The 57,165-nt window shown below is 31.4% G+C and carries 66 protein-coding genes and 1 pseudogene (2 of these 67 running past the window's edge); 37 read left to right on the plus strand and 30 right to left on the minus strand.

The window, feature by feature from the left end; translation table 11 throughout:
* From PF022_RS00340 to PF022_RS00360, 5 genes are all read left to right on the plus strand, one after another.
* On the plus strand, positions 1–310 hold the 3' portion of the coding sequence (locus PF022_RS00340; protein WP_271021269.1) for an NAD(P)-binding domain-containing protein. Its footprint begins 653 nt before the window's first position; only the last 310 of its 963 coding nucleotides appear in the window; its start codon lies beyond the left edge, outside the window; the stop codon is at positions 308–310.
* 64 nt (positions 311–374) lie between these two features.
* Positions 375–563 (plus strand): 50S ribosomal protein L28, encoded by a 189-nt coding sequence (gene rpmB / locus PF022_RS00345; protein WP_271021268.1) that lies wholly within the window; start codon positions 375–377, stop codon positions 561–563.
* A 15-nt stretch (positions 564–578) separates the two neighbouring features.
* Positions 579–1,709, plus strand: coding sequence for a potassium channel family protein (locus PF022_RS00350; protein ID WP_271022400.1), 1,131 nt, complete (start codon positions 579–581; stop codon positions 1,707–1,709).
* Positions 1,702–2,904, plus strand: a complete 1,203-nt coding sequence (argJ, locus tag PF022_RS00355) for a bifunctional glutamate N-acetyltransferase/amino-acid acetyltransferase ArgJ (RefSeq protein ID WP_271021265.1) — start codon at positions 1,702–1,704, stop codon at positions 2,902–2,904. Before PF022_RS00350 ends, argJ begins: the two co-directional genes overlap by 8 nt.
* A gap of 51 nt (positions 2,905–2,955) precedes the next feature.
* A complete protein-coding gene (locus tag PF022_RS00360; RefSeq protein ID WP_271021264.1) occupies positions 2,956–3,177 on the plus strand; it encodes a YdcH family protein in 222 nt (73 codons plus the stop codon).
* Here PF022_RS00360 and cutA read toward each other — a convergent pair.
* From cutA to PF022_RS00415, 11 genes are read right to left on the minus strand one after another with little or no spacing between them, the layout of a single operon-like run.
* Entirely contained in the window at positions 3,174–3,506 is a 333-nt protein-coding gene (cutA, locus tag PF022_RS00365; RefSeq protein WP_271021263.1) for a divalent cation tolerance protein CutA, read from the minus strand. The two genes, PF022_RS00360 and cutA, sit on opposite strands and share 4 nt — an antisense overlap.
* 2 nt (positions 3,507–3,508) lie before the next feature.
* On the minus strand, positions 3,509–3,790 hold the full coding sequence (locus PF022_RS00370; RefSeq protein ID WP_271021262.1) for a hypothetical protein: 282 nt from the start codon (positions 3,788–3,790) through the stop codon (positions 3,509–3,511).
* 9 nt (positions 3,791–3,799) lie between these two features.
* Positions 3,800–4,621, minus strand: coding sequence for an HdrB C-terminal domain-containing protein (locus PF022_RS00375; RefSeq protein WP_271021261.1), 822 nt, complete (start codon positions 4,619–4,621; stop codon positions 3,800–3,802).
* Positions 4,622–4,637: 16 nt separating this feature from the next.
* Positions 4,638–5,297 (minus strand): DUF5644 domain-containing protein, encoded by a 660-nt coding sequence (locus tag PF022_RS00380; protein WP_271021260.1) that lies wholly within the window; start codon positions 5,295–5,297, stop codon positions 4,638–4,640.
* Positions 5,298–5,336: 39 nt separating this feature from the next.
* Complete coding sequence (locus PF022_RS00385) at positions 5,337–5,801, minus strand: hypothetical protein (RefSeq protein ID WP_271021259.1); 465 nt, start codon at positions 5,799–5,801, stop codon at positions 5,337–5,339.
* Entirely contained in the window at positions 5,795–7,540 is a 1,746-nt protein-coding gene (locus PF022_RS00390) for a M3 family oligoendopeptidase (protein ID WP_271022402.1), read from the minus strand. Before PF022_RS00390 ends, PF022_RS00385 begins: the two co-directional genes overlap by 7 nt.
* Before the next feature lie 49 nt (positions 7,541–7,589).
* Positions 7,590–7,955 (minus strand): methionine-R-sulfoxide reductase, encoded by a 366-nt coding sequence (locus PF022_RS00395; RefSeq protein WP_271021257.1) that lies wholly within the window; start codon positions 7,953–7,955, stop codon positions 7,590–7,592.
* A 7-nt stretch (positions 7,956–7,962) separates the two neighbouring features.
* The gene (locus PF022_RS00400) at positions 7,963–8,520 is read right to left on the minus strand and encodes a DedA family protein (RefSeq protein ID WP_271021255.1); all 558 of its coding nucleotides are present in this window, start codon (positions 8,518–8,520) and stop codon (positions 7,963–7,965) included.
* A 49-nt stretch (positions 8,521–8,569) separates the two neighbouring features.
* On the minus strand, positions 8,570–9,292 hold the full coding sequence (gene truA / locus PF022_RS00405; protein ID WP_271022404.1) for a tRNA pseudouridine(38-40) synthase TruA: 723 nt from the start codon (positions 9,290–9,292) through the stop codon (positions 8,570–8,572).
* Positions 9,293–10,321, minus strand: coding sequence for an LptF/LptG family permease (locus tag PF022_RS00410; RefSeq protein WP_271021253.1), 1,029 nt, complete (start codon positions 10,319–10,321; stop codon positions 9,293–9,295).
* On the minus strand, positions 10,318–11,028 hold the full coding sequence (locus PF022_RS00415; protein WP_271022407.1) for a prepilin peptidase: 711 nt from the start codon (positions 11,026–11,028) through the stop codon (positions 10,318–10,320). Before PF022_RS00415 ends, PF022_RS00410 begins: the two co-directional genes overlap by 4 nt.
* A 60-nt stretch (positions 11,029–11,088) precedes the next feature.
* Here PF022_RS00415 and nadD point away from each other — a divergent pair, with 60 nt between their 5' ends.
* Positions 11,089–11,637, plus strand: coding sequence for a nicotinate (nicotinamide) nucleotide adenylyltransferase (nadD, locus tag PF022_RS00420; RefSeq protein WP_271021251.1), 549 nt, complete (start codon positions 11,089–11,091; stop codon positions 11,635–11,637).
* Positions 11,630–11,968 (plus strand): ribosome silencing factor, encoded by a 339-nt coding sequence (gene rsfS, locus PF022_RS00425; RefSeq protein WP_271021249.1) that lies wholly within the window; start codon positions 11,630–11,632, stop codon positions 11,966–11,968. The genes nadD and rsfS overlap by 8 nt, the downstream gene beginning before the upstream one ends.
* A gap of 43 nt (positions 11,969–12,011) precedes the next feature.
* Here the strand turns inward: rsfS and PF022_RS00430 are convergent, their stop codons facing one another.
* The 3 genes from PF022_RS00430 to PF022_RS00440 form a co-directional block, all read right to left on the minus strand.
* Positions 12,012–12,206, minus strand: coding sequence for a YqaE/Pmp3 family membrane protein (locus PF022_RS00430; RefSeq protein ID WP_271022409.1), 195 nt, complete (start codon positions 12,204–12,206; stop codon positions 12,012–12,014).
* Positions 12,207–12,286: 80 nt separating this feature from the next.
* Positions 12,287–13,534: a diaminopimelate decarboxylase gene (lysA, locus tag PF022_RS00435; protein ID WP_271021246.1), complete on the minus strand. Its 1,248-nt coding sequence runs from the start codon at positions 13,532–13,534 to the stop codon at positions 12,287–12,289.
* Complete coding sequence (locus tag PF022_RS00440) at positions 13,535–14,701, minus strand: peptidoglycan glycosyltransferase FtsW (protein WP_271021245.1); 1,167 nt, start codon at positions 14,699–14,701, stop codon at positions 13,535–13,537. It lies immediately after the preceding gene.
* A gap of 102 nt (positions 14,702–14,803) precedes the next feature.
* Here PF022_RS00440 and PF022_RS00445 point away from each other — a divergent pair, with 102 nt between their 5' ends.
* Positions 14,804–16,042 (plus strand): aromatic amino acid transport family protein, encoded by a 1,239-nt coding sequence (locus PF022_RS00445; protein ID WP_271022410.1) that lies wholly within the window; start codon positions 14,804–14,806, stop codon positions 16,040–16,042.
* Entirely contained in the window at positions 16,042–17,640 is a 1,599-nt protein-coding gene (locus PF022_RS00450; RefSeq protein ID WP_271022413.1) for an N-6 DNA methylase, read from the plus strand. The genes PF022_RS00445 and PF022_RS00450 overlap by 1 nt, the downstream gene beginning before the upstream one ends.
* Positions 17,641–17,646: 6 nt before the next feature.
* On the opposite strand, the gene feoB is transcribed toward PF022_RS00450, so the two are convergent.
* Together feoB and PF022_RS00460 are read right to left on the minus strand one after the other, a co-directional pair.
* Positions 17,647–19,761, minus strand: coding sequence for a ferrous iron transport protein B (gene feoB, locus PF022_RS00455; RefSeq protein WP_271022414.1), 2,115 nt, complete (start codon positions 19,759–19,761; stop codon positions 17,647–17,649).
* Positions 19,754–19,984 (minus strand): FeoA family protein, encoded by a 231-nt coding sequence (locus tag PF022_RS00460; protein ID WP_271021240.1) that lies wholly within the window; start codon positions 19,982–19,984, stop codon positions 19,754–19,756. The genes feoB and PF022_RS00460 overlap by 8 nt, the downstream gene beginning before the upstream one ends.
* Positions 19,985–20,123: 139 nt before the next feature.
* Between PF022_RS00460 and hemL the strand changes: the two genes are divergently transcribed.
* The 3 genes from hemL to PF022_RS00475 are packed head-to-tail and all read left to right on the plus strand — an operon-like array spanning position 20,124 to position 22,183.
* Positions 20,124–21,434, plus strand: a complete 1,311-nt coding sequence (hemL, locus tag PF022_RS00465) for a glutamate-1-semialdehyde 2,1-aminomutase (RefSeq protein ID WP_271021239.1) — start codon at positions 20,124–20,126, stop codon at positions 21,432–21,434.
* Positions 21,424–21,723: an AtpZ/AtpI family protein gene (locus PF022_RS00470; RefSeq protein ID WP_271021238.1), complete on the plus strand. Its 300-nt coding sequence runs from the start codon at positions 21,424–21,426 to the stop codon at positions 21,721–21,723. The genes hemL and PF022_RS00470 overlap by 11 nt, the downstream gene beginning before the upstream one ends.
* Positions 21,724–21,727: 4 nt before the next feature.
* The gene (locus tag PF022_RS00475) at positions 21,728–22,183 is read left to right on the plus strand and encodes a hypothetical protein (protein WP_271022416.1); all 456 of its coding nucleotides are present in this window, start codon (positions 21,728–21,730) and stop codon (positions 22,181–22,183) included.
* A 1-nt stretch (position 22,184) separates the two neighbouring features.
* Here PF022_RS00475 and rpsU read toward each other — a convergent pair whose 3' ends face one another.
* Positions 22,185–22,397 carry a 30S ribosomal protein S21 gene (rpsU, locus tag PF022_RS00480; RefSeq protein ID WP_271021235.1) on the minus strand — a complete coding sequence of 71 codons (213 nt, stop codon included), beginning with the start codon at positions 22,395–22,397 and terminating at the stop codon, positions 22,185–22,187.
* Between the two features lie 116 nt (positions 22,398–22,513).
* On the opposite strand from rpsU, the gene PF022_RS00485 reads away from it, so the two are divergent.
* From PF022_RS00485 to PF022_RS00525, 9 genes are all read left to right on the plus strand, one after another.
* Positions 22,514–23,950, plus strand: a complete 1,437-nt coding sequence (locus PF022_RS00485) for a hypothetical protein (protein ID WP_271022419.1) — start codon at positions 22,514–22,516, stop codon at positions 23,948–23,950.
* Positions 23,951–24,029: 79 nt separating this feature from the next.
* Positions 24,030–25,133 (plus strand): histidinol-phosphate transaminase, encoded by a 1,104-nt coding sequence (hisC, locus tag PF022_RS00490; protein ID WP_271021233.1) that lies wholly within the window; start codon positions 24,030–24,032, stop codon positions 25,131–25,133.
* A gap of 9 nt (positions 25,134–25,142) precedes the next feature.
* Positions 25,143–26,864 (plus strand): flagellar basal-body MS-ring/collar protein FliF, encoded by a 1,722-nt coding sequence (gene fliF, locus PF022_RS00495; protein ID WP_271021232.1) that lies wholly within the window; start codon positions 25,143–25,145, stop codon positions 26,862–26,864.
* Positions 26,864–27,898 (plus strand): flagellar motor switch protein FliG, encoded by a 1,035-nt coding sequence (gene fliG, locus PF022_RS00500; protein ID WP_271021231.1) that lies wholly within the window; start codon positions 26,864–26,866, stop codon positions 27,896–27,898. The genes fliF and fliG overlap by 1 nt, the downstream gene beginning before the upstream one ends.
* Positions 27,891–28,745 (plus strand): flagellar assembly protein FliH, encoded by an 855-nt coding sequence (gene fliH / locus PF022_RS00505; RefSeq protein WP_271021230.1) that lies wholly within the window; start codon positions 27,891–27,893, stop codon positions 28,743–28,745. Before fliG ends, fliH begins: the two co-directional genes overlap by 8 nt.
* A gap of 2 nt (positions 28,746–28,747) precedes the next feature.
* Complete coding sequence (dxs, locus tag PF022_RS00510) at positions 28,748–30,607, plus strand: 1-deoxy-D-xylulose-5-phosphate synthase (protein ID WP_271021229.1); 1,860 nt, start codon at positions 28,748–28,750, stop codon at positions 30,605–30,607.
* The gene (locus PF022_RS00515; protein WP_271022420.1) at positions 30,604–31,305 is read left to right on the plus strand and encodes an MlaA family lipoprotein; all 702 of its coding nucleotides are present in this window, start codon (positions 30,604–30,606) and stop codon (positions 31,303–31,305) included. The genes dxs and PF022_RS00515 overlap by 4 nt, the downstream gene beginning before the upstream one ends.
* Position 31,306: 1 nt before the next feature.
* Positions 31,307–31,891, plus strand: a complete 585-nt coding sequence (locus tag PF022_RS00520) for a Tgt2/MlaC family protein (protein WP_271022421.1) — start codon at positions 31,307–31,309, stop codon at positions 31,889–31,891.
* Positions 31,878–34,181: an efflux RND transporter permease subunit gene (locus PF022_RS00525; protein WP_442908564.1), complete on the plus strand. Its 2,304-nt coding sequence runs from the start codon at positions 31,878–31,880 to the stop codon at positions 34,179–34,181. Before PF022_RS00520 ends, PF022_RS00525 begins: the two co-directional genes overlap by 14 nt.
* On the opposite strand, the gene mnmE is transcribed toward PF022_RS00525, so the two are convergent.
* From mnmE to PF022_RS00565, 8 genes are read right to left on the minus strand one after another with little or no spacing between them, the layout of a single operon-like run.
* Positions 34,182–35,558 carry a tRNA uridine-5-carboxymethylaminomethyl(34) synthesis GTPase MnmE gene (gene mnmE, locus PF022_RS00530; RefSeq protein WP_271022425.1) on the minus strand — a complete coding sequence of 459 codons (1,377 nt, stop codon included), beginning with the start codon at positions 35,556–35,558 and terminating at the stop codon, positions 34,182–34,184.
* Complete coding sequence (locus PF022_RS00535) at positions 35,539–36,234, minus strand: Jag N-terminal domain-containing protein (protein WP_271022427.1); 696 nt, start codon at positions 36,232–36,234, stop codon at positions 35,539–35,541. The genes mnmE and PF022_RS00535 overlap by 20 nt, the downstream gene beginning before the upstream one ends.
* 14 nt (positions 36,235–36,248) lie before the next feature.
* Positions 36,249–37,844, minus strand: coding sequence for a membrane protein insertase YidC (gene yidC, locus PF022_RS00540; protein WP_271021224.1), 1,596 nt, complete (start codon positions 37,842–37,844; stop codon positions 36,249–36,251).
* Positions 37,838–38,176: a membrane protein insertion efficiency factor YidD gene (yidD, locus tag PF022_RS00545; RefSeq protein WP_271021223.1), complete on the minus strand. Its 339-nt coding sequence runs from the start codon at positions 38,174–38,176 to the stop codon at positions 37,838–37,840. Before yidD ends, yidC begins: the two co-directional genes overlap by 7 nt.
* Positions 38,173–38,493 carry a ribonuclease P protein component gene (gene rnpA / locus PF022_RS00550; RefSeq protein WP_271021222.1) on the minus strand — a complete coding sequence of 107 codons (321 nt, stop codon included), beginning with the start codon at positions 38,491–38,493 and terminating at the stop codon, positions 38,173–38,175. Before rnpA ends, yidD begins: the two co-directional genes overlap by 4 nt.
* 13 nt (positions 38,494–38,506) lie before the next feature.
* Entirely contained in the window at positions 38,507–38,641 is a 135-nt protein-coding gene (rpmH, locus tag PF022_RS00555; RefSeq protein ID WP_026943676.1) for a 50S ribosomal protein L34, read from the minus strand.
* Between the two features lie 47 nt (positions 38,642–38,688).
* Positions 38,689–39,456: a methyltransferase domain-containing protein gene (locus PF022_RS00560; RefSeq protein WP_271022429.1), complete on the minus strand. Its 768-nt coding sequence runs from the start codon at positions 39,454–39,456 to the stop codon at positions 38,689–38,691.
* Positions 39,457–39,466: 10 nt separating this feature from the next.
* Positions 39,467–40,891: an acetyl-CoA carboxylase subunit A gene (locus PF022_RS00565; RefSeq protein ID WP_271022431.1), complete on the minus strand. Its 1,425-nt coding sequence runs from the start codon at positions 40,889–40,891 to the stop codon at positions 39,467–39,469.
* Between the two features lie 104 nt (positions 40,892–40,995).
* Between PF022_RS00565 and PF022_RS00570 the strand changes: the two genes are divergently transcribed.
* Entirely contained in the window at positions 40,996–41,763 is a 768-nt protein-coding gene (locus tag PF022_RS00570) for an undecaprenyl-diphosphate phosphatase (RefSeq protein ID WP_271021219.1), read from the plus strand.
* On the opposite strand, the gene mnmH is transcribed toward PF022_RS00570, so the two are convergent.
* Genes mnmH through PF022_RS00590 form a run of 4 tightly spaced genes read right to left on the minus strand, consistent with a single transcriptional unit; the run spans position 41,746 to position 44,064 of the window.
* On the minus strand, positions 41,746–42,774 hold the full coding sequence (gene mnmH, locus PF022_RS00575; RefSeq protein ID WP_271022433.1) for a tRNA 2-selenouridine(34) synthase MnmH: 1,029 nt from the start codon (positions 42,772–42,774) through the stop codon (positions 41,746–41,748). The two genes, PF022_RS00570 and mnmH, sit on opposite strands and share 18 nt — an antisense overlap.
* Positions 42,710–43,447: a M15 family metallopeptidase gene (locus PF022_RS00580; RefSeq protein ID WP_271021217.1), complete on the minus strand. Its 738-nt coding sequence runs from the start codon at positions 43,445–43,447 to the stop codon at positions 42,710–42,712. Before PF022_RS00580 ends, mnmH begins: the two co-directional genes overlap by 65 nt.
* Complete coding sequence (locus tag PF022_RS00585; protein ID WP_271021216.1) at positions 43,437–43,682, minus strand: HP0495 family protein; 246 nt, start codon at positions 43,680–43,682, stop codon at positions 43,437–43,439. The genes PF022_RS00580 and PF022_RS00585 overlap by 11 nt, the downstream gene beginning before the upstream one ends.
* A gap of 1 nt (position 43,683) precedes the next feature.
* Positions 43,684–44,064 (minus strand): YbgC/FadM family acyl-CoA thioesterase, encoded by a 381-nt coding sequence (locus PF022_RS00590; protein ID WP_271022435.1) that lies wholly within the window; start codon positions 44,062–44,064, stop codon positions 43,684–43,686.
* Positions 44,065–44,262: 198 nt separating this feature from the next.
* Between PF022_RS00590 and PF022_RS00595 the strand changes: the two genes are divergently transcribed.
* The 5 genes from PF022_RS00595 to PF022_RS00615 all read left to right on the plus strand — a co-directional run bounded on the left by PF022_RS00595 (position 44,263) and on the right by PF022_RS00615 (position 49,124).
* Positions 44,263–44,769, plus strand: a complete 507-nt coding sequence (locus tag PF022_RS00595) for a DUF2165 family protein (RefSeq protein WP_271022437.1) — start codon at positions 44,263–44,265, stop codon at positions 44,767–44,769.
* Positions 44,770–44,880: 111 nt separating this feature from the next.
* Positions 44,881–46,530, plus strand: a complete 1,650-nt coding sequence (locus PF022_RS00600; RefSeq protein WP_271022439.1) for a CTP synthase — start codon at positions 44,881–44,883, stop codon at positions 46,528–46,530.
* Entirely contained in the window at positions 46,505–48,052 is a 1,548-nt protein-coding gene (gene recJ / locus PF022_RS00605) for a single-stranded-DNA-specific exonuclease RecJ (RefSeq protein ID WP_271022440.1), read from the plus strand. The genes PF022_RS00600 and recJ overlap by 26 nt, the downstream gene beginning before the upstream one ends.
* The gene (locus tag PF022_RS00610) at positions 48,049–48,492 is read left to right on the plus strand and encodes a low molecular weight protein-tyrosine-phosphatase (RefSeq protein WP_271022441.1); all 444 of its coding nucleotides are present in this window, start codon (positions 48,049–48,051) and stop codon (positions 48,490–48,492) included. Before recJ ends, PF022_RS00610 begins: the two co-directional genes overlap by 4 nt.
* Positions 48,493–48,494: 2 nt before the next feature.
* The gene (locus PF022_RS00615; protein WP_271021208.1) at positions 48,495–49,124 is read left to right on the plus strand and encodes a LysE/ArgO family amino acid transporter; all 630 of its coding nucleotides are present in this window, start codon (positions 48,495–48,497) and stop codon (positions 49,122–49,124) included.
* Here the strand turns inward: PF022_RS00615 and PF022_RS00620 are convergent.
* Positions 49,111–49,422, minus strand: coding sequence for a rhodanese-like domain-containing protein (locus tag PF022_RS00620; protein WP_271021207.1), 312 nt, complete (start codon positions 49,420–49,422; stop codon positions 49,111–49,113). The genes PF022_RS00615 and PF022_RS00620 overlap by 14 nt on opposite strands.
* Positions 49,423–49,464: 42 nt before the next feature.
* Between PF022_RS00620 and PF022_RS00625 the strand changes: the two genes are divergently transcribed.
* The 10 genes and pseudogenes from PF022_RS00625 to PF022_RS00670 form a co-directional block, all read left to right on the plus strand.
* The gene (locus tag PF022_RS00625) at positions 49,465–50,139 is read left to right on the plus strand and encodes a uroporphyrinogen-III synthase (RefSeq protein WP_271022442.1); all 675 of its coding nucleotides are present in this window, start codon (positions 49,465–49,467) and stop codon (positions 50,137–50,139) included.
* A 36-nt stretch (positions 50,140–50,175) separates the two neighbouring features.
* Positions 50,176–51,537: an MATE family efflux transporter gene (locus tag PF022_RS00630; protein WP_271022443.1), complete on the plus strand. Its 1,362-nt coding sequence runs from the start codon at positions 50,176–50,178 to the stop codon at positions 51,535–51,537.
* Positions 51,538–51,638: 101 nt separating this feature from the next.
* Positions 51,639–53,051 (plus strand): aspartate ammonia-lyase, encoded by a 1,413-nt coding sequence (locus PF022_RS00635; protein WP_271021204.1) that lies wholly within the window; start codon positions 51,639–51,641, stop codon positions 53,049–53,051.
* 23 nt (positions 53,052–53,074) lie between these two features.
* Positions 53,075–54,409: an anaerobic C4-dicarboxylate transporter gene (locus PF022_RS00640; RefSeq protein WP_271022445.1), complete on the plus strand. Its 1,335-nt coding sequence runs from the start codon at positions 53,075–53,077 to the stop codon at positions 54,407–54,409.
* Between the two features lie 211 nt (positions 54,410–54,620).
* Positions 54,621–54,800, plus strand: coding sequence for an aldehyde dehydrogenase family protein (locus PF022_RS00645; RefSeq protein ID WP_271021485.1), 180 nt, complete (start codon positions 54,621–54,623; stop codon positions 54,798–54,800).
* Positions 54,797–54,988 (plus strand): aldehyde dehydrogenase family protein, encoded by a 192-nt coding sequence (locus PF022_RS00650; protein ID WP_271021202.1) that lies wholly within the window; start codon positions 54,797–54,799, stop codon positions 54,986–54,988. The genes PF022_RS00645 and PF022_RS00650 overlap by 4 nt, the downstream gene beginning before the upstream one ends.
* A 56-nt stretch (positions 54,989–55,044) precedes the next feature.
* A pseudogene (locus PF022_RS00655) lies at positions 55,045–55,356 on the plus strand (aldehyde dehydrogenase family protein).
* A gap of 75 nt (positions 55,357–55,431) precedes the next feature.
* Positions 55,432–55,914 (plus strand): YqhA family protein, encoded by a 483-nt coding sequence (locus tag PF022_RS00660; protein ID WP_442908567.1) that lies wholly within the window; start codon positions 55,432–55,434, stop codon positions 55,912–55,914.
* Positions 55,911–56,426, plus strand: coding sequence for a LolA-like outer membrane lipoprotein chaperone (gene lolA / locus PF022_RS00665; RefSeq protein ID WP_271021200.1), 516 nt, complete (start codon positions 55,911–55,913; stop codon positions 56,424–56,426). The genes PF022_RS00660 and lolA overlap by 4 nt, the downstream gene beginning before the upstream one ends.
* A gap of 113 nt (positions 56,427–56,539) precedes the next feature.
* Positions 56,540–57,165, plus strand: the 5' portion of a protein-coding gene (locus tag PF022_RS00670) for a citrate synthase (RefSeq protein WP_271021199.1). The gene runs 652 nt beyond the window's last position; only the first 626 of its 1,278 coding nucleotides appear in the window; the start codon lies at positions 56,540–56,542; its stop codon lies beyond the right edge, outside the window.

Below are 57,165 nucleotides of genomic sequence, written 5' to 3' on the forward strand. Positions count from 1 at the left end.
TGGGGTTGATATACAATCATTAGAGGATAGTAATGGTAAGCCAAAAGTTAATTATACAGATGGCACAAGTGATACTTATGACAGAATTATCTATGCTATTGGCGGTATAGCTCCAATTGACTTTTTGAAGAAGTGTGGCTTAAAAATAGATTCTGATGGAATTCCTGTTGTAGATGAAAATCATGAAAGCTCTGTGAAAAATATATATATCGCAGGTGATATTTTGTATAAAAATGGTGGCTCCATTGCGGCGGCACTAAATCATGGTTTTAAGATTGTGCAAGACATTAAAGAGAGGCTAGATTCTTAGTTTAATGTTTATATTATATATATTTTGTTAAAATTAAGGTTATTTTAAAAATTAAGGATATTTGATGGCAAAGAGATGTTTTTTTAGCGGTAAGGGACCTATGGTAGGAAACAATGTAAGTCATGCAAACAATAAAACAAAAAAAAGATCATTACCTAATTTAAGAACTGTTAGAATTAAATTAGAAGATGGGACAACTACTAAAATTAAAATCGCTGCTTCTACTTTAAGAACTATGAAGAAACACTCATAAAAAACAAGAAAAAAAGTGTTTTTTGATAAGTTTAGAAAATTTATCCATTGGGATACTTCTCAAAAACCAGATATTGATTTATCTGGTATGCTATATGAACAATTAAAGCCTTTTAGACTTCCATTTATTTTATTATTTCTAGGAATATTACTTAGTACACTTGGTTATATGGTTGTTACAGACTATACTTTAATAGAAGCATTCTTTCAAAGTTCATACACATTTACAACCACTGGTTTTGGTGCTTTAAAAGAGGATCAATTTGATGCAATGGATGTATTTTATACAGCTATTGTTATGTTATCTGGTTCAGCTGTATTGAGCTTTTGTGTGATTGGTGTGATTGATATTTTAAATCGTGGAAAATTAGTTTTGGTAATAAAGGAGAGGAATATGATATATAAAATTGCAAGACTAAAGAATCATTTTGTAATTTGTTATCACAATGAATACTCTATACAACTAGCACAACAATTTAGAAAGGCACATATACCATTTGTGGTTGTTGATAACAATCCTGCACTAGAAGATATAGCTCTAAAATATAATTATCCATTTTTTATAAATGAAGATCCACATTCAGAAACCGCTATGTTAAAGTGCCATTTATCAAGTGCTAGAGGTGTTATAACCTTATCAAGTAATGTGGCTGATAATATAGCACAAGTTGCTTCTGTTAGGTTGTATGAAAAGGAGCTTGGTAGGAAGCCTTATTTTATAATAGGGAATGCAAATAATATAGAAGAAGAAGAGAAGTTAAAAAAGCTAGGTGCTGATTGTGTTGTATCCCCTTCAAGACTTTTTGCTCAAAGGGTAAATGCTATGGCTACAAACCCAGATATGGAAAATTTGCTTGAGCGTTTTGCATACCAAAAAGATACTCCTTTAGACTTGGAGGAAATAGCAATTCCAAGATATTCTTGGCTTGTGTTTAAAAAGCTAAAAGAAGCACATGTAAGAGAGATTACTCAAACTTCAGTTGTTGGAATCACGCAAAAAGATGGTAAGTTTATTTCAATGCCAAGTGAAGATACAATAATTACAAGTGGTAGTAAATTATTGGTTATAGGGACTTCTCAAGGTGTTAGGCTAACAAAGCAGTTAATATCTAAAAAAGACAAGCCAGAGGAGTTAAAATATGTTTAGTATATTTCCAATTGAAGGTGGAGTGTGTGCGGCTAATGGTTTCTTTGCAGATGGGATTAGTGCTGGGTTAAAGCCAAATTGTGAGGTTGATGTAGCTTTTATTTATTCTACAAGCATGTGTGAAGTTGAATGTTTATTTACAAAAAATAATTTTTATGCTGCACCAATAGCTCATTATAAAATGCAAGAAGAAAAGTTAAAAGATGACTTTAAGACAAATTTTGTGCTTATAAATTCCAAAAATGCAAATGCCTTAACTGGTGATGTTGGAATTATGAATATAGAATCTATCATGTCTAATTTGAGCAAAAGATTCACAGAAATTAAAAATCCATTAATGAGTTCTACTGGTGTAATAGGTGTCCAACTACCAGTAGAAAAAATATGCGAATCTTTAAGTAAGATAAATTTAAATAGTAAGAATAATGACAATGCAAAACATGCAATAATGACTACTGATAGATATCCAAAGAGTATCGCCTTTGAAGTTGTATTAGATGATAATAGAAGCTTTAAAATAGGGGCTATATGCAAGGGTGCGGGCATGATAAATCCATCTTTAGCTACTATGTTATGTTTTATTACAACAGATGCACTTGTGCCAAAGAATAATTTAAAAGAGATTCTGCAAAAAAATGCATATATGACATTTAATGCAATTAGCGTAGATGGCGATACTTCTACAAATGATACTATTATGCTTTTATCAAATGGACAAAGTGGAATCTATGATAAAGAGGCATTTTCTTTTGCTTTGTATAAGATTATGGAGTATTTGTCTTTAGAGGTTGTAAAAGATGGTGAGGGAGCTACTAGAGTAGTTGCATTTGAGGTGCTAGAAGCACATAGTGATGATGAGGCTATGGTTTGTGCTAAGGCTTTGAGTAATTCTTTGCTTGTTAAGACTGCTTTGTTTGGTTGTGATCCAAATTGGGGTAGGATTGCATCTACTATAGGTGCAAGTGGTGTAAAATGCGATGCTAAAAGACTTCAAATCTTCTTTGATAAAGTATGCGTTTATAAAGATGGTGAAATTTATTTTGATAGAGATAATGAAGAGAAGGCTGCAAAAGTCTTGCAAAAAGATTCATATAAAATTACTTGCAAACTTGGAACAGGGAATGGTAGCTTTACTGCTTATGGGTGTGATTTGGGGCATGAGTATGTAAAAATCAATGCCGATTATAGAAGTTAGATTCAGCCTATTTTGTTATAATCTAATCAACTTAAAAACAAAGGAGTTGTGATGTTACATGAATATAGAGATGAGATCAGTGTGTTAAAGCAAGAAAATGCACATTTTGCAAAAATTTTTGATGAGCATAATGAGCTAGATCAAAAGATTCAAAATATTTCAGAAGGCAGAGAACACGCTAGTGATGCAGAATTGGGTGAGTTAAAAAGAAAGAAGCTAGTGCTTAAAGATGAGGCTTATGCGATGATTATGGAGTATAAGAAAACTCACTAAAGAATATTAGCTCTTTTTAGAGCTTCTATTGAATCTTTATACCACTTTTTATACTTTTTTGATACTTTAACTTTTGTGTATATTATTTCTGGGTTTTCATATTCGTGGTTTGCTTTAATTAGAGCTATTAGATTTTCTATTTCTGTTTTTGATGTTTTAAAAATAAGCTTAATTTCATTAGCATTTTCTACCTTATCACCCCAAACATAGACACTTGCTACTTCGATTTTTTGTATGCATGCACTTAGTGCAGACTTAATAACGACAGATTCTAGTTTTTTTGCATTTTCTTTTGTTGTTGTGGTTGTTAGCGTGATTAGGCTTGGCATTTTTATTCCTTTTTTTCTTTTTCGATTCTTTTTTTCTTTTCTTCTAGTGCTTTTTTCTTCTCTTCTCTTCTCATATTTTCTAAGTTTAGCTGTCTTTCTTTTGAACGCCTAAATTTCTCCAAATACTCCTCCCTTTCTGTCGGGCTTTGGTATGTTATTGGACGCATAAATGATATAGCTAGCATAAGAACAAAAAATGCTATTGATATTTCTTGGTTTTCAGTTAGTTTATACCAAGCCATAGCAACAGCAAGAGATATAATTACCTTAAGTGCGATTACCAAATTTATTCCTTATAGCATTTGTGGTGTTATTTTATGTTTGTTAAATAAAAGAGATTCTTTGTTTGAATCTTTAAATAATGCAAGTATGACTTGCGGGATAAAAAGCACTGGTATATTCTCATCATCTCTATGTGTTGCTTTTTTTAATTCTAAAGCATGTGTATCAAATAGTTCAAAATTACCAATATTTACGCTCATTATAAAATCAATCCCACTATCTACCATTTCATAGTATATTTTAGACGCCATTTTATAGGCTAATTCTTCATTAGTGCTTAGTAAATAATCATAGCTTTCGCTAAAGAAAGGAAGTATCTTAAGTCCTGTGGTTAATTCAAGTTGTTCTAGTATTTTTAGCTCTTTTATCAAGCCTTCTAGCTCTCTATCGATGATGAATCCACATTTAAAGCCATTCCACCGACCAATATTAATTGAATCTATGTTTTGATTTAGTGCTTGTAGGATTATTTCTGGTATGAATTTGATTGTATTTTCAAGTGATATAACATCTATGCTTTGCTTGATTGATTGTTCTAAGTCTTCTTTAAAATCAGAATCTTCATATAATTTTTTAAACAATTTTATTATCTCGATTAAACTTTGACTATCATATATAATAAGCTTGTTTCCATCTTTGCTAACCTGTGTTAATAAACTTATCAAATTTATATAATAAGATTCATCTAATGACAATAATTTATTACCAAGTTGTATTGTTTTTATCTCATCTGTTTGTATATTTAGCTTTTTTGTTAGTTGTTGTAGAGTTTGAGTAAGTATTGATGAGCCATTTTTATAAAAATTATTTTGCAATAAGACTAAAGAATCCATAAAACCTCCTTTTAAATTAGTTTGTTAGTAATTTTGATTTGAAAGTTTGCAGTTCTTTAGTGCTATGTTCTTTTAGTATTAATTCTTGAAACTCATGTATATATTTATCAATTTTGGTATCACAAGGATATGTATATGTTTCTATGTTTTGTGCATTAAAGATTCCATTTGACATATTTGATACTATATTTAGTATTTCTTTGTTTCTATTTGTTTGATATAGTGAATATGCAATAGCAAAAAATACTTCTCCTAAATAGCTATCATACTCCAAGCTAAGCGGAGTGGCGTAGGCATATGGTATAAATGAAGCAATAAAATCTCTATCTTCACTTAAGCCATATTGTTCTAGTTTGGATATATTTTCTAAAAACGGCTCTTCATTTATTATTAAATCTTTTGTAACAAGTCTCTGATGTAGGGGATTTATAATGATTCTTTTTCCAAATTTTTTTATTAGCTCGTCTATTGTAATGCTAAAATCAAATACAACTACATCATAGATTTTAAATCCATATTCTTTGTATCCATAATCCCTTATTTTTAGCTTTATTAAGTTTAGTAAATCAAGCAGGTTTTGATTGTCTTGTATGCTTATTTGTAGCTTGGAGTAGTATGGTAGATAGTCTGTTTTTATATCGAATCTAAAGAGTTCCAAGTCTAGTTTTACTTCCATATGCTTCTCCGCTTAAAATGATTTAGTATATCTAAAAAATTATTTTTTAAACTTATGATTTTTTGGATTTGATAATATGGCTTTAATTGAGCTATTTATTCCATCATTTTCTGATTTTATTTCAGGCGCAAAACTTGCCATTATGTTTATAAAAAGGCATACATCAGAGCCATTATCTATATCATTTGGTAGTATTATTTGCACTATAGATTCAAGAGGTGTAGTTACAAAACTACCCAAGTTATCATCGCCAAACCCAGCTTCAAAATATAAATTGTTTGAATCTAACTCTAAACTTTCAAAAGTGTATCCAGCTAGAATAAAAAGAGTTAAGTCATTAAATGAATTCCGTATCGAATCTGGTAGCTGTGGTTCAAACTTCACGCAAGATATATTGCATACGATGGAGAAGTTTATTTTCTTATCCATTAGTGATTTTATAATTTCAAAGCAATGTTTCTTTATTAATGTTTGGAAATTTTTATTATGCATTATGCTTAACATGTTTTTCCTTTATTGATTATTGTCTTTAGCTCATCTAGCATGTCTTTTACTTCTTTTATTCCTATCTTCCAAAAGTCTCTATCTTCAATATCAAAGCCAAATATTTCTACCAACTCTTTTGGTGATTTACTTCCACCTAGACTTAAGAATCTTTCGTATTTTGGAATGAAATCATCTTTGTTTTGTTTATAAAGACCAAAAAGTGCCATAACAAGTAATTGCCCATAGCTATAAGCATAGCAATAAAATGGAGAGTGTATAAAATGAGGTATATAAGACCACCATAATTTATAATTATCACTTAGTTTTAGGCTATCTCCAAACATTTTTTGGTTTTCTTCTTGCCATATATTGCTTATTTCATCACTGCTTAGTTCGCCTTCTTTGTTGTGGATTCTTCTCTCAAAGTTTGTAAAGACATTTTGCCTAAAGAGTGTTGCAAATATATCTTCTAATTTACCTGCATAAAGAGATATTTTTTCATCATCGCTTATTTGGTTTTTTAATTTATCAAAAAGTAGCATTTCAGCAAATACAGATGCAGTCTCTGCGGTAGTTAGTGGAGTATCAGCATTTAGATATCCTACGCTATATGATAGCTTTTGATGAATCGTGTGTCCTAGCTCATGTGCCATTGTAAATATATCTCTTCTTTGGTTTGTGTGGTTTAGCATTAAGTATGGGTGTGCATTTGGAGTTGCTCCATGGCTAAATGCTCCTCCTCTTTTTCTATCTCTTGGGTGGCTATCTATCCAGCCATTTTCAAATGCTTCTTTTGCGATTTTGTAGAATTTATTTGAGAATCCTTGAAAAGTCTCAAGCACTAATGTTTTAGAGGTTATATAATCAAACTCTGTGTTATCTTTTGATGGGATTGGTGCGTATCTGTCGTAATCTTGCAAATTTTTTATTTTTAGTATTTTTGATTTTATTTTGTAATATTCTTCTACTATTTTTACATTTTCATTTATTGTATCAACCATGCAATCAACGCTTTTTTGAGTTGTTTGGTTGCTTATATGGCGAGAGTGCTCTAAAGATTCATAGCCTCTTAACTCTTTTGTAATCTTTAGGTCTTTTCTTATTGCATTTAGTATGTATGTTAGTAAGTCTATGTTGTCTTTTAATGTCTTGCTTAGTGAGATTGAAGCTTTTTTTCTTATTTTTCTATCTTCGCTATAAAGCAAACTTAGCACCTCTTCTTCGCTTAAGAGTTTGTTATCAAATTTAAATTTCAATTTACTAAAATGCTCATCAAATAGTCTGCTAAATAGTTCTGATCCAGCAGGACGGACTTTTAGTAATACCTTTTCTTCTAGCAAACTTAATTGAAATTTAGAATACTGCATAAGTAGTTCTAAATAATATGAATACTTTGGTGATGATTTTATTATTTCTTGCTTTTTTGTATCATCTAGTGAGTTAAATTCTAACTCAAAAAACAAAAGAGATTCTTGGGCTTTGTTGCATTCTAGCTCACATTGTGAATAAAATGCTCCATGTGAAGTATCAGATGCAAATAGCAAAAATGAATATGTCATTATTTGTGAAATTGCTTGATAATTTGCTTCGTATTTTTCAATTACACTTTGAAAGTCTTTGCTATTTATGTTTTGCAGTTTGCCCTTATATGTCTCTTCAAAATCCTTTGAATCTTGTATTGTTTGCTGCATTTGTGCTAATAGGGTTTTTTTATCTTTAAAAAGTGGCTTTAAATCCCAAACATCAACCTTGCTCATAATAATCCTTAATTATTAAATTTTATATTCTATTATAAAAATTCTAAATTTATTTTTCATTTTTTATAAATTTTATAGCTAGAGAATTTACACAATGTCGTGTGTTTGTCTCTGTAAATCCTTCACCGCGAAATACATGTCCTAAATGTCCTTTGCAGTTTGCACATATTATTTCCATTCTTATTTTATCGCTATCTAATGTTTCTATTATTGAATCTTTTATGCAAGATTCAAAGCTAGGCCAACCGCAATTTGAGTGAAACTTAGATTCTGAAGTAAATAATTTGCTATCACATCTTTTGCATACATAAATTCCATCTTCAAAAAAGTTCTCATATTCTCCGCTAAATGGTCTCTCTGTCCCTTTATTAATTATTATGTATTCTTCTTGCGGTGTTAACTTGTTGTATTGCATATAATCCTCACTTTTTGCTAACCTTACTTAACCATAGCCATAATATCCCAAAAATAACAAAAATAAAAATAGGCGCTATGTATGGATAAGCACTTAGCGTATCAACTAAATTTACTATAAATTCACCCAAGAAATATCCCAATAATCCAACGCTAATACCCCATATAATTGCTCCTATTGCATTGTATATGTTAAACTTTATAAAGCTATATTTTGTTAGTGCCACAGCAGCGGGGACTAGAGTTTTTATCCCATATATATATTTTTGTACAATTAGAATTATTGAGCCATATTTTTTCATTAATATATTTATGTAGGCTATTTTTCGTTTGTGCTTTTTTATGTAGCTCAGCATACTTTCTTTTTGGTATCTTGTTAGATAAAATAAAAGCAAATCTCCTAAAAAATTCGCAATTACTGCTACTATTATGCTTAGTGTCAGATCCATTTTTCCAGCCCAACTTAGCACACTTGCACCTATTAATGCTACAAATCCACCTCCAAGTGAGTATAAAAATAATATTACATATCCATATTTAATTATTAAATCAATTGTTTCTTGCATAATTTTTCCTCTTATTAAAATAATTATTATAAGGTATTTTTCTAAACATTTAGTAATACACTTTGTTTAAAAATAGCCCATTTGCTTGTGCTTTTAGTATGCTTTGTTGGCTTTTGTTTAAGAGAGCATCTTTTAGAGATTCTATACTTTTTGTGTTTTTATCAATTTCTAATAAATACCCAACCATAAGTCTAATTTGCGACCTTAAAAATCCATTGCTACAAAAATAAAAAATATAAAAATCTTTATATTTTAAGATTCTCGTTTTATACATAATTCTTGTTTGGTTTAACTCTCCGCTTCCACCTTTTTTCATAAAGCTAGAAAAATCATGAATCCCTTCTAAGAGCTTAATTGAATCTTTTAGTAGTTTTGGATTTTCTAGTTTGTGGTAGTGTGAAAAGTTAGCTAGAAATGGAGAATATTTAGTTGAGATAATATAGCAATATGATCGCTTCTTAGCACTATATCTAGCATGGAAGTTAGAATCTACTTTAAGCATCTTTTTTATTCTTACTTTTGGGTATAGCTTGTTGTTTAATATCTCTTTTAGGGATTCTAGGTTTTTATGAAAAGATGGGATATTAAGTGAGATTACTTGATAGTTTGCATGCACACCTTTATCTGTTCTGCCACTTGCTTGGAATTTATTAAAAATACCAACACTGTTTAGTTTTTCTTGAAGAAAATCATACACACCGCTTTTATCACTTTGTGATTGGAAGCCATTAAAATAGCTTCCATCATAGGATAAAATCATGGCTATGTTCATTTAGTAGAATCTGCCTATGGTTTTTTTGTATGCAATATATCCTGCTACAAACCAAGCAATAGGGAATAAAATCGTGCCAACTATTGGTAGGTAGTTTGATATTGCATATATAAAGCCATAAAAGATTCCTATAATTAGCATTATTTGAGCTGTTGTGTAGTTTTTTTGGTATCTTGGATTCTTAACCCCTAGCAATAAATAAAAATAAAGGCTAATTATTGGAGAAATTGACATAAGTATATAAAGGCTTAGATTTCTTAGCCTTTTTTTTTGCTCCTCTTGTTTACTAAATGCTATATTCCAATATTCAAATATGCTTAAATTCTCATTGTTATTAGAATTTATATTGTTTCGCAAGATTAGTTTGTCAAATGTTATTTTTTCTACTTCATTGTTTGATAAACGATATATCATGCCATCTCTTAGTAATGCTTCTAAGTTTGATTGGTTATTGTATAAATGTGCATCATGTGCCAAAATCAAGCCCCCTTCTTTGCTAAAGGACAACAAAACTATGTCTTTATATTTACCAATATCATCGCCACTACTTTTTACATATACTAGCCATTCTCCAATTCTTTGTCCAAATTCACCTGATTTTAGATTTAAACTAATGCTACTTTTTCTTGAATCAATAAAGCTTCTATATGCCTTATCGCTAAGAGGAGTTAAGATTAAGGATAAAATAAGAAGCGAAAAACTTGCAAGAAATGCTATGGGGGCAAATATTCTAACTATGTGTTGTGGATTTAGCCCTAGTGAGAATAATACAGGTAGTTCATAGTCATAGCACAGCTTTGAGAGTGATAATGTGGAGGCTATAAAAAATGTAATTGGTATGACAAAAAACACCATAAGAGGCATGGTGTAAAAATATAAAGCAAAAAGCTCAAAAAAACTTATCTTCACAACAAATGTAACACTTGAGATTCTAATAAATACTATAACAGAGGCAATAAAAAATAACACTAAAAATATAGGAAAAAATATTTGTGCGAAATTTTGAAAAATGTAGTTTTTTACCCTCAAAACAAGAATCCTAAATTAATTTGAAAAGCGTATTTTACAAAAAATACACTAAAGAATCCCAAAAATAAAAATGGCACAAATGGGATTATTTGTTTTTTATAAAAAATCATAAACAATAACGCATACAATGCACTAATAAATATACATATCATGGCATGCAATGTATCAAAACTAGCTCCTATTGTGCCAAAGATTATAATATCTCCTTCGCCTAAGACTTCCTTTTTTAAGATGCTTTCTAAAAATATTTTTAGAAAGCTTATAAAACCCATAAATAGCAATGAATTAATAATACAATCGTATAAGGACTGATATTGCGTTGCTATGGCCAAGAAAAACACAAGAAAATTTAATACACTTGGAATCTCTAGTAAAATACAATCAATAAATGCCAAACAATAAAAAAATAAGAATAATAAAAAATATAAAAGCCCAAATACTCCGAAGAAATAATAGAGCATTACGCACAATATTCCAGCTAATAGTTCATGGATAAAATAATAAAAAGGAACTTTATACCCACAAGCACATCTGTTGTGAGTGAAATAAGATATTAGAGGAATCTTGGCTAGGAGCTTTAGTGGTGTTTTGCAATTATTGCAATAAGAATTTGGAATTATTATTGATAGGTTTTTTGGGATTCTATAAATTAGCAAGTTTAAAAATGAGCCAAAAGAAATTCCAAGCAAAAATATTAAAATATACACAAGATACCTTATATTATTTATTTTGCTAGAATTTTAGCTAAATTATTATCTTGGAGATTCATGGGAGATTTAGCAGTTTTTGGCGGGAGCTTTGATCCACCACATATAGCACATATAGAGATAGTAAGGAGTGCTATAAAGAACTTAGATATTTCAAAACTTTTGCTCATACCTACATATCTTAATCCTTTTAAGGAATCCTTTTTATTCTCACCACAGCAGAGGTTTGATTGGCTTGTTAGGATTTTTAGAGATGAATCTTTAGTTGAGGTTTTGGATTATGAAATATGCAACAATAAGCCAACGCCAACAATAGACACAATTAGCTTTATAGAGCAAAAATATAATCCACAAAAGATATATTTACTGCTTGGAGATGATAATTTAGAGACTTTAGAGAGATGGTATAGATATGAATCTCTAAAAGAAAAAGTCGAATTTGTTATAATTCCTAGAAATAAAAATGTCTTAAATTATAACAGATTACCTTTTGTGCGTATAAATATTAGTTCTACGCAAATTAAAGAAGCATTAAAGGAAAAAGATAGAGAGATTTTGAGGTATTTGCCAAAAGAGATTTTAAGTGATATAGAGAGGTTGTATGAATAGAGTAGAAATAGTAGAAAAAATAAAGAATTTATTAGATGAAAAAAAGGCAGAAAATGTAGAGGTTTTTGATTTAAAGGATACTGATTATTTTGTGGATTATGTCGTTTTATCCACGGCTTTAGTTGATAAACATGCACTTGCCTTGCTTGATTATTTAAAACAAGAGTTAAAGCCTATGGGTGAGAGTTTTTTTAATATTGATGATGAAAATGCAGATTGGATTGTTGCAGATTTAGGCGACATTATTGTTCATATATTTACAGAAAATCAAAGAAAAAAGTTTAATTTAGAGGAATTTTTAATTAAATTGCAAAATAAAGAGTTATATTAAAATACTTTCAATGATAACTCTTGTATTTTATATATTGTTTAAATTATTGTTTTTCTTTTAATATTTTTTCTATTTTTTTGTCTGTTTTATATTGCCCTAAAGCATATATAGCCCATATAACAGCTGGCAACCAACCTATTAGCGTTATTTGTAAAAATAAGCAGATAATTCCAGCAATAGGACGCCCTATGGTAAAAAATCCAAGCCAAGGCAACAAAATACTAATAACAAGTCTCATGTGATTTTCCTTAATTATTAAAATATGTTTTATATTCTATAATCGAATATTATAAATGTCAAGTAAGTTGTTTGGTAAAATCAAATTTCTTCTAATCTTATTAGATCTTCAAAGTTTTCTCTTTTTCGTATTAGCTTTATTTCTCCATTTTTTACTGCTATTTCAGCACATCTTCCTCTAGTGTTGTAATTGCTTGACATGCTAAAGCCATATGCACCCGCACTTAAGATTGCTAGTATATCCCCATGTTCTAACTTTGGCAATAGCACATTTTTTGCTAGATAGTCGCCACTTTCACACACAGGACCTACTACATCAGTCGCACTTGTTTCTTCTAAATCTTTTAGTGCTACTACTTTATGATAAGCATTGTATAAGCTTGGTCGTATTAGATCATTCATAGCACCATCTACAATGGTAAATCTTTTATTTGAGTTATTTTTTTCATATAAAACTTGTGTTAGAAACACTCCGCTATTGCCAACTATGTACCTACCAGGCTCGCATATTATTGTTACATCTAAGCCCCTTATTGAATCTAGTATCGCTTGGGCATAGTCGTATGGATTAATAGTTTCTTCATCATTATATGTAATTCCTAGCCCACCACCTATATCAAAGAATTTTATGTCAATTTTTAATGCTATTAGACTATGCGTCAGAGAAGCTATTTTTCTAGCAGATTCTTCTATTGGTTGGAGTTTTGTTAGTTGGCTTCCTATATGGAAGTGTATGCCAATTGGTTCCAAACTTTGTGAGTTTTTGGAGTGTATATACATGGCTTTTGCATCTTCAATGCTAACACCAAATTTATTTTCTTGTAGTCCAGTTGATATATATGGGTGAGTTTGTGGATCTATGTTTGGATTTACTCTAATTGAGATTCTTGCAGTTTTGTTTAGTTGTTTTGCTATTAATTCTATTCTTAGTAGCTCTTCAAAACTCTCTACATTTATAAATAAGATTCCTAAGTTTATTGCCTCTTGTATCTCTAAATCTTGTTTGCCAACACCACTATATATTATTTTATAACTTGGAATTCCAGCTTTTAGTGCTCTTTTTATCTCTCCAAGCGATACACAATCAGCACCACTCTCTAAAGAATGTAAATGTTTTAAAATATTCAAATTTGAGTTTGCCTTTAATGCATAGCATATTAGATTTTTTCTACCACCAAATGCTTCTTTTAGTTCGTTGTATCGTTTTGTTATCCTGTCTAAGTCATATACAAAAAGTGGAGTTTTGAATTGCTTTATTGCTTCTTTTAAAATCTGTGGTTCTAAGTTTCCATTTAATCTTGGTAGATTTTTTGCATTTGTATTTTTCATTTATCCTCCTAATTTTGTATTTTTGCTAATTGATAATACTAGTCCTATCATCACGCAACTAGCAAGCATAGAGCTTCCGCCATAGCTAAGAAATGGCACAGCAATACCTTTTATTGGGATTAGCCCTGATATACCAAAGGCATTAATCAAAAAAGAAAATCCTAAAATAACTCCAACGCCAGAGCAAAAAAGGTAATGTATTGTATTTTGACATCTATTTGCTATTTTTAAGATTCTAAAAATTAATCCCAAAAATATCAAACTTATACAAAAAAGTCCAAAGAATCCTATCTCTTCTGTGATACCTGCTAAAATCACATCAGTATGCACTTCACTTAAGAATCCTAGTTTTATAAGTCCATTTCCAATCCCCTCACCAAAGAAACCACCATGTGATATCGCATTTAGAGAATGTTGTATTTGATATGGTTCTGGTAGATTTTCAACCCTTAGCGAATCTGCTATGCTTTGTGGGAAAAATGACAAAATAATGTCTTGAGCACCAGCCCACCATGCTTTAATCCTCATAATTCTATGTGTGCTTGTAATAATGACTACTATAAAAAGCATAAAAGATAGTGATAATAAATACAAAAACAGCTTAAAAGAAGACCCAGCAAACATCATCATAATAGCTAAAGTTGTCCCAAGAAGCACTATTTGTCCTAAGTCATTTTGTAAAATTGCTATTAAATATACTGCTATTAGAAATACAAACACATAAGGAAGGAATGTTAAGAACTCTTCTTTTATATCTTTTTGTTCTTCAAGTGAAAATTTACGCGAGAAACTCCAAGCTAGAAAAACCACGAATCCTATTTTAAAGAACTCAACAGGGGCAAGTGAGAAAAATGGCAATCTAATCCATCTTTTTGCCCCACCGGCACTTGTGGCTAGACTTTCTGGTAAAAAGTGCATAATAAACATCAAAAAGATTCCGCCAAAAAATAATATAAATCCAAATTTGAGCAAGAATCTTTGTGGATTACTTTTTGCAATTAGTAGCATTATAAAAATCCCTAAAAGACCAGAGATTAGTTGTCGTATCATAAAGTGAAACTCGCTATACCCATAATATAACACTGCAAAGCTAGATAGTGAATATGAAAAAATAATGCTAATTGTAATTAATGCAACGCTAAAGAAAAATAGCGGTTTATCTGCCATTATTAACCTTTTAATTTGTAGTGCCTTAAGGGCTTTAGGGCTGAATTTTATCAAATTTTTTGGCTATAATCACCAAAATTTTTAATTTGAAAAGGGAAAAGTATGCTAAAGATTGGTAATAAAGCTAGTGTGTTTGGTGGGACTATGATTATTGCTGGGACTGCTATTGGGGCTGGTATGTTGGCTCTACCTACAATATCAGCTGGTATGTGGCTTTGGTGGTCTTTAGGTCTTTTGTTTGTAACTTGGATTTTGATGTTGTTTTCTTCTCAAGCAATTTTGGAGGTAAATTTAAAATATGAACCCGGTGCAAGTTTTCATACCATAGTTAAAGATAACTTAGGCAAATTTTGGAATTTGGTAAATGGTCTTAGCGTAGCATTTGTTCTTTATATTTTGCTTTATGCTTATGTTAGTGGCGGTGGGTCTATGGTGGTGCATACTACTTCTTCTATTTTTGGATATGAGCCTCCTAAGTTTATCTCTGGGCTTTTGTTTGTTTTATTATTGACTGCTTGTGTGTGGTGGAGCACATATGTGGTTGATAGAATCTCTGCTGTGCTTATAGGCGGTATGGTTTTGACGTTTGTCTTTGCTATGAGTGGAATGATAGGGGAGATTAGACTTCCTTTGCTTTTAGATTCTAGTAATGATAGTGGAGGGTATGGAATCTTTGTTTTTGTAGCATTATCTACATACCTTACTTCATTTTGTTTTCATGCTTCAGTGCCAAGTTTGGTGAAATATTTTGGCAAGGATTTAAAGTCTATAAATAAATGTCTCGTGTATGGGACATTTATCGCACTTGTATCATATATTGTATGGATTATTGCATGTGATGGGAATATATTAAGAGATGATTTTAAAGAAGTTATTGCAAATGGTGGAAATGTAAGCAACCTAATAAGTGTTGCTAGTAGTGGTTTGAATGGTGTTTTTTTAATAAGAATGCTTGAATCTTTTGCATTTTTAGCAGTAGCTACTTCATTTTTGGGTGCTGGACTTGGGCTTTTTGATTATATGGCTGATTTGTGTGGTTTTGATGATAGTAGGCTAGGGAGGACTAAGACTATGCTTGTTACATTTTTACCTCCTATTATAGCTGGTATGATATATCCTGATGGGTTTTTATTAGCAATTGGGTGGGCTGGACTTGCTGCTACTATATGGTCTGTTATCATTCCTGCTTTATTGCTTAAGGCATCTCGTGCTAGAGATTCTAAGCAAGAGCGTGTTTTGCCGGGTGGGTCTTTTAGTATATACTTTTTATTATTTTTTGGTATTGTAGTTGGCATGTGTCATATATTGTTTGTATTTGAATTGTTGCCTATGTATAAGTAATGAAAGAATTATTATCTTTATTTAACTATATACAGAAATTTGTTGTTGATAATTTTCATTCTTGTGAAATATTATTTGAATGCATACTATTAAAACAAAATAATGAATTGTTTAATGAAATTTTAGATTCAAAAGATAAGGAGATTTTAGAATCTTTTTATCTGTATATAAATAGTTTAGGTATTAAATCTAGAAGGTTGCCAGAGGGGCTAAACTGGAAAAAAATACTAAAAAGTCTTGCAAAAAATGATATAAGCATCAAAGAGATTGAAAGTTTTGTTGAATCTTTGGTATTGAAGAAAACTATTTTAAAGCTACATAATTATGCTACTCCGCTTGAGATAAGCAAGATTGCAAATGGTATTTTAAATATTAAAAGAGATGATGTAATTTATAACCCAACTTGTGGCTTTGGAACTTGGCTCTTATCTTTAGGTGATAAAGAATGCAAAGTGTATGCAAATGACATAAATCCAACTTTAATTAATATTGCCAGAATGCTCTCACATTTTGCGGGTATAAAGGTAAATTTTAGCGTGTCTGATATATTTTTAGACTCAAGTAATAATAAAGAATATGATAAGATATTTTGTCATCCTCCTATTTTAAAGTCACTAAATCTCCCCCATAATGATAAAGGTCTAACTATTTTTGGTAAGCATATAAAAACAATGCCAGAGTTACCATTTTTGGCCCATTGTTTGAAGCATTTAAAAACAAAGGCAGTTTTTATAGTTAGAGATGTAACATTATTAAATAAAAAATTTATAACTTATCTAACTAAAAATCATCTCTTAGAATGTGTCATTAGCCTTCCTAAAAATATTTTTCCTGCAAATAATGCAGAGTTTTCTTTGATGGTATTATCAAAGGATAATAAAAAGGTGTTTTTTATAAATGCACAAAATTACTTTATAAAAGATGGTAAATACAACAAAATAATAAGAGAGCATGATATTTTGGATTTATATCTTTCCAAGCAAGATAAAGAAGATTCAATCTTAGTTGATTATAACTCTTTGGAGAGTGATTTATCTGTTAGTGCTTATTTAAAAAGAACAAATAATGTAGATTGTATCAAACTTAAAGAATGTCTAACTATGTGCTTTAGAGGGCAGAGGTTTGAAGATAGAAATGGCAAGAATCTAATATCTTGTTATGAACTTGGAGTTAATTCTTTTGCAGAGTATGGCTTTACAGAAGAGTTGCGTGAGCATACATTAAAAGATAGTGTAATTTTAAAATATGCACTAAGAGAGCATGATATATGCTTAAGTATGCGTGGTGTCTCTCCAAAAATTGCAATAATAGGTTTTAGCGATAAGCCAATAGTGGCTAATACTGGTATTTTGGTTTTGAGGGCTAAGAGTAGTGAGATTGCCATTTGTTTGTATTTATATTTTCTATCAAATACAGGTTATAGTGAGTTGTGCGAACTTTATGCAAAAAATAATGGAAGAATTACAGATAAAATAATCTTAAATTTAGAGATACCAAAAGATGTCTTAAAGGGTGATTTAAATAAGTTTCAAATGATATGTGAAGAGTATAAGCAAATTAAAATCCATAAAAATAATATATTAGAGATTCTGAGTTAAGAATCTCTAACCTAAAATAGCACTTGCAATTATTGAGCCTATCAATGCTACAATGTATGCTGTAATGCATGTAAATAAGAATAAATATACTATATATTTAAATCCACCGGCTTCTCTGCCAAAGACAACCGTTGCTGCAAGGCATGGATTGTAGATCATTACAAACAATATATATCCTATTGCGATTTTAAGTGGGATTGTTTCTTTTATTGTCTGCATTAGCCCATCGCTTGTCTCATCAACTTCACCACCTAGAGAATAAAGCACTCCCATAGTAGATATAACAACTTCTTTTGCTGCTAATCCGCTAACTAAAGCCACACTCATCTTCCAATCAAAATCAAGTGGTCTAAATATAGGTTCAATAATTTTTCCTGCTTGACCAAGATAACTATTTTCTATTAATTGCTCTTGTAATTCGAATTCTAAGGATTCTTTATCTTCTTCATTTGCTAATTCTATCTTTGAAGCATATTGTGCTTGCAATTCTTCTTGTATCGGAAATGTGCTAGCAAACCAAATTAGAATTGAAGCTGCAAAAATAAATGTTCCTGCTTTTTTTAGATACATCTTTGCCTTTGAATACACAGAAAACCATACTAAATTCCAATTTGGGATTCTGTATTTTGGCATTTCCATAACAAATGGTTCATCATCTCCTTTGAAAGCTGTCATTCTTAGAATCTTTGCCATTATTAATCCTAAGATAGCACCAAGAATGTATATGCCAAATAGCCAGTTTCCTGCTACATCAGCAGGGAAAAATGCACCAACAAAAAGCACATATACAGGCAATCTAGCACCACAACTCATAAAGTTGATTATAAATAATGTAAGTAATCTATCTTTTTTATTTTTTAGCGTTCTAGTAGCCATAAACGCAGGCACAGAACAACCAAAACCAGAGACTAAAGGTATGAAGCTCTTGCCGTGTAATCCAAATCTATGAAAGAAGCCATCTAATAAAAATGCCACACGGGACATATAGCCAGTAGTTTCAAGCAATGATATACCAAAGAATAATATAACTATATTTGGTAAAAATAAAATAACTGCTCCAACACCAGCAACAACGCCATCTGCTAATAGTGAGGCTAATAATTCGCTTTGTATATTTTCTTTTATAAAATCACTAGTTACACTAATGCAAGATTCAATAAAGTCCATAGGTGCAGCACCTAGTGTAAATGTGAGCTGAAATAAAACCCACATAAAAAATAAAAATATAGGAATCCCTATGTATTTGTTGATTAGTATTTTGTCTATCTTTTTTGTATAGCTTTCTTGTTCTGTGTTTTTGTAAGTTGTTGTCTCAGTTATTATTCCACTTACAAAGGCATGTAAATCAACTATGAAAATATCTTCTATATTTTTTGTGTCATATGACTTATATAGATTCTGTGTGGATTCTTGCAAAATAGGTAACAATTCTATCCATATCGGCTTTTCTTTTATTAGACTATAAGTATCTTCATCTTGCTTTAGTAGGAGTATTGATAGTTCCCTGTTTGTTAGGTTTAGCTCTTTTATTGAGCTATCATTTTTTTCGTTTAAAAACTCTGTGATTTTTATTATTTCTTTTTCTATGCTATCGCTATAGTTTCTTTTGTTTTGGTATTTTTCTTGTGTATGTGTTTGTATTATTAGCTCTAACAAATTATCTAGATTTTCTTTTGTTTTTGCAGATATAGCTACTACATTTACTCCAAGCAATTCTTTCATTGAATCTATTTTTATGTTAATGCCTTCATTTTGTGCTTCATCTGACATGTTTAATGCTAGAATCATTTTCTTTTGTGTTTCTAAAACTTGTCCGCTTAGGAGTAGATTTCTTTCTAAGTTTGTTGAATCTGCTACATTTACTATTACATCATAATCGCCACTTAACACAAATTCTCTAGTGATTTTCTCCTCTGGCGAGTATCCATATAAAGAATAAGTTCCCGGAAGATCTATTATTTTTATTTCATAATCTTTATATGTTGTAAATGCTTCTGCTTTTTGTATTGTTACACCGGGGAAGTTACCAACTTTCATGCTTGATTTACAAAGTGCATTTATAAGTAGGCTTTTGCCTACATTTGGTTGTCCTATTAGTGCTACTTTTATTGTTTTATCCATTTACTTTCTCCACTTCTATTCTTTTTGCCTCTTCAGATCTTAATATAATGCAACCTTTATCAAGTTCCACTAGTATTGTTGAACCCTTAAGTGAAGATTCGATTTTCTTTATTTTTTTAGATTTTAAAAATCCAAAACTAAAGAATCTATCTTTTAGTTGTCTATCTACATTTAGTGCAGTGATTATCGCAGTATCACCATTTTGTAGCATATCAATTGTCATGCCCAAACCTCCATTTGAAAATTGATATATTGTATTCCTTTAAACTTAAAAGCAATATTAAAATTTATTCTCATTTTGATGTTTCATATCGAATCTCTTATTTTGGTATGATTTTAAAAAATATTCTCAAGGTAAAAACATGGAGCTACAAAATAGTATCAATTGCTTCAATGAAGCAAAACAAGTTATAGCAGGAGGTGTAAATTCACCTGTTAGAGCTTTTAAGAGCGTTAATTCTACGCCACCTTTTATAAGGGAAGGCAAGGGGACATATTTAATAGATGAAGATGGAAACAAATATATAGACTTTGTGCAAAGTTGGGGACCGCTTATTTTTGGGCATTGTGATAGTGATATAGAATCATGCGTGATTGAGAGTGCTAAGAGAGGGTTTTCCTTTGGTGCTCCAACTACTTTAGAGACAGATTTGGCAAAAGAAATAATTTCAGTTTATGATGGTGTTGACAAGATAAGATTCGTATCAAGTGGCACAGAGGCGACAATGAGTGCCATTAGACTTGCTAGGGCTTATACTTCTAGAGATGATATTATTAAGTTTGAGGGTTGTTATCATGGGCATAGTGATTGTTTGCTTGTAAAGGGTGGAAGCGGAATGGCTACCTTTGGTGCTCCTAGCTCTCCTGGCGTTCCAAATGACATAACAAAGCATACTTTAGTTGCAAAATACAATGATATAGATAGTGTCAAATCATGTATAGAATTTAGTAAAAAAAATAGTAATGGTGTAGCATGTGTGATTATTGAGCCAATAGCTGGAAATATGGGGCTTGTGCCTTCTAAGATAGAGTTTTTAAAGTCTTTAGAATCTATTTGTAAGAGTGAGGGGATTTTGCTTATTTTAGATGAGGTTATGAGCGGATTTAGAGCCTCTTTTAGCGGTTCACAGAAGTTTTATGGTATTGTGCCTGACTTAGTAACTTTTGGAAAAGTAATTGGTGGAGGTATGCCTGTTGGTGCATTTGGGGGGAGTGATGATATATTTTCTCTTCTTTCACCAAATGGTGGTGTGTATCAAGCAGGGACACTAAGTGGGAATCCTCTTGCTATGTCTGCTGGACTTGTCATGATTAGGAAGCTAAAAGAATCCCCAAAAATATACGAACGCTTAGAAGCTTTAGCGATAAGATTAACAAATGGACTAAGTGATATTTGTAAGGCTCATAATATCTCATTGCAAACTTGTGTTAGAGGAAGCATGTTTGGATTTTTCTTTAATACACATGAAGTTACAGATTTTGATACTGCTTTAAAGAGTGATGTAGATATGTTTTCTAAATTCCATAATGGAATGCTAAATAAAGGCGTGTATTTTGCTCCTTCGCAATTTGAAGCTGGGTTTATTAATGCTTGTATGAATGAAGAAATTATTGATAGCGTTTTAGAGAGAGCTAGAGAAGTAGTATTGGAGATAAAATCTAATGGACAATAAAGACATAGAATCTAAAGAAACCCCAAAGTATAAAGACGCTATTTTGGCATATTCTCACGCAACTCTTGGTATTTCTATGGTGATTGCGGTGTTAATTGGTGTTGGTATTGGATATTTTCTTGAGAATCTATTTGGATATAGATGGCTATTTTGGCTTGGGGTTGTATGGGGTGTGTGTGCTGCTATTTTAAATGTTTATAAAGCATATAAACAACAACAAAAAGAATTAAGCGAATTAGCAAAAGATCCAAAATATAGCTATAAGCAAGATTTAAAAACAGGGGAATAGTTGCTTGGAGTTTATTGTTAATTTTATATTTGGTTTTTTTAGTTTTTGTTTTATTGTGCTTGTTGTGTTTTTTGTCCAAGCAAATAGTATTAAGAAAATACTTAATAATGCAAATAAAGAAGAGCTTGAATCTCTGCAGAATATCTATGTTGATAAATATGAAGATAAAGAAGAAGATGAGATTAATGTTAATAAAAAATGGAATGAAGATATAGGAAAGGTAAGTGTAGAGATTCCTAAAAAGTCTAAGTTTTTTAGTAGTATTAATTTATCGTCTATTAAAAATGGATTTAAGATATTTTTTATTCCGCTTAGAATCTTGGCATATATTTTATTTGTTGTTGGATTTTTTATCTTGCTTAGGAATGATTATTTAAATCTGGTTGGATTATTTAGCGGGGTGCTTGTGGCTAATGTTTTTGTAGTTTTTGTATTGGCTCTAAAGAATAGAGCCAATTAGATTATAGCCTTGATTCATATCGTCTTAGCATATATAAGCGTTTTAGCATTTTCTTTCTAGCACTTATTTTTTGCTTTTTTCGCTTTTCAGTCATAGGTTCAAAGAATCTTCTAGCTCTGCTTTCAGTAACAACCAAATTTCTATCTGTTTGCTTTTTGAACTTTCTATAAGCATCATCAAAAGATTCATTTTCTCTAGTCTTAATACCAGGCATAAAATCACCACCTTTTTTAAAAATTAAGCTTTGATTCTAGCGTAAAAACATGAAAATTTAATTAAAAGTATAATTTGTTATAATTTTAAATTAAAAATAGTTTGGAAAAGGTTAAGATGACAGGGTATCTAATAGGCTTGGATACTAAACTTCACAAAGGGCTGATAGAACAAGCATACAATAAGCGAAAATTTGCTTTTAGTTTAGATGTTTGGCAAGGAGATTTTAGGGATATTGTGCCAAATTTAGAAGTAGAATTTGAGCTATCTGATAAAAAGGAGGTAACTCTAGTAAAGCCTAAAACAACTGAAGCAACAGACTATATAATAAGACAAACAAAGAGTATTAGAGATTGCATTTATGATTTTTTTGGTGGTGTTGAAAACTTGATGCAAACATACAAAAAAGACATAAATTCCGGTAAGAATCTTGATTTTTTAAGGATAAAGAGATTCTTGCTTACTGCTTATAATGATTTATTTGAGCTTGATAGCACTATTTCTAATACTGCACTTACTACATTAAAATCAGAGCTTGTAAAACTAGATAGAGAATATGAATCTTTTGCTAAAAAATCATCTCACCCACCACAATATTCTTATGAAAAGATATTTTTAGCAAAACAAATAGAATATGTAAAAAATGAAGAAGCAATCTCATCTACTAAAAGTATTATCGCAAGTGGAAGTGTGCAACAAGCTTCAATGGCATCGACTTTAAAAAATATGGAAGAACAATTTGCAGCAAGGAGAGATAATGGTAGTGCAGGATATTTACATGCACAGATGAATCTTAAGCACTTCAGAAAGCGTTATGTTGATTTACTACATTACTTGCAACAACAAAAAGAAAAGCTAGAAAAAATTACACAAGCTGGAAAGGATTTTGAAGAAAAATATTTTGATGAGTTTCTTAGAAGCTATGTTCCACTAATTGCTGAACTTAAATCTGATTTTATAAAGCTATTAAATTCTAAGGCTTATGATTTGGATGCTTTATTGTGGCAGAGAGCTAAGAAGAGTTTGAGTGTTAGGAGATTCTTTATTGAAGCAGGAATTACAGGCACTTATAGCTCAAAGACATTTTTAAAATACTTCTTAAGAAGTCTTGATGAAAGTAAGATTCGACATGAAACAAAAGAACTTTTTGAATTATTGAAGTATTTAGAGACATTTTCTAAGAAAAATATATTGTTAATCCAACAAGACCAAGATGATAGTAAAAGATACATGGAGTATTTGGAGCATTTTGACAAGGACTTAAATGTAGTATCTTCAAATAATCCTAAAAGCAGTCTTTCTCTTTTGAAGTCTAATAATTTCAATATAATCGTAATGGAGTGGGAAGTAAATGGTATGAAGGCTACGAATTATGTTCAATTATATACCAAATTACAGAAGCTTGAAGGTAGAGAAGTTGCGTTTTTTTGCGTTATGGTGCCAAGTAAACTATCTGATAAAGAAATGCAAGAGGCAAAAGAGTGTGGCGTGCAATACTTTATACCAAACAACAACATAGATCAGTTTATAGACATGATGAGAATGATTTTGTAAAATATGATAAAAGGTTAAAATTTTGCTACAATTATGGTTTATGTTGCGTTATAACTTTGTGTTTGGAGTGCTGTGAAATATGACTTTTAATAGGCTATTAGATGAGATTCATAATTATGAGGTTGGCAAACCAATAGAATTGGTTGTCAGAGAATTTGGAATTGAGCCTAGTAGCATAATAAAATTAGCTTCAAATGAAAATCCACTAGGTCCAAGCCAGTTAGCACTTAATGCAGTAAAGGAATCCATAAGTAATCTTAACCTATATCCTGATGACTCTGCATATGATTTAAAATTAGCCCTATCACAACACTATCAAATATCTGCAAATAATCTAATTTTAGGCTCTGGTAGCGATCAAATAATCGAGTTTTGTATGCATGTAAAATCATATCCTAACTCAAAAGCATTAATGGCTAAGACTACCTTTGCTATGTATGAGATATATGCTAAGACTTTTGGTGTTGAGACTATACGCACAAGTAGTGATTTTCATAACTTAGATGAGTTTTATAGTGAGTATCAAAGGCATAAGCCAAGCATGATATTCCTATGCACTCCAAATAATCCGCTAGGAGAATGCTTAAACAAAGAAGATGTATTTAGATTCTTAGATAGGATAGATAGCGATACTTTAGTTGTGATAGATGGTGCTTATCAAGAATATGCTTTATATTTTGATGACAAAAAAGGCATAAACCCTAAAGAGTTAATAGAAAAATATTCTAATGTAATATATTTAGGGACATTTTCTAAGGTTTATGCACTAGCTGGTTTAAGAATTGGATATGGAATTGCAAGAGATGAAATAATTAATGCTTTAAACAAAGTTAGGCCACCATTTAATATAAATAGTCTTGCATTAGTTGCAGCAAAGGAATCTTTACAAGATAAGATATATTTGGATAAGAGTTTGCAACTAGTAAAAGAACAAATGCCACTTTATTGTGAGTTTGCAAAAAGTCATAATATAAAATATTTGCCTTCTTTTGCTAATTTTATAACTTTTATACTAGATGATATGGCTGATAGCTCAAAAGTATGTAAGTATCTCTTAGAGCAGGGTATAATTATAAGAGATTTAAAATCATACAATTTAAATGCTATTAGAATAACAATAGGTACTAAGTCTCAAAATGAGAGATTCTTTGAAGTTTTTAGCAGATTTTTAGAGCAATTATAGGGATAGAATTTGGATTTAAAAGCATTATTTGAACAAATTAGAGCTTTATATAAGAGGCTAAATAAAAAGCAAAAAATAGTAATTTTAGCTACGATAGTTGCGATAGTTGGCTTTATTTCAGCACTTATTATTTGGAATTCAAGCAATAATAAAGCTGGTGTGTTATATCCCGGATATGCGGTGTTGTTTGAAGGTGTCATGCCAGAAGATGGAGCACTTATAATTCAGCAACTGCAACAAGATAAGATTCCATACAAGATACCAAAAGATAATACAATTTTAATTCCTCAAGAGTTTGTTTATGAGCAAAGAATGAAACTTGCTAGTAATGGAATACCAAAAAGTAGCAAGATAGGATTTGAAATCTTTGATACAAAGGATTTTGGTGCTACTGATTTTGACCAAAAAATAAAATATTTAAGAGCCATAGAAGGCGAGTTAGCTAGAACTATTGAGAGTTTATCACCGATTCAAAAAGCAACAGTGCATTTAGCGCAACCAGAAAAAACCGTGTTTGTAAGTCAGCAAACGCCACCTACTGCTTCTGTTGTATTGGTATTTAAACCTGCACAGACACTAACTCCAAAACAAATTTCTGGTATTAAAAACATCGTCTCATCTGCTGTTCCGAATTTAACTATTGAAAATGTAGAAGTGGTAAATGAAAGAGGTGAGCCTTTAAGTGAGCTTGACGAGCTTGGCGGAGCTAGAGAGTTAGCAGCAGCACAACTTAGATATAAGACAAATTTTGAAAGCTCTTTAGAAGAAAAGATAGTAAATATATTAGCACCTATTACAGGTGGTGTTGAGGGCGTTGTAGCAAAGGTAACAGCAGAATTTGACTTCGCACAAAAACAAAGCACACAAGAATATTATGACCCAAACAATGTAGTAAGAAGTGAGCAAAATTTAGAAGAAAAAAGAGAGGGCTTTAGACCAAAAGAAATAGGCGGTGTGCCCGGAGTTGTGAGCAATATAGGACCTGTTCAAGGTTTAGATGATGATAATACAAAAGAAAAATACGAAAAATCTCAAACAACAACAAATTATGAAATAAGTAAAACAATTTCGAATATAAAAGGAGAGTTTGCGACAATTAGGAGATTATCAGCTGCAGTTGTAGTTGATGGAAAATATCAAAAGCAACTAGATGAACAAGGTGTTGAAAAATTAGAATATACAGCACTAAGTGAAGGTGAAATGGAGCAAATCACGGCTCTAGTTAGACAAGCAATAGGCTACAATCAACAAAGAGGCGATGAAGTATCAGTTAGTAATTTTCAGCTAAATGGTCAACTATCTGGCTTTAAAGCTAGAACTCCTTTGGAGAGATTCTTAGATGCTACCCAAGCGTTACTAGCACCATTTATGCCACTTCTTAAGTATGCTATTGTTGGGCTTATATTATTCTTCTTCTATAAGAAAGTTATTGTTCCATTTAGTGAGAGAATGCTTGAGGCAAGGGCTGATGAGGAAGAAGAAATTGAATCTCTTCTAAAAATCGATGAAGATGAAGAAGAAAATAGCGATAGATTAAATGAAATGAGGCGAAGAATCGAGGATCAATTAGGCTTTGGTGCTGGTTCTAATGAAGATGAGATAAAATACAATGTATTGTTAGAAAAAATCAAGGAGTTAGCTACTGAAAAACCTGCAGAACTAGCTAATTTGTTCCAAACTTTAGTTCATGATGAGCTAGGACTTGATATTAATAAAGGAGGGAAGAACTAATGCCATCGATTTCTCTTAGTCCAAGACAACAGGCACAATATGATGAATTATCAATGTCTGAAAAGATAGCTATATTGCTAGTTCAGCTGGGTGATGAAATAACTGGTGAAATTTTTTCTCACCTAGATTTGGATTCAATTACTGAAATTTCAAAATATATAGCACAAAATTCTGGTGTAGATAAGATAATAGCAGCTGCTATTTTAGAGGAGTTTTATGCTATTTTTCAATCAAATCAATACATCTCAACTGGTGGTTTTGAGTATGCAAAAGAGTTGTTGTATAGGACACTTGGACCTGAAGCAGCTAAAAAGGTGCTTGATAAACTTGCAAAATCTATGCAAAGTTCTCAAAACTTTGCCTATCTATCTCGTGTGCGTCCACAACAGCTATCAGATTTCATTATTCATGAGCATCCTCAAACAATAGCCTTGATACTAGCACACATGGACCCTACAAATGCAGCTGAAACGCTAAATTTTTTCTCTGATGATTTAAGGGCTGAAATTGCGATTCGTATGGCAAACTTGGGAGATATTTCTCCAAATGTAGTAAAAAGAGTATCAACGGTGCTAGAAAATAAGCTTGAATCTCTTACTAGCTATAAAGTTGAAGTTGGTGGTACAAGAGCGGTTGCAGAAGTGTTTAATAGGCTTGGGCAAAAGGCGGCTAAGGCAACTATTGCTTATATCGAACAAATAGATGATCAACTTGCAGCTGCAATTAAAGAGATGATGTTTACATTTGAAGATATTGAAAAGCTTGATAATAACGCTATTAGAGAGATTCTAAAGATTGTAGATAAAAAAGATTTGTTATTAGCCTTAAAGGCTTCTCCAGAGGAGCTAAAGCAAAAATTTATGTCAAATATGTCTCAAAGGGCTAGTGAGCAATTTTTGGAGGAAATGCAATTTTTGGGTGCTGTAAAGGTTAAAGAAGTAGAAGCGGCACAAAGAAGAATTGTTGAGAGTGTGCAATCTCTCTCTGAACAGGGAGTGATTCAAATTGGCGAACAAGAGGATACCATTGAATAATATTAACGAACATGAAAATATAATCACTGAAGCCCACAAGTCAAGGCATGATATAAAAAAATATAGCTTTAGAAATATGGATATGACAAAAAAGCAAAAAGATGATGATAAACAACAGATGTCTATACAACAGGCAATGCCTATTGCAGAACCTCAAAGTGTAGAGGAAAATATACCTCAAGCACAAGAGATTCAAGAAAATACACAAGAAGTAGTTGATGTGCCATCTTTAAAGCTATTTGAAGCTGAAGTTGTAGATAAGATTTTACAAAAAAGTGATATCTTAGCAGAATCTTTACAAAAATTACAAGAGCAATTTAATAGGCAAGAGCAAGAAATAGGACAAAGAGTAAATGAGGCAAGAGAGGAAGCTAGGCTAAAGGCTTTTGAAGAAGGATATCAAAAGGCTAAAATGGAGTTAGAAGCACAGATAAATAGTCAAAAAGAGTTATACTCCCTAAGCATACAAAGAATAGATGAAAATATTGCAAATTCAAAAAATCACATAATGAATTTAGAGAAGGAACTAAGCTCAATAGCGCTAGATATAGCAAGAGAAGTAATAACCACTGAAGTAAGTGCAAATAGTGCAAAAATAGCTGCTTCTCTTGCTAGGACATTATTGGAAAATGTAGCACAAAATGCACAAGTTACACTAAAGGTATTTCCAGGAGATTTGGAGGATTTAAAGGAAGGCTTGAAAGATTTAAATAATATTGTTTTGGAATCAGATCAAGCAATAGCAAAGGGAGGTGTTGTTATTTTAAGTAATGAAGGCAATATTGATGGTGATTTGTATTTACGGTTTGAAACATTGAAAAAATCAATATTAGACAACAAGGGTTAGTTATGCCTTTATCACAACATTACATAGAGTTGTTAAAACAAAACAAATATAGTGATGATGATTATGTAGAGTTAGACAAGTTAGCAGATGAGATAAGAGGCAGAATATTAGAAGTTGTGTCTAAAAATGGTGGTCATTTAAGTTCGACTTTGGGTGCTGTTGAGATTATAATTGCTATGCATTGTGTCTTTGATAATCCAAATGATCCTTTTATTTTTGATGTTAGCCATCAAGCTTATGCTCATAAGCTTCTAACTGGACGATGGGATAGCTTCTCTACACTTAGAAAAATTGGTGGAATTAGTGGATTTACAAAGCCAGATGAAAGCGAGTGCGATTACTTCATAGCAGGACATAGTTCTACTTCTATTTCACTTGGAGTTGGTGTATCAAAGGCTATTTATTTAAATCATCAAAGAAGAATCCCAGTTGCATTAATAGGTGATGGAGCAATGAGTGCTGGGTTGGTATATGAAGCACTAAATGAGCTTGGAGAGAGGAAATATCCTTTTGTTATCATTTTAAATGATAATGAAATGAGTATAGCAAAGCCTATAGGCGCTATTAGCAAATATTTATCACAGGCGATTGCCAGCAAGTTTTCTCAGAATCTAAAAGGAAAGATTGCAAACATAATAAACAATATGCCAAATGCAACATATCTAGCAAAGAGATTTGAAGAATCTATAAAGCTAATTACTCCGGGTATGCTTTTTGAAGAGTTTGGTTTAGAATATATAGGTCCTATTTGCGGACATAATTTAAAAGACTTGATTTATTCTTTAAAATTAGCAAAAGAACTAAAAAAACCAGTCGTTGTCCATGTGCAAACCTTAAAAGGCAAGGGCTATTCATATGCTGAAGGGCATTTGGAGAATTGGCATGGAGTAGGAGCGTTTGATATAAAAACTGGTAAGTCTTCAAGCTCTAAAAACTCTATTAAAAGTCCTACAGAAGTATTTTCAGAGACACTTTTACAATTGGCAAAAGAAGATTCTAAGATAGTTGGAATGACAGCGGCAATGCCTAGTGGGACGGGCTTGGATTTATTAATAGATGAGTTGCCAGATAGATTTTGGGATGTGGCAATAGCGGAACAGCATGCAGTAACACAAGCAAGTGCATTGGCAAAAGAGGGATATAAGCCATTTGTGGCTATTTATTCGACATTTTTGCAAAGAGGGTTTGATCAGATAATACATGATGTTGGCATTATGAATACTTCTGTTAAATTTGCAATTGATAGAGCAGGTATTGTAGGAGAAGATGGGGAGACGCATCAAGGGGTATTTGATATAGCATATTTAAAGATGATACCGAATTTTACGATATTTGCACCTAGAGATAATGAGACATTAAAAGAGGCAATTTATTTTGCAAATAATTTTGATAAATCTCCATGTGCATTTCGTTATCCTAGAAAGTCTTTTAAACTTAAAGATGAGATTCCATCAAGCAAGTTTATATATGGTGAGTTAGAAATTTTGCAAGAAGGAGGTGAAGTTTTATTAATAGGTTATGGAAATGGCGTTGGAAGTGCGTATTTTTGTGCTAAAAAATTAGAAGAAAAGTTAAAGTGCGGTGTTGTTGATTTAAGATTCTTAAAGCCATTGCCTGAAGAATCTCTAAAAGCATTAGCGCTTAAATATAAAAGATGGTATGTCTTTAGCGAAAACAATGTAATTGGTGGGGTTGCAGAGAGTTTGTGTAGTTTTGTTAATTTTAATAATTTAGATGTAAAAATAGCGTCTTTTGAATATGAAGATAAGTTCATACCACATGGTAAAACAGAAGAAATCGAAATAAGCTTAAAGAGAGATATAGAGACAATAACAGAAAAAATACTAAATGAGGTTTTATGAAAAATATAATTTCAATATTATTGTTAGTTTGCAGTTTGCAAAATATTTCTTATGCTAATTTGAGCGAACTAGAAGAATTTGAAGAAGAGTATATACAGGCTGTAAATGACCCATTGGAGAATTATAATCGTTTTATGAGTGATGTTAATTGGCAATTATATGATTATGTATTTTCTCCCATGCTAGATGTTTATAATACAGTGGTTCCTTTGGGATTTAGAATGGGCGTGTATAATTTTTTTAATAATTTATTTTCTCCTTTAAATATCCTAACGAATCTTCTATCTTTTAGAATGGAAGAAACTTATAATGAGGTTGGTAGATTTGCTTTAAATAGCACGGTTGGAATCTTTGGTGTATTTGACATTGCTACTAGTAATGGTTTGTATGCTAATAAATCTGACTTTGGTGTATTGTTTGGTAGATATGGATTTGGTTCTGGCTTTTATTTGGTGTTGCCAATTTTAGGACCTAGCAATTTAAGAGATTCTATTGCTATGCCTTTAGATTCTTTAATCTATCCTATAAATTATTTAGACCCATTTTATTTATCTGTTGGCGTTAGGGCACTAAAGGAGATAAATTATTTTGTTGTAAATAAGCCTAGATTTGATGAATTTAGAAAAGATTCTAGTGATAGTTATTTGCTTATTAGAGATTCTTATGAACAATACAGAGATGAATTAATTAGGAGATAATATGAAAAAAGTATTTGTGATTTTGTGCTGTGCTTTGCTTTGTGTTAATTTATATGCACTTCCGCTTGATAGCATAGAAAGTGAGATGAAAGCTAGAATTGATAAAAGTATGAAAATAGTAAAAACAAACAAAGATAGCAAGATTATGGCCGATGAGATATTTGCATTATTTGATTTTATGTTTGATTATGAGCTTATGGCAAAGTTGTCTTTGTCTAAAGAGTATAATAACTTAGATAATCGACAAAAGGAGATGTTTGTATCTTATTATAAGAAAAGTTTGCAACAAAATTTCGCTTCTAAATTAGAGCTATATAAGGATAATACAATCGAGGTTGTAGGTGGTGAACAAATAAAGGAGAATCGCTATAATCTAACTGCTTCTATCGTTATTGATGGAGCACTAAGCTATATAATTTTTAAGTTTTATCCAAAGAATAATGATTGGCTGATTTATGATGTAGATATTATTGGTATTAGTGTTGTGCAGACTTATCGTTCGCAGTTTGCTGATATACTAAAAAGTAGCGGTATAGATGGTGTTTTTGATAGATTAAAAAGTGGTGAGCTATTTGCAGAAGAATAATTTTTTATCTTTAATATTTTCTGGTGTTATTAATCATTATAGACTGACACTTCTTTTGTGTTTGTCTATTTTTTTATTCTTTTTATTTTTTGCTTTTAGAATCTCTATTGATGCAAGTTCAGAAAGCTTAGTATATGATGATAATCAAAATTACAAAACCTATGAAAATATAGTTCAAAATTATCAAGGTAGTGATTTTTTGCTTCTTGCTTATACCCCTAAGAGCGGAGATGTGTTTAGCAAAGATTCAATTGCATTTATAGAGGAGCTCTTGCAAAAAATTTCCAAACTAGATGCGGTGCAATCAACGCTAAGCATAGCAAATGCACCACTTCTAAAGAGTATTAAAGATTTTTCTTTACAAGATAATATAAAGGCTAATGCAAATATTCTATCTCCACAAATAGACATAAATCTTGCTAAAGAAGAAATTTTAAATAATCCATTTTTTAAAGAAAATATAATTTCAGAAGATTCAAAAACTGCTGGAATTGTCGTTTTTTTGAAAAGTGGATTTGATTATAGCCACACAATAGATGAGATAAAGAAAATAAAAAATAGCTATAAAGATGAGATGTATATAGGTGGTGTGCCTTTAATAGTTGATGATATTGTTTATTATATTAAGTCTGATTTATTGGTTTATACTTTATTGCTTGGTTTGATTTTAGCAGTTGTTATGTGGTTATTTTTTAGGAATCTTAGCTTTGTTATTTTATCTATTGTTGTGTGTATTTTTACACTTGTTATAAGCAGTGGAATCTTTGCACTTTTAGGATATAAAATAACAATAGTCTCATCAAATTATATATCTATTTTATTTGTTGTTAATATATCTTTGATAATACATCTAATAGTCTCTTATTTAGAAAATATAAAAAAATACAAAAATGCAGATAAAAAACGACTAATTTTAATTACTGCATTGCAGAAAACCACTCCTAGTTTTTATGCTATTGCCACTACTATGATAGGTTTTTTAGGGCTTATGTTTGCAAATATTATGCCAATAGTGCATTTAGGTGTAGTTATGGCAATTGGTGTTTTAGTTGCACTTATTTTTACTTTTGTTATTTTTATGTCATTTATGATGCTTGTTAGGATTCCTAGAGAAGTTGAGTTTGTCTCACTTGGTCTTAGAATCTTAGAGTTTAGTTCAAATATTGCGATAAACAATAAGCTTAGAATCTATTTTGTTGCATTTTTATGTGTTGTATTTAGTGTTTATGGCATTAGGTATTTGAGTGTTGAAAATAGCTTTATTAATTATTTTAAAAGTGGTAGTGAGATCAAAGAGGGGCTACTTGTAATTGATGAAAACCTAGGAGGTACAATACCTCTTGAAGTTATAGTGAAATTTGCAACAAACGAAACAAAAGATAGCATTAATGATGAGTTTGAAAGTGAATTTGAAGAGTTGGCAAAAGAGGATAAGTATTTCTTTAGCGAAGAAAAACTAAGGATAGCAAAAAAGATTCACGAGTATTTTTTAGAGAATGAATATGCTGGGTCTATACTTAGTTTGCATAGTGTCTCACTATTATTAGAGGAATTAGGCTTAAAGCCAGATGGATTTACCTTTTCGTTTCTTTATGATAATTTAGATGAATCTTTAAAATCGCAACTCTTCTATCCTTATGCAAATATACAACAAGATGAGTTGAGATTTGTAGTTAGAATCCTTGATTCTTCATCTAGCTTAAAGAGAGATGAGTTTATAAAACAAGTAAAGCTAGAACTAGCAAATATTTTAGAGAGTGAAAATGTAAGCTTTGAAGTAAATGGACTTATGGTTTTGTATAATGATTTATTACAGAGTTTAATTAGCTCACAAGTTGATACTTTATTATTTGTTATGCTTATTATTTTTGTGCTTTTTGTGCTTGTGTTTAGAAGTTTTAAACTTGCAATTATTGCATTTGTGGCAAATATGATTCCGCTATGTGTTGTATTTGGGATTTTGGGTATTAGCGGTATTAGTCTTGATATTATGACTGCTACTATTGCTGCTATATCTCTTGGAATGGGTGTAGATCATGCAATACACTATATTCATAGATACAAAGAAGAAATTAAGACAAACTCAAAAGAGACTGCAATAAGAAGCTCACATAAATCAATAGGAAATGCCATGTATTACACTGCTGTTGTAATTATAATTGGATTTCTAACTATGACTAGTAGTAGTTTTGTGCCTACGATTTATTTTGGGATTATTACAAGTGCAGTTATGATTTTAATGCTTATTTCATCGCTTATTTTATTACCTAGAATGCTACTTATAAAGTAGTTATTTTCCAAGACAAAAATCGCTAAAAATGCTATCCAATACTTCACTATACTCGTATGGTTTTGTTATTTTAGCGATTTCTTTTATAGCTGTATTTATATGAAAGCTAAATAATTCTAACTCCCCAAACAAAAATGGTTCTTTGCTATTTTTGATTGCTTCTATGCAGTTATTTATTGCATGATATTGATATTCTGAACTAAGAATTAGAGATTCTATATTGTCGCTTTTATTTAGGTGGTTTTCTAAAGAATTCTTAAAATCAGATAATGGAGAATCTTCATTTGTGGCGTTTATATCTTTTAGAGATATTTTAAATGGAGAAAACTCTTTTATTATATCAATGTCAAACTTGCTTTGTAAATCATTTTTGTTTAGAATTACAAATGCTTCTTTATTTGCTTCCTTTAGTATGTTTATTATTTCTGTATCATCTTTAGTTAGCTCTTTGCTTATATCAAATATTGCTATTAATATATCGCTTTCTTGTGCTTTTTTTAGAGATCTTTTTATGCCTTCTTGCTCTATTAGGTCTTTACTATCTCTTATTCCTGCAGTATCAATCAATAACAAGCTATGCCCTCTAAATATGAATTCAGCCTCTATACTATCTCTTGTTGTTCCTGCTATTTCACTTGTGATTGCTCTATCTTCGTTTAATAATGTGTTTAAAAGAGTGCTTTTTCCTACATTTGGTTTGCCTATTATGCATATTTTATGACCTTTTATTGTTGCTTGTTTATGCTTTGAGTAATCAATTAGGTTTTGTAGTTTTTGTTCGATATTTTCTAGCTTTGTAACCATGCTATTTATTAGGTCGTTTGGTAAATCTTCATCGCTATAATCTATAAAAACTTCACTATGTGCTAATAGTTCTATTAGATTCTGCCTTAAAGAATGGCAAAAATCACGCATTTCCCCGCTTAGATGTCGCATTAGCATATTATGACTTTGTTTATTTTTGCTTTCTATTAATTTAGCTATTGCTTGTGCTTGGCTTAGATCGATTCTGCCTCCTAGAAATGCTCTTTTTGTGAATTCTCCAGCATTTGCAATTCTTGCACCATGCTTTATACATTCACTTAATATACTTTTTGCAATAAAATAACCACCATGACACTGAATTTCTACTACATCTTCCGTTGTATAGCTATTAGGTGCTCTAAAATATATAGCTATGCATTCATCTAGCAAACTTCCATCTGCAAAATATATCTTGATTAGCTTTGCTTCTTTGTGATTTATATTAATCTGCTTTTGTGCTAGTTTATCTAGTATGTCTCTAGAAGCTTTTCCGCTTAGTCTTATTATATTTATTGAGCTTTTACCATAAGTAGTAGCCGGAGCTACTATGGTGTCATTGGTTGTAGAAGTCATTTATAATTATGTATCTTTCGCCATTATTATTTAGTCTAAATGATATGTATTTGTTTGGAAATTCATCCCTTAGTTGCTTTAATGCAATATATGCCAAAACTCCATCTAATGGCTTAGTTTGGGCTTTACCATGTAGTTTGATTGTTTCTATTGTTGGTAGCAGATAGTTTGCTATCATTTCTTCTTGATTTTTTAGAAACTCAGCAATTTCAAGCCTTACCATTAAGTCGTATTTATGGTTTATCCAATTAAAAATCATATATGAAATAGCCTTATATCTATATCCTTCCTTGCCTATTAATAATGCAGAATCTTCACCATCTAGCTTTATATATAGAGTATTATCATCATATGGTTCAACTAATATATAACTAATACTATATGGCAAATATGATAGTAGTTCTTCTAGTTCTTGTTTTACTTGTTGAGATATTGTATTTAGGTCTTTTGTTGTTTGTGTGCTTGTTTGTGGTTGTTCTTCTGTGTTTGAAGCTTGAATTTCAGTTTGTGGTGTTTTGGTTTGTGCACATATTATCGCACTTTTTTTGCCAAAGCCAAAAAATCCAGCACTTGGGTATTGAATAATTTCATACTCTAAATCAATTATAGAGCATGAAAACTCGTTAGAAGCTTTAATTAGTGCGTTTTCTAATGTATCTGCTTCTATTTTTTTCATTACTTACTCCTATTTTAGTGTTTGTGTTCAGCGATTTCTTTTTCTTTTTTGTTTGCTAACATTTTATTTATAACTAATTGTTGCAATATTGAGAATATGTTATTAACAAACCAATAAAGCACCAAACCAGATGGGAATGTAACAAAGAATATAGTAAATATAAGTGGTAAAAATTTAAAGATTTTCTCTTGCATAGGATCGCTAAATGCAGTTGGTGTTAGATGTTGTTGTAAGAACATTGTAGCACCCATTAAAATAGGCAAGATAAAATAAGGATCCATAACTGATAAGTCATTTATCCAAAATATCCACTCTGCACCTTTGAGCTCTATTGCATTGTATAAAACCCTATAAATAGCAAAAAATACTGGCATTTGTAATAATATAGGAAGACAACCTCCCATTGGGTTTGCACCATGCTTTTTATATAAGTCCATCATGTGCATTTGTAGCTTTTGAGGATCACCTTTATACTTCGCTTGAATCTCTTTTAACTTTGGTGCCAAGTCTTTTAGCTTTTGCATTGATACCATGCCTTTATATGTTAGAGGATATAGCACGATTCTTACTATTATTGTTAATAAAACAATAGCCCAACCCCAGTTTCCAACTAGATTATATAGAATCTCTAATAGCAAGAATAATGGTTTGGCAAAGAAGGTTATAATTCCATATTCCACAACATCAGTTAATACTGGATCTATACTTTGTAGTAATCTATAGTCTTTTGGCCCTATATAACCTTGTAGTTTTGTGCTTCCATTTATGCTTATAAAAGGCATAGGATTATCTTTGCTATTGTTTAAGATAACAGAATCCATACCATTTTTATCAAAAAGTAAAGTAGTGTAGTATCTATCAACAGCAGCTAGGATTGTTGATTTTGCAAAATTACTTTGTTCGCTTTGGTCTCCATCTTCGATTGTTGTGATTGTTCCATCGCTATTTTTAACTATTACTCCTTTAAAAACATAGGCGTCATTTTCTACACTAGGTCTCATACCAGTTGATATGAAGTATGGGTAATTCTCCGGGATATTAATTGTGATTTCATAATATCCATTTGGATAAAAGGTAATTATCTTTTCAACCACAATCTCACCTAGATTCTGTGTTAGAGTTATGATCTTAGAATCATTTGTTATATCTAATTTTGCACTACTTGTAGTGTATGGAATATTGAATGCTTTTTGATTTAATACTTGATTTGAGAATCTGATTTCAAGTGGCTTTGGGTCGTTTTGCAATGAAGTTGAGAATAATTCAAGTGGCTTTGAATCTAGTTTATATCTTTCTTCTTTTAGCGTTGCTTGTGAGATTCTACCTAGATTGTCGATTGTGTATGTGAAATTCTTTGAATCAATAGTAGCTATTATATCTGTGCTTGTTGTGCTTTGTGTTGCGTTATCTATGTTTTGTGTTTGTGTAGTTTCTTGTGTTGGTGCATTTGGCGCGTTAGCTTGAGTTGATATTTGTGTGCTTTTTGTTGCATTTGTATCAGTTGGTTGTGGTGCATAGAAGTAACTATATGGAACAAAAAACAATAATGCTAATGCCACTGCCAAAAGAATTCTTGTTTGTGAGTTTAAATTGTCTAATTTATCTAACATTTGATTGCCTTGTTGTAGTTTTTTATTATATACACCTGTTGTTTGTTTGCATAATTGGTGTTAGTTGGGATAAACCAATACAGAAAATATTTTGGATTTTGTATTTTTAATTTTAATTTTGATGTATTGATTGTTATTTTTGGATATGAAACTCCACCAGCAAAGAGTTGATTGCAAGATAGGATTCTTAAAATCGTCTTTATTGTTGCATTAAATGGATTATCAAACTTATATAACTCTTTTGCATATTGAGAACATGTCGGAAAGTATCTGCATTTGTTTGGTGCAATTAGCCTTGATATATATTTCTGATAGCAGTCAATAATGCTCATCTTGCAACCAACTTCAACTTAGATAATGCGTGCAAGTATTGCGATTGTAAGACATTGTATGAAGCCTTATCTATACCTTGTTTTGCAAGTAGTATCATATCCCCATTTATGGTATCTGATTCTGATTTCCGATACAGACTTCTTAGTCTTCGCTTTATAAGATTTCTGCACACCGCATTTCCAACTTTTTTGGATACACTAAAACCAACTCTCTTTGTCTCTGAATCTTTAAAAAACAGCACAAAGTAAGCCGTGTGCCATTTTTTATTGCTATTATAGACTTTGTTAAAGTGTTGTTTTTCTGTGAGTGTTACCAAGTTTATAGCCCAATTATATTGCTAGTCTTTTTCTGCCTTTAGCTCTTCTAGCGTTTATTACTTTTCTACCATTTTTTGTTTGCATTCTTACTCTAAAGCCATGAGTTCTTTTTCTTGGAGTGTTATGTGGTTGATATGTTCTTTTCATTATAAAAATCCCTTAAAATAAAAATAAACTTTAATGATATAAAAATCTTACTTAAAGCAATATTTAGAAATTATAAATAGTCTAGGAAATGGAAGTAATATATCCCCATTTTGTTGTGGTTTTATTTTTTGGCTTAGTATTTTTAATAGCTCATCTAAGAAGTCTTTTTGTGAATCTTTTTCTAATTTGTTTGTGTATGAAGTAAGGCTTGAGCCTTCATACCATTGTAGAATTGAATCTATATCATCTAATCTATGAAAATAGGTGCTCTCCCACATTTCTACTTTACACTTCTTTGATAAAATATCGTAATATTTAGCATAGGGAAGGGAGAAAAAGATTCTATCTATCTTTGTGTTATATTTTTTTATAAGTGTTTTTGCACTTTTATGGAAGATAGACTTTGAATCTAGTGGTATTTGCATAGCAAAGATTCCATTTTTTTCTAGCATATTTGTGATATTTTTTAGAAGTTTTGTTTGATTTTTTATCCAGTGGATTGAGGCATTTGTAAATATTAAGTTGTATTTATTTGTTGTGTTTAAGTTTTTATCTATATCACATAATTCAAAGGTGCAGTTTTTTAGTTTTAGATTTTTTGCTTTATTTATCATATTTTGTGAGTTATCTAAAGCTAGTATTTTTGAATCTTTAAAAGTTTGTGCTAGTAGAGTTGTGCTATTTCCAGGACCACAACCTAAATCTAGTATGCTGCTATAAGAATTACCATGTCTTTTAATTGCATTTATTAAATCAATGTTAGCTAGATTTCTGTATTCTTTAAATTTTAAATATTTATCTGCTTTCCATTCCATTTTTTATCTTTTATTGTTCTTCAAATTGTGCTGCAAGTGCAGTAGCAATTACTGCTATTAAATCACTCTCATCTTTTGTTTCTTGTGGTAGCAAACTTTGCAATTTTTCTTCTAAATAAGATGTATCAAAATGTCCTCTCCTAAAATCCTTATCATTACAAATATTAATCAAAAAAGGTATCGTGGTTTTGACGCCTCGAATCTTAAATTCATTTAATGCTCTATTTAGCTTTTGCACTGCTAAGTCATAGCTTGTGGCTCTAACTATTAGCTTTGCTATCATTGAATCATAAAATGGAGGTATTTTAAACCCTTTATAAATATAGCTATCCACTCTTACAAAAGGTCCTAATGCAGGATAATATGCTGTTATCACTCCAGGGTTTGGCAAAAAGTCATTATTGACATCTTCAGCATTAATTCTTGCTTCTATTGCATAGCCTTGAGCGTGTATATCACTTTGTGCTAGGTCTAAAATCTCTCCATTTGCAATTCTTATTTGTCTCCCTATTAAATCTAACCCAGTTATCTCTTCTGTTACTCCATGTTCTACTTGGATTCTTGTGTTCATCTCCATGAAGTAAAATTTATTATCATCATCTAGTAGGAATTCAACGGTTCCAGCATTTGTGTATTTTGCGGCTTTTGCAGCAGCTACTGCTACTACACCCATTTTTCGTCTTAGATCGCTACTCATTGTTGGGCTTGGTGCTATTTCTATTAGTTTTTGATGTCGTCTTTGTATTGAGCAGTCTCTCTCTAGCAAGTGTATCGTGTTTCCATAGTTATCAGCAAGTATTTGGAATTCTATATGTCTTGGATTTTGTATATATTTTTCCATAAATACATCATCATTTTTGAAAAATGTCAAAGCCTCTCTTTTGCATGCTTCAAAAGAAGATTCTAGCTCACTTTCGTTATATACAACTCTAATGCCTCTTCCTCCGCCACCGCTACTTGCTTTTAGGATTATTGGATAGCCTATTTTGTTTGCTATTTTTGCTCTTGAGTGTGAATCTAGATTGTTTAGAGGATCACTTCCGGGAACTATTGGAATCCCATTTTTTTGCATTAGCTCTCTTGCTTTATTTTTATCTCCCATATTTTCTATTACTTCATAATTTGGTCCTATCCATACAAGTCCTGCTTGGACAACTTTTCTTGCAAAAGTTGCATTCTCACTTAAAAACCCATATCCGGGATGTATGGCTTCACAATCAGTCTCTTTTGCTGCTTGGATTATTAAATCAGGATCTAAGTAGCCCTTTATTGGATCATCGCTTATAAGATATGTCTTAGTTGCCATTTTAAGATGCAGACTATCTCTATCAGCATTAGAATATATTGCTACAGATTCGATGTTTAAATCATTACACGCACGGATTATTCTAACGGCTATCTCGCCTCTATTTGCAATTAAGATTCTTCTAAACATACCAATACCTTTTTAAGCTTAAATTTATGTATTATACACAACTTTTTAATTATGTTTCGTTTTTTATGTTAGAATTGCCACTATTTTTATATTTAGGTTATTTAATGGATTTTATTAGTGCAATAATTTTAGGAATAGTTGAAGGTTTAACTGAATTTTTACCAATATCATCTACTGGACATTTGATACTTGCTTCAGAGTTGCTTGGGATAGAGCAAGATACATTTCACAAAACTTTTGAAGTTGTAATACAGCTTGGTGCTATTTTAGCGGTGTTGTTTGTATTTTTAAAAAAGCTTTTTACAGAGGGAATTTCGTTATGGATTAAGCTTATTTTAGGGTTTTTACCTGCGGGTGCTTTAGGATTTTTATTATACCCATATATTAAAAATTTATTTTCTCCAATTGTTGTCTCTATAATGCTTATTGTTGGTGGAGTGGCTTTTATAGTTATAGAATTGTTGTATAAAGATAAAAATCACACTGCAAAATCTACTTTAGATATTTCGTATAAAAATGCTTTTATTATTGGATTTTTTCAGGCATTAGCAATGATTCCCGGGACATCTCGCAGTGGATCAACTATTATAGGTGGGCTATTGCTTGGTTGTGATAGAAAGACGGCTGCTGAATTTTCCTTCCTACTAGCTCTTCCTACTATGATTGCAGCTAGTTTATATAGCATATATAAAAGTCATGAAGTATTAAATATGGATAACCTAACTATCTTGCTTGTTGGGTTTATTGCGGCTTTTTTTAGTGCTCTATTGGCGGTTAAAGTGTTTTTGAAATTTATATCTAGATTTAATTTTATTCCATTTGGTGTTTATAGAATAATTTTAGGAATTGTGTTTTTATTCTACATTTATTAAGCTTTTGGCAATTTTTTGTATTTTAGGCATAGAATCTTCTATGTTTTGGACTTCTATTTTAGCTTGATAATTGTCTTTTTTATAGACTTTGTCATAGTATTTTACAAGTAGTATTTCAGCTACTTTTTCTAGATCTTCTTTATTGTATGCTTCTTGTGCTTCTAGCCAGAATCTTTTCTCCATAAATGGCGAAATTTTCTGCATTGAAGTTTGAAAAAATTCTCTACTTATTACTCCATATTGTTTTACTATTCTTTGGATTCTATGTTCTAGTGGAGAGGTTATTAGAATCTTTGGCGAGTTTTGATAGCTTTGATATAGCTTTGATGGAATGATTATTTCTCCTAGTTTTTTGCTCTCTCCTTCTATTAGGACAAATGGGGCTTGTTCTAGTTTTATCATTTTGTCATATAGCATATTTTGGAATTGTTTAATGCTTGGCTGAAACCCACATATGCCACCAAAGCTAGAACCTAAATGCTGTGCTAGGTTTTCTAAATCTATTGAATCTTTGTAGTTTTGTATTATCTCACTTTTGCCACTGCCTGTTTTGCCAACTAGGGTTATAAACTTATGTTTTGGAGTTTTGTCCAAATAATTTGTAACTTCTTTTCTGTATGTTTTGTAACCACCTTCTAGTCTAGTTACTTGATATCCTATGTTTTTTAATACAACAAAAAATGATTTGCTCCTCATTCCTCCTCTTGCACAATATATTAAAAATGGCTTTGCAGGGGTTATTATATTTTCTAATTGCATTAAATGTTTGCTGATATTTTTGCACACCAAACTAGCACCTCTTACTTTTGCAGAAAATGAATCTTTTTTGTAAAGTGTGCCTATTTTTTCGTATTCTTCATCATCTAGCACAGGATAATTAATGGCATTTGGTATATGAGAGTGAGCATATTCTCTTTGAGAGCGGACATCTATTATAGCTTGAAATTTATCTATCATCGTGCCTACTAAAGCATAGAATCTCTGGGCGATATTCAAAATGCATGGTATCATAATGCCACCATTTTCCACCCCATATAAATCCTTCATTTTCAAAGATTTCTACTATTTGTGCTGGTATTTGTTCTATTTTTTTATTATTGTTTGTTTGTATATCCCATAGCCAATAGCGAGAATATTTTACATTTATATCAATTGCAATCCCAAAGCTATGAGGACTTAGGTTGTTTGAATCTGCAATATTTCTCCATTTATAAGTTCCACCTATGTTTGTTAGATATTTTTTATTTTCTTCTTTTAGAGTTTTTAAATTGTGTATCACTCTCTTTAGTGCTTCACTTGCATTGTTTTTGGTATTAAAAAGCACATAAGATTCATCTATCCATTTTATTTTTTCTAAATTATTTTCAACGCTTTGCTTTGAAGTGCCATATATTTTTTTAAAAAACTTTATATCCCTAATTCTTGAGCTATCTAGTTCTGGTTTTTGTGACATTTGTGTTGGATATTTTGTATCAAATGAATAAGACATAAATGGATTGTTTAATTTTTCTTCATAGATTTTTTGTGAGTTGTCTTTCCATTGTAAAGTAGTTGAATCTCTAAATGTAATAGTTAAATCATCTATGTGTAAAATATCATCATAGCTTTCTTTTAGGCAGTTTTGGGCTATTTGTGCATTTGCTACATGGCATAAAAGCAAGACAAAAAAGATTCTATAAAACAAACTTTATTTCCTCATGTTTTTGGAGTTTTTTAAAAATATCATTTCTATGTTCTTCATTTTGCACTACTACTTCTATATTTATGCTGTGATATTTTCCGTTTTTGCTTTGCATTTGTGGAGTGTGGTTAAAGTTCGTGTCTATTATATCAAATGCAATTTCTACAAGCCTTTCTTTGCTCTCTCCTATGATTCTGTAATTCCAAGTGCATGGATATTGTATTTGTGGTTTTTCCATATTATTGTCCTAATATTTGAAATACTTCATTTGCCCATTGCGGAATCTTTGTTGGTTTGCTAGTTTTAGAATCCATACATGCAAGCAAGATTTGGGCTTCAAAAATTTTTGTATTTTCTAAGTATATCGTTTGTTTTAGCTCAACTGATACATTTTTGATTTTTAATAATTGCGTCTTTACTTCTAGTAAATCACCTAATTTGGCGGTAGCTAAAAAATCTATATTCATGTTTTTTACTACAAATCCTATTCCATTTTGAAAAGGGCTAGAATTTATTTTAAAAAACATCTCGCTTCTTGCTCTCTCGCAGTATTTTAAATAGTTGCTATGATATACGATTCCGCCACAATCTGTATCTTCATAATATACTCTAACTTTCATCGATGATACCCTTTAGTTTTAAGCAAGTGCAGATTCTAGCTTATAAAAACTTTTATTTTCTTAAGCATATTGTTTGACAAAATACTTAGTTATATTAAAATTTCACCGACAAGAGGCATATAAATTATGTCTTCCTTGTCGGCTCTTTGACTTTTTAGCCTTACAACAAAAGCATTAATATAATTTTTTGGAGGACAAATGAATATTTCTTTTATTATTCGTTTATCAAAAATTATGGTGCTACTAAGCGTTGCTGCTTTAGCGTTGGTTGTGGTGTTTGGTAATATTACTGATTATGATTCAAATTATCAGTTTGTAAAGCACATGATGAGCATGGATACAAAGCCTGATTACTTGGGTAAAGCAATAGAATATCGTGCAGTTACTGATACTTTTATGCATCATTTTATGTATATATGTGTAATTATTACTGAAACTATAATAGCTATTACCGCACTTATTGGGGCTTATCATATGCTAAAGGCTATTAGGCTTGATGCAGATAGTTTTCACAAAGCCAAAGTATATGGGATTATTTCTCTAACTCTATGCTGCCTTTTGTGGTTTTTTGGATTCCAAGTTGTAGCTGGAGAATGGTTTGCAATGTGGATGAGCAAAACATGGAATGGTCTTCCTGATGCATTTAGGCTTGTTACTTACATGTCTGTTGTATTAGTTTATTTATCATTAAAAAATGATGATTAATTATTAGGAATCCTAAGTTGGGATTCCTAATGAAGTCTGCTTTCTTAATATTAATAATTAACCTCTTATAAGTTATAATAAAACTAAAGATCATATATGCAAGGTTATGTAATGTCTAGTTTTGATACTAAATATATTTTTGTAACTGGCGGTGTTTTAAGTTCTTTGGGTAAGGGTATTACATCTGCTTCTATAGCTACTTTATTAAAACAATCTGGATTTTGTGTTGGAATCTTAAAAATAGACCCATATATAAATGTAGATCCGGGCACAATGAGTCCGCTAGAGCATGGAGAGGTTTTTGTTACCACAGATGGTGCAGAGACGGATTTGGATATAGGGCATTATGAGAGATTCTTAAATACAAGCTTTACCTCCAAAAATAACTTTACAACAGGGCAAGTATATCTATCTGTAATAGAGCGAGAGAGAAGTGGTGGATATTTGGGTAAGACAATACAAGTTGTGCCTCATATTGTAGATGAGATTAAAAATAGAATAAAACTAGCAGGTGAGGGAAGGGAGATACTAGTCGTAGAGCTTGGTGGCACTGTAGGAGATATAGAAGGGTTGCCATTTCTAGAAGCTATGAGGCAAATGAAGCAAGAATATGGAATGGATAGGGTTATTAGTCTGCATGTTACTCTAATACCATTAATTAAAGCTGCAGGTGAGCTTAAGACAAAACCAACCCAACATAGTGTGCAAGAATTAAGAAGGATTGGTATTAGTCCTCAAATAATAATTGCAAGAAGTGAAAAGGAAATACCGCTTGATTTAAAAAATAAGCTATCTATGAGTTGCGATGTTGATTCTGATTGTGTAATTAGTGCTCATGATGCACAAAGCATCTATCAAATGCCACTAAATTTCTATAAAGAAGGGGTGTTAAGCCCTATTGCTAGATTTTTAAAATTAACAGAATTTAATCCAGATATGAAAGAATGGGATATTTTAGTAAAGCAGATTCTAGCACCTCAAAATGAAGTAACAATAGCATTTGTTGGAAAATATTTGCGTTCTAAGGAGTCTTATAAATCTTTAATTGAAGCTTTAATTCATGCTGGAGCAAATTTAGATACAAAAGTAAATATAGAGTGGATAGATAGCGAAGAAATAGAAAACAATGAAGAATCTTTAGAGAAGCTAAGATATGTTGGTGGAATCTTGGTTCCGGGTGGATTTGGTGTTCGTGGTGTCAATGGAAAAATGCAAGCGATACAATTTGCACGAGAGAACAATATTCCATTTTTGGGAATATGTCTTGGTATGCAATTGGCGATTATAGAGTTTTGTAGAAATAAGCTAGGCATCCTGCAAGCTGATTCAATTGAATTTAATAAAGAAACAAAAGAACCGGCAATATATTTAATAGAAAACTTTATTGATACTAATGGTGAAGAACAAATAAGAACTCATAAATCTCCTATGGGTGGCACTATGAGGCTTGGAGAATATGAGTGTTATACAAAAAAAGATAGTAAATTACAAAAAGCATATAATGGACAGAGTAAAATCTATGAAAGACATAGACATAGATATGAGGCCAATCCAAAATATAGAGAAATATTGGAAAAAGCAGGAATGATAGTAAGCGGCGAATCTCATGGGCTAATAGAAGCAGTAGAGCTTGTAGATCACCCTTGGTTTGTCGCAGTGCAATTCCACCCAGAATTTACTTCAAGATTGCAAGCACCAAATTTAGTGATTTTAGAATTTATAAGACAGGCTATTAATGCAAAATCACATTCTTCTAAATAAGGATTCTATTAGAGCCTTATTAGATGCTAGAATCTCTAATGACATACAAACTCTAAAGGATCTCCCACCACCAGAATCTCTATGTAATCTAACAATAATCGCCAAAGAAATACATAAATCTATAAAAAATAATAAAAAAATAACACTAATAGGAGATTATGATGTTGATGGTGTAGTCTCAAGTGTTATTGTAAAGGAGTTTTTTGATTTAATTTCTTATCCATTAGATGTTGTAATTCCAAATAGATTCAAAGATGGTTATGGCATTTCAAAAAAGCTATTAGAAAGAATAAGTGCAGATGTAATAATAACCGTTGATAATGGCATAAATGCAGTTGAAGCTGCTAAAATATGTGAACAAAAAAATATAAAACTGATAATAACAGATCATCATAATCCACCAGAGATTCTGCCAAGTGCATTAATATGCAATCCAAAGTTATCTCCAAACTTTCCTCAAGCCGATATATGTGGTGCATGTGTGGCGTGGTATATGTGTGCAGCATTGAAAAAAGAGATGAATTTAGGTGTCAATATGACCATTTTTTTGGATTTTTTGGCTTTGGCTATTGTTAGTGATGTTATGCCATTAAGTGGAATTAATAGGGTGTTATTAAAAAAAGGTATAGAGTGTATAAAAAATAGCAATAAAACTGCCTTTAAGATTCTAAAAGAAAAATACAAAAGCCACGTTGATTGTGAGCTTATATCATTTTCCTTTGCTCCTTTGTTAAATTGTGCTGGTAGAATGGATAGTGCTATGCTATCTTATGAGTTTTTATGCGAGAGGGACTATGCTATCGGTAGAAAAAAGTTTGAGCATTTATTATTGCTAAATGAAGAGAGAAAAAAGATTCAAAACCAAACATATTTACATGCTAAAGATATGTGTGAGAATAGTGGGGTTATTGTGGTGTATGATGAATCTTGGCATGAAGGAATCTTGGGTATTGTCTCTGCTAGATTGTCTGAAGAATACAAAAAAACAAGCATAGTTTTAAGCACAAGTGATGAAGGAGGTGTAATAAAGGGTAGCATGAGGGGTGAATCGTGCATGGAGATTTTGGATTCTTGTAGTGATTTATTGCTTAAATATGGTGGTCATAATAATGCTGCAGGGCTTAGTTTAAAGCTAGAAAATTTAGAACAATTAAAAGATAGATTAAGATTTGTTGAATCTTTTTATGCTAGAGATGATTTGGTGCTTGGCGAAGTGTTATTTAAAGATTTAGATGATGAGTTTTTTAATATGATTTTGTGCTATGAGCCTTATGGTGAGGGGAATTTTAAGCCACATTTTAAAACTAAAGCGAAGATTACAAACATAAAACATATAGGCAATAATGGGGGACATAGTGCGTTTGTGCTAAGAGATGATAATTTATATTTGAATGCTATAAAGTTTGGTGAGGAGATACCAAAGATATTAGAAAATAGTGAAATTGAAATAGTGTTTTGTCATGCTTTTAATTACTATGGAGAGCTTATAGTTAGGGTTATATCATATAAGGAGAAAGAATGAAGAGAATACTTTTTGTATGTCTTGGAAATATATGTAGATCGCCATTGGCGGAGGGTATTGCTAGAGAATTGGCAGATAAGAGAGGACTTAGTGTTGTAGTTGATTCTGCTGGGACTGCTAGTTATCATGTAGGCTCAAAGCCAGATGATAGATCAATTTTAGTAGCAAAAAATTACGGGATAGATATAAGTATGCTAAGGTCAAGGCAGGTTAGCGTATATGGAGATAGCGAGTTTGATTTAATAGTTGCTATGGATAGAAGTAATTTTAATGATTTAAAGAGAATGGGATTTTCTAATGTCGTGCTAATGGGTGATTATGGGCTTGGTGGTGATGATATACCAGATCCTTATTATTATAGGGACATTAGCGGATTTGAGAAGGTATATAGTATGCTAGAGAGGGCAATAAATACTATGTATGATGAATTAGAGGGATAATAGTGGAGGTATTAAGCAAGGGATTTTTTACTGCATTTGCACTCTTTGCAGCAATTGGAGCTCAAAATACATTTGTACTAAAGCAAGGAATAATGAAAAATCATATTTTACTTGTGTGTGTGATTTGTATTTTATGCGATGTATTTTTTGTAAGCTTAGGTGTCTTTGGGGTGGCAAAGTTAATTGCACATAGCAAAATAATTTCATCACTTCTTGGTGTGCTGGGGTTTATTTTTGTTTTAGCTTATGGGTTATTGTCATTAAGGTCAGCTATAAGGGCAAATGAATATTTAAAGCTAACTTCTTTGGATAGAAAAGATTCTATTAAAAACATAGTTCTCCAAACTCTAGCAGTTACTTTGCTTAATCCTAGTGTGTATTTAGATACTATTGTTATTTTAGGTGCTATGTCCCTTTCTTTGGATATTGGCGAGAAATTTATTTTTTCATTTGGTGTGATTTTGGCTTCTTGTATTTGGTTTGTTAGTATTTCTTTTGCTGCAAAGAAGGCTAGTGTGTTATTTAAAAGCACGAAAACTTGGGCTATGTTGCATGTATTTACCGCACTTGTTATGTTTTATATAGCTTATGGATTGTATGGATATGTTATAGAGTTTATTAACTATTTTTAACAATCCATGAATCTGGCATATTAAAATAATTATCATCATAATAGTAAATATTGTTATATCCTAGCTCTACTAGTTTATCACCAAATTCAGCTGCAGTAGCACCACTATGGCAATAAAGAAGCAGTTTTTTATCTTTATTTTCTTCTGCTATGAAGCTTATTCTTTTGAGATCGCTTATGTTTATTGAATCTTTTACATGGCTTATTAGATAGTATCCTCTAGCTCTTATGTCGATTTTTATATATTCATCGATATTTTCATTGTTTGTTATTTTGTTTGCTTTGCTTTTGTTTTTCATATACATTTTAATTCTCATCTAAAAGTTGATACAATTTTATTTATGAAAATGATTTATTATATCACAAAACAAGATTCATCCCCCTATGATAGCTTAGCAACTCCACTAAGATTACTTGATATACAAGTTATTATTGATACAAGACTAGAAGATAAGTTGTTGTATTGTGATAGTTTGATTTTTACTTCGAAAAATTCTGTTTTATCTTTAGAAGCTCAAATAAATCATACAAAATGGGCAAAGATTCCGACATATTGTTTGGGAAATGCGTCTAAAAGAGAGTTAGAGAGGTTGCAAATAAAGCCTTATTATGTATCTAAAAGCCCTTATGGAGATGAGTTTGCATTTGAATTGGTTGGTATTTTAAAAAATAAAAATCCACTTTTTATAAGGGCTAAAAAGGTGGCATCAAATTTATATGAAACACTAAGAGATAATGGCATAAATATAGTTGAATCTGTATTGTATGAAACTTCTTTTGTTATTTTAGAAGATAAAGTTAAACTAGATAAAAATAGTGTCATATTTTTTAGCTCACCTTCTGGTGTAGAGGCATTTTTGTTTAATTATAATTGGCATAGTAGCTATATTGCTCTATGTATTGGCAAGACTACTTATGAATTTGCACAAAGTAGATTGCATAACGCAAATATAATAATCTCACCTAGTATAAGCATAGAAGAATCCTTAAAATACGCAAAAAATGATTTATGTTAGAATCGCAGGCTTTGTATAATTTTGGGGGATTTTTGTATGGTTAGCAATGCAAAATTAAATTTAAAATCAGATTCAGTAATTCGACTATTTTTTTCTTATTTTTTGCCTTCTTTGGTTGCTATGCTTGCATTATCAACATATTCTACAATAGATGGAATCTTTGTAGGTAAAAAGCTCGGAGAAAATGCACTAGCGGCAATTGGACTTGCTTGGCCTATTTTTCCAGTGCTTATTGCATTTGAGTTATTGTTTGGAATTGGTGCTGCTGCTATGAGCTCTTATTTTTTGGGTAAAGGCAAAGCTTTTAGGGCGAGGATCATATTTAGTTCCGTTTTTTATTTTGCAGCTATTAGTAGTGTTGTTGGTGGAATCTTACTCTTTTATTATTCAGATTCAATTTCTCTTTATCTAGGTGCTAGTGAGACGCTATTACCTCTTGTTAAGGAATACACAGAGATTATTTATTTGGGTGCTTTTATTATAGTTTTGCACCCAATTCTTGATACATTTGCTATAAATGATAGACAGCCTATCTTGGCTATGGTTGCTATGCTCGTTGGTGCAGTAATGAATGTGGTTTTAAATTATCTATTTATATTTGTGTTTGACTGGGGACTTAGTGGGAGTGCATTGGCTACTGTTATGGGGCATGGAATAGGTATGCTTATATTATTGCAGCATTTTTTAAGAAAAAGGGGTGATTTATATTTAATTAGAGCTTTTGATATTTATGCGATTTTGATGGCTACTAAAAATGGGATTCCACAAAGTAGTGCTGAAATTAGTGTAAGTATTATGATGCTACTTTTTAATCATATTATAGGTGGTATTTCTGGGGATAGGGGATTATCTATTTATAGTGTGCTTATGTATGTTGGAATTATTCCATTTACTATTTTGTTATCAGTTGCTCAAGGGATTCAGCCAATTGCTAGTTATAATTATGGTGCAAAATTGCTAGATAGGGTTAGAAGTGTATTTACATTTGGCATTATATTTGGCTTTTTTGTTGGTGTTTTTATGTATGGATTATCTTATTATTTTAGTCCTTACATTATTCCTTTGTTTTTACAAGAGAATATAAATGCTAGGGATTCTAGCTTATTTTATGATATACGAGATTCTATGATGATTTATTTCATGTCGTATATTTTATTGGGTATCAATATGGTGAGTGCCATTTTCTTTCAATCTATCCAGCGAACTCTTGGGTCTTTAATTATTACGCTATCTTATACTTTGATTTTTGCACTCATTTTTGCACTTATATTGCCTAAAATATTTGGCTTTGTTGGTGTTATGTATTCTTATCCGCTTGGTAATTTATGTGCTTGTTTTGTTGTTGTCTTAGTTATATTGTATGAATGCAAAAAAGGGGTATTGAGGAATGATGTTTAGAAGTAGAAATTATTTATTTTTTTAATAATATATTAAAGTTATTAGGAGTAGTATTATCAAATCCTTAAATTAAAGGTGTAATTAAAGTTTTAGGAGTCGTTATGGGGACGAGAAAAGAACATGATTTCATTGGTGAGTTAGAGATTTCTGATGATGTTTATTATGGTGTTCAAACCTTTAGAGCATTAGAAAATTTCCATATGAGCGGTAGGAGATTAAAGCATTATCCATTTTTTATAAAGGCTTTTGCACAAGTTAAAAAAGCAGCAGCTTTAGCGAACAAGGAAGTTGGAGTGTTAGATGCAGATAAGGCTGATGCGTTAGCAAAAGCTTGTGATAGATTAATTGCTGGTGAATTTATTGATCAGTTTGTTGTGGATATGATTCAAGGTGGTGCTGGAACTTCAACTAATATGAATGTTAATGAAGTTTTAACAAACATAGCGTTAGAAAGCATGGGTCATAAAAAGGGAGAATATCAATATTTGCACCCAAATGATCATACAAACTTAGGGCAATCTACAAATGATACATATCCTAGCTCGATTAAAGTGGCAACTCATGCAAAATTGGGTGATTTACTAAAAGCTATGGAAGAATTAAAAGATGAGCTTTTAATTAAGGCAAAAGAATACAAAGATATCATTAAAATGGGTAGAACAGAGCTTGAAGATGCAGTTCCTACAACTTTGGGAAATACATTTAATGCATTTGCAAGTTATATTAAGAGTGATATTGAAAAGATTAAGTATGCAAGAAGCGTTATGGAAACACTAAATCTAGGTGCTACCGCCATTGGGACAGGGATTAACTGCCACCCAAATTATAAAGTAATTGTAGAAAAAAGAATGAAAGAAATTACAGGTGTAGATTTTAAACCCGCAGAAGATCTAATAGCAGCTACTCAAGATACAGCAGATTTTGTAGCAGTAAGTGGTGCATTAAAGACTGCTGCAGTTAGACTATCAAAAATTGCAAATGACTTAAGGCTTATGAATTCAGGTCCTAGATGTGGTTTAGGTGAGATAAATCTTCCTAAAATGCAACCTGGAAGTTCTATTATGCCAGGAAAAGTAAATCCAGTGATTTGTGAAGCAGTAGGCGAGGCTTGCTATGAAGTAATTGGAAATGATGTAACTATTATGCTTTGCTCTGAAAGAGGAGAGTTTGAATTAAATGCGTTTGAACCGGGAATTGCCTATGCGCTCTTTAATTCTATTATAGTGTTAGAAAATGCCATGAAAACTCTAGCGCAAAAGGCTATCAAGCATTTAACAGCTAATGCAGAAGCTTGCAAACAATCAGTATTAAATTCTATTGGTATTGTTACTGCATTTAATCCTGTTTTAGGTTATGAAAAATCTGCAAGCATTGCAAAAGAAGCATTAGAAACTGGCAAGTCAGTAGGTGAGATATGTCTTGCTAGAGGATATTTGCCAAAAGAAGAAATCGATAAGATTTTAGATCCTAAAAACATGCTAAATCCTCAAATGACAGAAAAAAGAAAAGATTAAGTCTTTAAGTTGAGGGGGATTTTATGGATATAATGATTATTTTACAACTGATCGTATTTTTGGGTGCTATTTTTATTGGTATCCGACTTGGCGGTATAGCTATAGGATATGCAGGTGGTTTGGGTGTTGTTGTTCTTGGACTTTTATTAGGAATGAAGCCTGGGAATATACCATGGGATGTTATTTTAATTATTGCTGCTGCTATTGCTGCAATTTCGGCTATGCAACAAGCAGGTGGGCTAGACTATATGGTTAGGGTTACAGAAAAACTACTTCGTACACACCCAAAATATATCAATTATCTTTCCCCAGCTTGTGGTTGGTTGCTTACTATTTTAGCTGGGACTGGGAATGCTGTATTTTCGCTAATGCCTGTTGTAGTAGATGTTGCAAAATCGCAAAATATAAAACCTAGTGCCCCGTTGTCACTAATGGTTGTTTCTTCGCAAATTGGAATTACAGCTTCTCCAGTATCTGCGGCAGTTGTTTATATGACTGGTGTTTTAGAGCCTTTAGGTTGGAATTATCCTACTTTAATTGGTATATGGATTGTAACTACCTTTGTTGCTTGTATGGTTACAGCTTTTATTGTTAGTGTAATTACTCCTCTTGATTTAAGTAAAGATCCAGTATATCAAGAAAGATTAGCAAAAGGACTTGTAAAAGATGCAGGTGATGTTTTAAATGCTGAAGATAAGCCTGGTGCTAAGTTATCTGTTGGAATCTTTTTAGTTACAGTGCTTTGTGTTGTGCTTTATGCTACTGCAATTTCTAATAATATTAAATGGATTGATCCTGTGATTATCCCTAGAGATGCTGCTATTATGAGTTTTCTTTTAACTGCTGCACTTTTAATTACATGGGTATGTAAAGTTGAGCCGGGCAAGATCTTAGATACAAGTGTATTTAAATCTGGTATGACAGCTTGTGTGTGTGTTTTTGGTGTTGCGTGGCTTGGAAATACATTTGTTGCTGGACATGAAGCTGCTATTAAGGAAGTAGCAGGTGAGTGGGTTAAACAGACTCCTGCAATGCTTGCAGTTGCATTTTTCTTTGCTAGTATGCTTTTATACTCTCAAGCTGCAACTGCAAAAGCTATTACTCCGGTTATTATTTCAGCATTAGGAATTAGTGCTACAAATCCTGGAGATTCTTATATGCTTGTTGCTTGCTTTGCTGCAGTTTCGGCTCTTTTTGTGCTTCCAACTTATCCTACATTGCTAGGTGCGGTACAAATGGACGATACTGGAACAACAAGAATTGGAAAGTTTATATTCAATCATGCATTCTTTATACCGGGTGTAGTTTCAATTACTATTGCCGTTGCTTTAGGATTCTTGGTAGTATCATTTATTTAATAATCAACCCTTTTTGGGTTGATTAGTTTTTATAGAAATGCTTTTTGTGGAGGGTATTTTTATGAATATTTTGCAAAGATATGTATCGCGCAATGATGTTCATGGTTATTTTGCTGTGAATAATCCAGCCACTAATGAAATAATCGCCTATGTTTAAAAGATAAACAAGCAAGAGTTAGAACAAATAATTTTAGATTCTAAAAAAGCACAGATTGAATATGCTAAATCTCTAGTAGAACATAGAAGTGATTTGCTTTATAGATTTTATGAGTTAATAATTAAGAATAAAGAATTTTTAGCAGAATTAATGACAAAGGAACAAGGTAAGCCATTAAATGAATCTTTTGGAGAGGTGGTGCTGGATTTAGTAGAGAATTATTTGTTGTTGTGAATGGAGATTCAAGTGAGATTTGTGAAGTCTTATGCAAGAGTGATATAGTTAGAAAGCTTAGCTTTACTGGAACTAGTGAAGTTGGTATGAAATTATATAAACAATGCTCACAAAATTTAGAAATAGTGGTCAGACTTGTATTTGTGCAAATAGAATTTATGCACGAAGCAGAATCTATGTTGGATTGAGCATGAATTTGGCGGGACTTTTTGGTCCTACATTGCTAGGTGATGTAAGTGATGAAATGATAGTTGCTCAAGAAGAAACATTTGATCCTATTGCACATATTTTTAAATTTGATACAGAAGAGGAAGTACTTAGCAGGGCAAATGATACTAAATATGGACTTGCTTCTTATGTTTTTACAAATGATTATAAAAGGTAATGGAGAATGGCTGAAGGCTTAGAATATGGTATGGTTGGTATAAATACTGGGCTTATATCAAATGAAGTAGCACATTTTGGAGATATTAAGCATAGTGGGTTTGGCAGAGAAGGATCTAAATATGGAATTGATGAATATATGGAGTTAAAATATATCTGTCTTAATATGTAATTTTTAGATATAATTTTGCCTTTTATTGTGAAAGGAAGTATTTTGGAGCTTATAAGAAGAATCTTTGAAAAACTAATGTGGAATGCTAGATTATTTATCATTTTAGCAGTTGTATTATCACTTGTTGGTTCGGTGTTGCTTTTTATAGTTGCTAGTATAGATATTATAAAGGTGGCTAAGGATACATTTTTGTATTATAGTGGTGTATTAGGAGATGGTGCTGATATACATAACATTTTGTTAAATACAATCATCATGGCGGTTGATTTATATCTTATAGCGGTTGTGCTACTAATCTTTGCATTTGGTTTATATGAGTTATTTATTTGTAAGATTCAAATAAAAGATGATAGTAATTCAAAAGTTTTAGAGATTCATACTTTAGATCAATTAAAAGATAAGTTAGCAAAGGTGATTGTTATGGCTTTAATTGTGGCATTCTTTTCTAAAGTATTAAACATGGGAATGAAAAGCACACAAGATATGCTGTTTTTTGCTATTTCCATACTTGCACTTGCAGTTGGATTATATTTCTTGCATAAGGATTCAAAACATTGATTAGAATATCTGCTTTATTTTTTATTTGCATTACTTTTATCTTTGGGGAGATTAAAAATATTAAGAGTTTTGAGGCGGAATTTACACAAATTTTGCACTCACAAAGCGATAATATAGTCTATAAAGGAAGAATATTAAGTCTTGCTCCATATTATGTGTTATGGGATTATAGTAGTCCTATAATAAAGCAGATATACATTCAAAGAGATTCAATGATTATTTATGAACCAAGGTTAAAACAAGCAATCATTAGCTCTTTGCAAGAGAATTTGGACATTTTAAGCTTAATTAAAAGTGCTAAAAAAATAAAGGATAATCTATATGAATCTACAATCATGGGACAGAAATATAATTTAACTTTTAAAGATGGAATTTTAAACTCCATTACTTTTGAAGATTCTTTGAAAAATCAAGTTGAAATAAAATTTAGTCAAATAAAAGTAGATAGTAGCATAGAGCCTCATATTTTCGAGTTTAAACCCACAAGTGATATAGATATTATATACAACTAGTGTGTAAAAAATAAAAGCCCAAACAATAAAAATTATAAAATTAAAAAAATTTTTTACTATTTGTATTAAAAGTTTGTTACAATGAATCCATAATAGTTATATAAGGAGTATTTATGGGAACGGTAACACTTATAAACAATGAAACTGGTGAGAAGTTTGACTTTGATTTAATTGACTGCACTAGAGGTCCAAAAGCGGTTAATTTTAGTAAGCTTTTTGAAACTACCAATATCTTCTCTTACGATCCGGGATATGGTTCTACTGCAGGTTGTGAATCTACTATTAGCTATGTTGATGGTAAAAATGGGAAGCTTTTATATAGAGGTATGCCAATAGAAGAAGTTGTAAGTAAATATAAATTTACAGATGTGGCAAAGTTATTGATAACTGGGGAAGCACCAAAAAACGAAAAAGAATCTATTGAATTTGATTTAGAGTTAAGACATAGATCTTTTTTGCATGAAGGTCTTATAAATATTTTTAGTGCCTTCCCTGATAAAGCACACCCAATGGCGAATCTAAGCTCTGCAGTTGCTGCATTATCTACATTTCATTTTGATAGTAAAGATGATATAAATGATTATCAAGTTATGGCTAGAAGAATCATTGCTAAGATTACTACTTTGGTTGCATTTTCTTATAGAAATTCTGTTGGAGCACCATTTATTTACCCTGATATTAGTAGAGGATATGTTGAAAACTTCCTATACATGCTTAGAGCATATCCGGGAGGTAGGTT

This window comes from Helicobacter sp. WB40 (assembly GCF_027859275.1).
Classification (GTDB): Bacteria; Campylobacterota; Campylobacteria; order Campylobacterales; family Helicobacteraceae; genus Helicobacter_D; species Helicobacter_D ibis.

What these genes read in the sequence shown, in the direction of transcription:
- PF022_RS00395 (WP_271021257.1), bottom strand. Translation starts at nt 7,955, where the DNA reads ATGCAATACAACAAGTTAACACCGCAAGAAGAATACATAATAATTAAT.
- PF022_RS00400 (WP_271021255.1), bottom strand. Translation starts at nt 8,520, where the DNA reads ATGCAAGAAACAATTGATTTAATAATTAAATATGGATATGTAATATTA.
- PF022_RS00535 (WP_271022427.1), bottom strand. Translation starts at nt 36,234, where the DNA reads ATGAAAAAAATAGAAGCAGATACATTAGAAAACGCACTAATTAAAGCT.
- PF022_RS00595 (WP_271022437.1), top strand. Translation starts at nt 44,263, where the DNA reads ATGAATATTTCTTTTATTATTCGTTTATCAAAAATTATGGTGCTACTA.
- PF022_RS00625 (WP_271022442.1), top strand. Translation starts at nt 49,465, where the DNA reads ATGAAAATGATTTATTATATCACAAAACAAGATTCATCCCCCTATGAT.
- yidD (WP_271021223.1), bottom strand. Translation starts at nt 38,176, where the DNA reads ATGAGCATTATTGACTGCTATCAGAAATATATATCAAGGCTAATTGCA.
- dxs (WP_271021229.1), top strand. Translation starts at nt 28,748, where the DNA reads ATGCCTTTATCACAACATTACATAGAGTTGTTAAAACAAAACAAATAT.
- PF022_RS00470 (WP_271021238.1), top strand. Translation starts at nt 21,424, where the DNA reads ATGGACAATAAAGACATAGAATCTAAAGAAACCCCAAAGTATAAAGAC.
- hemL (WP_271021239.1), top strand. Translation starts at nt 20,124, where the DNA reads ATGGAGCTACAAAATAGTATCAATTGCTTCAATGAAGCAAAACAAGTT.
- argJ (WP_271021265.1), top strand. Translation starts at nt 1,702, where the DNA reads ATGTTTAGTATATTTCCAATTGAAGGTGGAGTGTGTGCGGCTAATGGT.
- PF022_RS00520 (WP_271022421.1), top strand. Translation starts at nt 31,307, where the DNA reads ATGAAAAAAGTATTTGTGATTTTGTGCTGTGCTTTGCTTTGTGTTAAT.
- PF022_RS00585 (WP_271021216.1), bottom strand. Translation starts at nt 43,682, where the DNA reads ATGGAAAAACCACAAATACAATATCCATGCACTTGGAATTACAGAATC.
- PF022_RS00485 (WP_271022419.1), top strand. Translation starts at nt 22,514, where the DNA reads ATGACAGGGTATCTAATAGGCTTGGATACTAAACTTCACAAAGGGCTG.
- PF022_RS00660 (WP_442908567.1), top strand. Translation starts at nt 55,432, where the DNA reads ATGTGGAATGCTAGATTATTTATCATTTTAGCAGTTGTATTATCACTT.
- PF022_RS00390 (WP_271022402.1), bottom strand. Translation starts at nt 7,540, where the DNA reads ATGAGCAAGGTTGATGTTTGGGATTTAAAGCCACTTTTTAAAGATAAA.
- PF022_RS00590 (WP_271022435.1), bottom strand. Translation starts at nt 44,064, where the DNA reads ATGAAAGTTAGAGTATATTATGAAGATACAGATTGTGGCGGAATCGTA.
- recJ (WP_271022440.1), top strand. Translation starts at nt 46,505, where the DNA reads ATGCAAAATCACATTCTTCTAAATAAGGATTCTATTAGAGCCTTATTA.
- PF022_RS00445 (WP_271022410.1), top strand. Translation starts at nt 14,804, where the DNA reads ATGCTAAAGATTGGTAATAAAGCTAGTGTGTTTGGTGGGACTATGATT.
- yidC (WP_271021224.1), bottom strand. Translation starts at nt 37,844, where the DNA reads ATGTTAGATAAATTAGACAATTTAAACTCACAAACAAGAATTCTTTTG.
- rsfS (WP_271021249.1), top strand. Translation starts at nt 11,630, where the DNA reads ATGAATAGAGTAGAAATAGTAGAAAAAATAAAGAATTTATTAGATGAA.
- feoB (WP_271022414.1), bottom strand. Translation starts at nt 19,761, where the DNA reads ATGGATAAAACAATAAAAGTAGCACTAATAGGACAACCAAATGTAGGC.
- PF022_RS00620 (WP_271021207.1), bottom strand. Translation starts at nt 49,422, where the DNA reads ATGAAAAACAAAAGCAAAGCAAACAAAATAACAAACAATGAAAATATC.
- PF022_RS00630 (WP_271022443.1), top strand. Translation starts at nt 50,176, where the DNA reads ATGGTTAGCAATGCAAAATTAAATTTAAAATCAGATTCAGTAATTCGA.
- fliG (WP_271021231.1), top strand. Translation starts at nt 26,864, where the DNA reads ATGCCATCGATTTCTCTTAGTCCAAGACAACAGGCACAATATGATGAA.
- rpmB (WP_271021268.1), top strand. Translation starts at nt 375, where the DNA reads ATGGCAAAGAGATGTTTTTTTAGCGGTAAGGGACCTATGGTAGGAAAC.
- PF022_RS00565 (WP_271022431.1), bottom strand. Translation starts at nt 40,891, where the DNA reads ATGTTTAGAAGAATCTTAATTGCAAATAGAGGCGAGATAGCCGTTAGA.
- PF022_RS00430 (WP_271022409.1), bottom strand. Translation starts at nt 12,206, where the DNA reads ATGAGACTTGTTATTAGTATTTTGTTGCCTTGGCTTGGATTTTTTACC.
- PF022_RS00360 (WP_271021264.1), top strand. Translation starts at nt 2,956, where the DNA reads ATGTTACATGAATATAGAGATGAGATCAGTGTGTTAAAGCAAGAAAAT.
- mnmE (WP_271022425.1), bottom strand. Translation starts at nt 35,558, where the DNA reads ATGACTTCTACAACCAATGACACCATAGTAGCTCCGGCTACTACTTAT.
- PF022_RS00600 (WP_271022439.1), top strand. Translation starts at nt 44,881, where the DNA reads ATGTCTAGTTTTGATACTAAATATATTTTTGTAACTGGCGGTGTTTTA.
- cutA (WP_271021263.1), bottom strand. Translation starts at nt 3,506, where the DNA reads ATGCCAAGCCTAATCACGCTAACAACCACAACAACAAAAGAAAATGCA.
- PF022_RS00515 (WP_271022420.1), top strand. Translation starts at nt 30,604, where the DNA reads ATGAAAAATATAATTTCAATATTATTGTTAGTTTGCAGTTTGCAAAAT.
- PF022_RS00440 (WP_271021245.1), bottom strand. Translation starts at nt 14,701, where the DNA reads ATGGCAGATAAACCGCTATTTTTCTTTAGCGTTGCATTAATTACAATT.
- PF022_RS00570 (WP_271021219.1), top strand. Translation starts at nt 40,996, where the DNA reads ATGGATTTTATTAGTGCAATAATTTTAGGAATAGTTGAAGGTTTAACT.
- PF022_RS00450 (WP_271022413.1), top strand. Translation starts at nt 16,042, where the DNA reads ATGAAAGAATTATTATCTTTATTTAACTATATACAGAAATTTGTTGTT.
- mnmH (WP_271022433.1), bottom strand. Translation starts at nt 42,774, where the DNA reads ATGATACCATGCATTTTGAATATCGCCCAGAGATTCTATGCTTTAGTA.
- rpsU (WP_271021235.1), bottom strand. Translation starts at nt 22,397, where the DNA reads ATGCCTGGTATTAAGACTAGAGAAAATGAATCTTTTGATGATGCTTAT.
- truA (WP_271022404.1), bottom strand. Translation starts at nt 9,292, where the DNA reads ATGAACATAGCCATGATTTTATCCTATGATGGAAGCTATTTTAATGGC.
- PF022_RS00375 (WP_271021261.1), bottom strand. Translation starts at nt 4,621, where the DNA reads ATGGATTCTTTAGTCTTATTGCAAAATAATTTTTATAAAAATGGCTCA.
- hisC (WP_271021233.1), top strand. Translation starts at nt 24,030, where the DNA reads ATGACTTTTAATAGGCTATTAGATGAGATTCATAATTATGAGGTTGGC.
- rpmH (WP_026943676.1), bottom strand. Translation starts at nt 38,641, where the DNA reads ATGAAAAGAACATATCAACCACATAACACTCCAAGAAAAAGAACTCAT.
- PF022_RS00635 (WP_271021204.1), top strand. Translation starts at nt 51,639, where the DNA reads ATGGGGACGAGAAAAGAACATGATTTCATTGGTGAGTTAGAGATTTCT.
- lysA (WP_271021246.1), bottom strand. Translation starts at nt 13,534, where the DNA reads ATGAAAAATACAAATGCAAAAAATCTACCAAGATTAAATGGAAACTTA.
- PF022_RS00610 (WP_271022441.1), top strand. Translation starts at nt 48,049, where the DNA reads ATGAAGAGAATACTTTTTGTATGTCTTGGAAATATATGTAGATCGCCA.
- nadD (WP_271021251.1), top strand. Translation starts at nt 11,089, where the DNA reads ATGGGAGATTTAGCAGTTTTTGGCGGGAGCTTTGATCCACCACATATA.
- PF022_RS00560 (WP_271022429.1), bottom strand. Translation starts at nt 39,456, where the DNA reads ATGGAATGGAAAGCAGATAAATATTTAAAATTTAAAGAATACAGAAAT.
- PF022_RS00380 (WP_271021260.1), bottom strand. Translation starts at nt 5,297, where the DNA reads ATGGAAGTAAAACTAGACTTGGAACTCTTTAGATTCGATATAAAAACA.
- PF022_RS00640 (WP_271022445.1), top strand. Translation starts at nt 53,075, where the DNA reads ATGGATATAATGATTATTTTACAACTGATCGTATTTTTGGGTGCTATT.
- PF022_RS00460 (WP_271021240.1), bottom strand. Translation starts at nt 19,984, where the DNA reads ATGACAATTGATATGCTACAAAATGGTGATACTGCGATAATCACTGCA.
- PF022_RS00385 (WP_271021259.1), bottom strand. Translation starts at nt 5,801, where the DNA reads ATGTTAAGCATAATGCATAATAAAAATTTCCAAACATTAATAAAGAAA.